The following is a 50,198-nucleotide window of genomic DNA, read 5'->3' as shown; positions in this document are numbered from 1 at the left end:
CCGCGCATCCGCGCATCCGCGCATCCGCGCATCCGCGCATCCGCGCATCCGCGCATCCGCGCATCCGCGCATCCGCGCATCCGCGCATCCGCGCATCCGCGCATCCATGTATCGCGGTTCCCGCACATCCGTGTATCCGACGATCGTACGAAGCCCCTGCGGATTCCGGCCATGGCTTCCCCGCGTAGACGGTGACGATCCGCTGTCCAACAGGTGTGTACTGCCGTTGCTGCAGCACCCGGCTTTCCCCGATTCCTACGAATGATGGAAGGAGGCTTGGCATGGCTCGGCACAGCACCACCCTCGCGCAGAAGATCAAAGACTCCCTGCGCGCCGCGACCGCCGTCGAGACCTCCGGTGTCGAACCGATACCGGAGGACGGGCGCAGCGGCGGACCGGGCTCCTCGTTCACACTCTGGTTCAGCTCCAACGTCCAGTTCTCCAGCCTCTCCAGCGGCATGCTCGCCACGGCCGCCTTCGGGCTCGGCTGGAGCCAGGCTCTGCTCGCCATCGTCTTGGGCAGCGCCGTCGGCGCCGCCGCCATCGGCGTCATGTCCACCTTCGGGCCGCGCGCCGGTGTCGGGCTGCTCGTGCAGTCCCGTCTCCCGCTCGGCCGCCACGGGGCGGCCGTCCCGGCCGTACTGGTCTTCTTCAAGGCCTGCGCCTGGTTCGCGGTCAACTCGGTCCTCGGTGCCTTCGCGGTGCAGACCCTGCTCGGTACCGGCTTCGCACCCGCGTTCGCGCTGGTCACCGTGGCCCAGGTCGCCATCGCGCTGGTCGGCTACGGCTTCATCCACCTCGTGCAGAAGACCATGGCCGTCGTCCTGCCCCTGCTGTTCATCGGCGTCTCCGTATACGGCTACACCGAGAGCGACCTGGGCTCCGCCTTCGACCCGGCCAAGGCGGGACCGCTCGGCTTCGCCGGAGCGTTCGCGCTGACCGTCGCCATCCAAGCGGCCCGCGCCCTGAGCTTCTCCTCGTACGCCGCCGACTACACCCGCTACATGCCCGCGGACACCCCGCCCGGGCGGCTGTTCGCCTTCGCCTTCACCGGAACCTGGCTCGGCTCGGTGTGGATCGCCAGTCTGGGCGCCGCCATCGGCACGATCGCCTTCATCGGCACCCCCACCGACCTCGTCGACCAGGTCCTGCCCGGCGCACTGGCCACCCTGACCATGCTCGCGCTCGGCCTGTCCACGATCACCTCCAGCTGTCTGGACTGCTATTCGGGAGCCCTGGCCTGGCTCATCGCCGGCGTACGGATGGCCCGCTGGCAGGCCGTCCTCGTCGTCGGGGTGATCGGCGGCGCCATCGGCTGGGCCGCCGGCCAGGGCGACTACTGGAAGTCCTTCGAGAACTTCCTCATCCTCCTCGGCAACTGGATCGCACCCTGGCTGGCGGTGATGCTCGTCCACCGCTTCCCCACCCGCCGGGACGACAACCCCACCGTTCCGCGCTTCGGCACCGGCTTCGCCTCCTGGCTCCTCGGACTGGCCGCGGCCGTCCCCTTCATGAGCCAGCCGGGCGTCTACGTCGGACCGGTCGCCGAGGACCACCCCGCCCTCGGCTCCTGCGCCGCCGCCGTCGCCTTCGCGACGGCCGGTCTCGCCCAGTACGTACTCACCCGCACCCGTCGCCCGGCGGCACCCGCCGCCGGCGACACCACGCACGGCACCCACACCACCAAGGAGATCCCGGTATGACCGCCAACCCCGCCCCCGCTTCCACCGCCACCCCCACCGTGACCGACGCCGACATCGAGCTGCTCCACACCGCGGTCGCCGTCGCCCGCCGCTCCCGCGAGGTCGGCAACCACCCCTTCGGCGCCCTGCTCGCCGGCCCCGACGGCGAGGTCCTGATCGAGGCCCAGAACACCGTCACCACCGACAGCGACGCCACCGGCCACGCCGAGACCAACCTCGTCCGCCTCGCCACCGCGAAGTACGACGCAGCGTTCCTGCGCTCCTGCACCCTCTACACCAGCACCGAGCCCTGCGCGATGTGCTCCGGGGCCATCTACTGGGGCAACATCGGCCGGGTCGTCTACGCCCTCGGAGAGGACGAACTCCTCGCCATGACCGGCGCCAACGACGAGAACCCCACCATGGCCCTGCCCTGCCGCGAGGTCTTCGCGGCCGGTCAGCGCCCCCTGTCGGTCCTCGGGCCCGTGGACGTCGCGGAAGCCCGAGAGGTCCACCACGGCTTCTGGAACTGACACCCCCGTCGTAGCCGCCGCCCCCATACGCCTGCCCGGGAGCGTCAGGGACTCCTGAGCAGGTTCCCCCGCCGGTCGGGCACGTTCACCGTGCCCGACCGGCTTTCGGCGCTTCTATCTCCAACCCGCGTTGTTCCTAGAATGGCCGGATGGAGGACATCGATGTGATCGCGGTGTTGCAGGATCCGGTGCGGCGCCGCCTGTACGAGTACGTGGCCGCGCAGGGGCGTGAGGTCGGCCGCAACGAGGCGGCCGAGGCCGCCGGGGTGGCGCGCACGCTCGCCGCGCACCATCTGGACAAGCTGACCGAGGTCGGCTTGCTGGAAAGCGGCAGCCGCCGCCTGACGGGCCGCTCGGGGCCGGGAGCGGGCCGTCCCGCCAAGGTGTACACGCGGGTGCGGACCGAGCGGTCGGTGTCGCTGCCCGCCCGCGACTACCGCACCGCCGCCGAGCTGCTCGCCGAGGCCGCCGAGCAGGCCGGGCTGGACGCCGGGCTCTGCACGGCCGCGCGCCGCCGGGGTGAGGCCCTGCGCGGCTCGGCGGAACCCTGCGCCGGGCTGGAAGAGGCCATGGAGGTACTGGCGGCGCGCGGCTACGAACCGTACCTGGAGGGCGCCGCGAGCCCGGAAGGCGCTCCCGGCGCCGAGGGGGCCGCCATGGCGGCCGAGCCCGCCATCCGGATGCGCAACTGCCCCTTCCACGCCGTCGCCGAACGCTTCCCGCCGCTCGTCTGCGGCATGAACCTCGCCCTGCTGGAGGGGCTGCTCGGCACCGACGGTCCCGTCCGTGCCCGTATGGACGCCCGGCCGGGGGAGTGCTGCGTGGTGGTGGAGGATTCTAAAAACAACGAACATTGACATAGAAATGGGGGGCGTGCTGGGATGGGGCCATGAGCCCCTCCGCGCATGCCGCCGCCCACCTCGCCCAGCTCAACGTCGCCGCTCTGCGCCACCCCCTCGACGACCCGCGCATCGCGCCGTTCGTCGAGATGCTCGACCCGGTCAACGCCGCCGCCGACGGCGCGCCCGGTTTCGTGTGGCGACTCGTGGGGGAGGGGGAGGCCGACGCCACCGGCCTGCGCCCGGCGGGGGACGACGTCGTCGTCAACCTGTCGGTGTGGGAGAGCCGGGAGGCCCTGTGGGACTTCGCCTACCGCAGCGGGCACCTGGAGGCGATGCGGCGACGCCGCGAATGGTTCGAACGGCACGTCGAGGCCCACCTGGTGCTCTGGTGGGTCCCCGCCGGCCACCTCCCGACGGTCGGCGAAGCCCTGGAGCGGCTGGCGGACCTGCGGGCGCACGGGCCGTCCCCGCGCGCGTTCACCTTCGCCTCCTCGTACGCGCCCGACGAGGCCGCCCCGCACCTTCGGCCGCTGCCGCCCGGGCCGGCGCGGGCCGCCCGGTCGGCGCCGGCCGAGACCTCGCCGACGGTCTGACCGCCGGATCTCGGGGCGATCGGGGCCCCGGCGGGGGCGCGCCCGTCGGACGGCGCATTGCCGGATGGCCGGAAATGCCCTGCCAGAGCGGCACTCTAGAGTCTTACTCTGGCGGCATGTTGGGGTCCGACACGTACGAGCGCATCATCGCCGCGGCCCTGGGCTGCTTCCTCGAGAACGGAGTGCAGAGCACGACGGTCGAGCAGGTCCGGAAGCGGGCCGAAGTCAGCAACGGAAGCTTCTTCCACCACTTCCGAACCAAGCAGGACCTGGCCGAAGCGGTCTACCTCCAAGGACTCGGCCGGCACCAGGCCGAACTGCTGGCCGTCCTGCTCCCAGAGGCGGGTCTGCGAGCCGGTGTCGAAGGCGTGGTGCGTCGTCACCTGACGTGGGTGGAGGAGAATCCGCAGCTCGCAGCGTTCCTGACGGCGCCGCCCGGCTGGCTCGCACCTCGGGACGCTCCCGGGATCACGGCCCGCAGCCGGGAGTTCTTCCACACGGTCGCCCAGTGGCTGCGGGACCGCGGTTGGGCCGGCGAACCCTCCCTGGGCGTGGTCATCGCCGTGTGGATGGGTCCCGCCCACGAGTACACGCGCAGATGGCTGCTCACCGGGACCGAACCGCCCGGCAGCGCGGCGACCGTACTGTCCCGGGCCGCTTGGAACGCCCTGCAACCCCTGTTGCCGACACACGCCTCGGAGGACACACGATGAACCAGACCGTGACCCGCTATCTGCGCGTGCTCACACACCTCGGCGACGTCGTCGATCGCATACCGGCAGTCCGCTGGAACAGCCCCTCCCCCTGCGAAGGTTGGACCTGTTTGCACGTCCTGGGGCACGTCATCGACGGCCAGCGGCAGATCGCATCCCTGCTTTCCGGACAGGGACCGCGCGAGCCGATGCGGGATCCGGCCGGGGCCGTCGCAGGAGAGCCGGCCCAGGCCTGGGCTGCCGAGTTCCGGTCGATGCGGGAGCGGTTGGCCACCACGGACCCGAGCCTCCGAGTCCCCTCGCCCCACGGTGAGGTGACGGCCGAGTGGGTGCTCGCCACCGCCGTCATCGAGCCGCTCGTCCACACCTGGGATCTCGCGCAGGCCGCGGGCATCGCAACGTCCCTCGATGCCGAGGCGGTCGGAGCGTGCCTGACGGCCGTGGCTCCCATGGCGGATCGGTTCGCGGCCACGGGCATGTACGCACCCGCCCTTGCCGCTTCCGCGGACGCGACCCCCGAGGAGCGACTGCTCGCCCTCCTGGGGCGCAAGGCGGGCTGAGGAGGAGGGGGCGAGCGGCAAGCCTCCCGGACCCCGACGACCGCGGCCCGCCGCCGGCGGGACGGCGGCCGCGCCGGAGGCAGTGGTGGAACACGCCGGGGCACCGCCCGCCGCCCCCTCGCCCCGCCGGGCCCCGCCGCGACAGAACGTCCGGTTTTCGATCCTCCTGATGGGAACGAAAGGCTTCTTCCCGCCAGTTCACCGAAAGGAATCGAGGCGCCCCCGGACGCCTCACGCTTGACCGGCAGACCTTTGGCAAGGAGAAACCGTGCGCATACTCTTCACCGGACCGGCCGCGGCCGGCCATCTCTTCCCGATGATCCCGACCGCACAGGCCCTGCGTGCCGCCGGGCACGAGGTGCTGTTCGCGAGCGCTCAGCCGCTGGACCGGCTCCGCGAGGCCGGTTTCCCGATCGTCGAGATAGGTGACGGCCGCACCATCCGGGAGGTGTTCGAGGAGTCCAGTGACGAGGGCGTGAGCTATGTGAACCCCGACCGGACCACGGACGAGATCCTCGACATGGCCGCCCGCGTCTTCGCCCGCGTCTCGCGCTCCACCGTCGACCACCTCCTGGATGTAGCCGGCGGCTGGGGCGCCGACCTGTTGGTCTACGACTCGTTCCAGGCGTCGGCTCCGCTGGTCGCGGCCAAGCTCAAGATCCCGTCGGTGCTCCAGAACTTCGGTGTCACCTCCGGCCTCGACATGGTCCGCCGGTTCGCCGCCAACTTCACCGAGGCGTACGAGACGTACGACGTGGCAGGCCCCGCCGAGCCCGTGCCGCTCAACATCGTGCCCGCCTCGCTCGGCGGCGACCCGAGCGGGCTGCGGATGCGCTACCTCCCCTACAACGGCGGCGGCACCATACCCGCCGAGCTGCTCCGGCCCGGCTCCCGCCCGCGCGTCGTCGTCACGCTGGGCACCGTGCTCACCGAGCTTGACGGCGTCCGGGCCATCGGCCGCCTGATCGAGGCCGCCGCCTCGGCGGACGCCGAGTTCCTGCTCGCCGTCGGCGACGCCGACCTCACCCCCCTCGGCACCCTCCCGGACAACGTCCGCCCGTTGCCCTGGGTCCCGCTCGCCGAGCTGCTGACCGTCTCCGACGCGCTGATCCACCACGGCGGCTCCGGCACCATGCTCACCGCCCTCCAGGCCGGCCTGCCCCAACTCCTGCTTCCCCAGGGCGCCGACCACTTCGCCAACGCCGACGCCCTCACCGCGACCGGCGCCGCCCTGCGCTCCGCATCCGATGACGTCGATTCCCCGCTCCTCACCCGCCTCGTCACCGACCCCGCGCTACGTGAGGCCGCGGCCCGCCTCCGTGCGGAGAACGAGGCCCTGCCCACCCCGGCCGAGACGGTCCCCGCCCTGGAGGCCCTGACCGCCTCCTAGTGCTGTGACCGTCCCTTCGGGAGCCAACCCGACCCGCGGCAGCCCGGCACGGCACCGGGCGGTGCACCGCGCGTCCTCGCGTCCCCACGTCAGCCGCCCGGTGGCGAGCACCCGGGCGGCTGCCTAGCGTGGTCGGCGGAGTGTGACACAGCCCTCCGCCCCCCACGCAGGAAGGCCCCGCATGGCCGACAAGCCCGCCATCGTCCTCGTCCACGGATTCTGGGGCGGCGCCGCCCACTGGTCCAAGGTCATCACCGAACTCCACCGACGCGGCTTCCATGACCTGCACGCCGTCGAGAATCCGCTGACCTCCCTCGCGGACGACGCCGAGCGCACCCGCAAGATGGTCCGCCAGATCGACGGCCCCGTCGTGCTCGTCGGGCACTCGTACGGCGGCGCGGTCATCACCGAGGCGGGGGACCTGCCGAACGTGGAGGCCCTGGTCTACATCGCGGCGTTCGCGCCCGACGCGGGCGAGAGCCCGGGAGGACTCAGCCAGGAGCTGCCTCCGCAGGCGTTCCCCAACATCGCACCCGACTCGGACGGCTACCTGTGGATCAAGCCGGACCTCTTCCGTGAGAGCTTCGCGCAGGACCTGACGCCCGACGAGGCCCTGGTCATGGCCGTGACGCAGAAGGCGCCGCTCGCCTCCACCTTCGGTGACACCGTCACCGCTCCGGCCTGGCGGAAGAAGCCCGCCTGGTACCAGGTGTCCACGGGGGACCGCATGATCCATCCGGACAACGAGCGCCGGATGGCCGAACGGATGAACCCCCGCAAGACGGTCGAACTGGACGCCTCGCACGCTTCTCTCGCCTCACAGCCGGGCCCCGTGGTCGACCTGATCGAAGCGGCCGCGAACGACGTGGCCGGCCGGTAGGACGACCGGGCGCGCCGGGCGACAGGCCCGCCGCGCCCCACCCGCCGACCGAGACGTCCCCGGTCGCCCTCCAGAGGGGCGGCCGGGGATTCGTCATGCCCGCGCCCGTCGCGCGGGCTCCATCGGGAATAGCTCGGGAGCACCTTCCGTTGCGAGGTATAGTTGAATCCTAAACAACCTCGGGAAGGGGAGCCATGCAGTTCGGGATCTTCACGGTCGGAGACGTCACGCCCGATCCGACGACCGGACGCGCGCCCGGCGAGCACGAGCGGATCAAGGCGATCCTCGCCATCGCGCAGAAGGCCGAGGAGGTCGGCCTCGACGTCTTCGCCACCGGCGAGCACCACAACCCGCCGTTCGTCCCCTCCTCGCCGACGACGATGCTCGGCTACATCGCGGCGCGCACCGAGAACCTGATCCTCTCCACGTCGACGACGCTGATCACCACGAACGACCCGGTGAAGATCGCCGAGGACTTCGCGATGCTCCAGCACGTCGCGGACGGCCGCGTCGACGTGATGATGGGCCGCGGCAACACCGGCCCGGTCTACCCCTGGTTCGGCAAGGACATCCGCGACGGCATAGACCTCGCCATCGAGAACTACGCCCTGCTGCGCCGCCTGTGGGACGAGGAAGTCGTCACCTGGAAGGGCAAGTTCCGCACCCCGCTCCAGTCCTTCACCTCGACCCCGCGGCCGCTGGACGGCGTCGCGCCCTTCGTCTGGCACGGCTCCATCCGCTCGCCGGAGATCGCCGAACAGGCCGCGTACTACGGCGACGGCTTCTTCCACAACAACATCTTCTGGCCCGCCTCCCACACCAGGCAGATGGTGAACCTGTATCGCGAGCGCTACGCCCACTACGGCCACGGCACGCCCGAGCAGGCCGTCGTCGGCCTCGGCGGCCAGGTGTTCATGCGGAGGAACTCCCAGGACGCCGTCCGCGAGTTCCGCCCGTACTTCGACAACGCGCCCGTGTACGGCCACGGCCCCTCCCTGGAGGAGTTCACCTCCCAGACCCCGCTGACCGTCGGCTCACCGCAGCAGGTGATCGAACGGACCCTGTCCTTCCGGGACTACGCCGGCGACTACCAGCGACAGCTGTTCCTCATGGACCACGCGGGCTTGCCCCTCAAGACCGTCCTGGAGCAGCTCGACCTGCTCGGCGAAGAGGTCGTACCGGTCCTCCGCAAGGAGTTCGCGAACCTGCGCCCGGCCGGCGTACCGGACGCTCCGACCCACACGGCCCGCGTGGCGCAGGCGGCGCAGTCGGCCGACGCCCAGGAGACCCCGAAGGAGGAGACCCGCGCATGAAGCTCCTCGTCGTATCGGCCGGACTGAGTTCGCCCTCCTCGACCCGTCTGCTCGCCGACCGCCTGGCGGCCGAGACGCTCCGCCACGCCGACGCCGACATCGAAGTGATCGAACTGCGGGACCTGGCCACGGAGATCGCCCAGCACTTCGTCACCGGTTTCCCGCCGGCCCGGTTGGCCGCCGCGCTCGACGCGGTGGCGGCCGCGGACGGCCTGATCGCCGTCACGCCGGTCTTCGCGGCCTCGTACAGCGGCCTGTTCAAGTCCTTCTTCGACCTCATCGACAAGGACGCCCTCACCGGCAAGCCGGTCCTCATCGGCGCGACCGGCGGAACCGCACGGCACTCACTGGTCACCGAACACGCTCTGCGACCGCTGTTCACCTACCTGCGCGCGCTCGTCCTGCCGACCGCCGTGTACGCGGCCTCGGAGGACTGGGGCGACGAAGGGTTGGCGCAGCGCATGGCCCGTGCGGGAGCGGAACTGGCGCGCTTCATGGCGCCGGCCGCGCACGGTACGGCGCCGGACGAGGCGCCCGACGTCGACACCGCCGCCGCCATCGCACCCCGCTCCCTGACGGGCGCGATCACGTCGGTGCATCCGGCGCACGGCTTCGAAGTGGTGCCGTTCGCACAGCGGCTCGCCGCGCTGGCAGCCGACTAGGGTCTGTCCGGCGGGTCATGGCCGGGGACGAGGGCCGCGCACGGGTGCCCCGAGCTCCCGTGCGTGGCCGCCGAGGCCCTCTGGTGGGTGTGCGGAGGGCTGGGGCACCATCTTCCTGCTCGACCCCTCACGGTCAGGTCACCAGCAGGAGGAAAACCCCCGATGAAGATCCGCACGGTCCTCAGCGCACTGGTCCTCTTAATGGGTGTGCTCTTCACCCCCGGCATCGGCATCCTCGGCGGGGCCACGGAAGCCCACGCCGCCACCAAGATCAGCCACTCGACCGCGACTTCGATGTTCCGCGGCTCCGGCATCACCTGGTCCTCGTCGGGTGGTTGTTCCGACCGCTACAACTCGACCTGTACCTCCTTCGAGCAGCTCAACCTCGCCACCGCGCAGGGCGCCCAGACGCTCAAGAGCGCCAGCGGCTGCGCGCTGAACATCACCGGGGGCACCGAGACCGGGCACGCGAGCGGCACGTACTCGCACTGGAACGGCTACAAGCTGGACTTCGCCAAGTACACCTGTCTCGGCACCTACATCAAGAACACCTTCGCCTACATCGGGCTGCGTGGCGACGGAGCTCCGCAGTGGAAGTCCGGCGCCGGCAACGTCTACGCCGACGAGGGCAGTCACTGGGACGTGACGTACTACAACTGCGGCGGCTGCTGACGGGGTCGCCAGCCGGGCCGGTCAGCCGGTCAGCCGGCCGCGCGGAGGCGGGTGGCGGCCGCCTCCGCCTCCCGTACGACACGGTCGGTGTCGACGTCGACCAGGCGGCCGCCGAGCTTCAGGGCACGCCCGTCGACGAACACGGCGTCGATGTTCTCGGGCCGCCCGTTGAAGACGATCTGGCCCACCCAGTCGAAGCGCGGTGCGAAGTTCAGGGCGGCCGGGTTGATGACCACGAGGTCGGCCCGTTTCCCGGGGGTCAGGGAGCCCACCCGGTCGGCGAGGCCGAGTACCTCGGCGCCGCCCAGCGTGGCCATCCGCAGGACGTCCTCGACCTGCGGGAAGACATCGGCCTCGGTCGCACGGGCGCGCTGCAGGCCGATCGCCGTCTTCATGAGGGCGTAGAAGTCGGAGCTGTCGTTCGTGCCGCCGTCGAGGCCGAGCCCGACCTTGACGCCCCGCCGCCCGAGCTCGCCCAGCCGCATGATCCCGGAGGCCAGCCGCATGTTGCTGAGCGGGCAGTGGGCCGCGCGTACGTCGTGCTCGGCGACGGCGGCGATCTCGGCGTCCGTCAGGTGGATCGCGTGGTTGATCATGAGGCGGGGCCCCAGCGCCCCGATGTCGGTCAGGACCCCGATGGGGTCGTCGGCGCGCTGCTCCGGGCGTTCCAGGACGTGGGAGTTGAGCATGACCCCGAGCTCCTGGGCGGCCTCCCAGTGGGCGCGGTTGTGGTCCTGCGCCGCCCGCGCCGCATGGGTCGCGACCTGGAAGGAAGCGAGCGGCACCGGATCCACGAGTTCCTTCTTCACCCTCCCGACCAGCACCCCGTCGGGCGCTGGCGGGTACATCGCGTACGTGAACCGCACCCCGGTGTCGGCCAGCGCCCGTACGTAGCTCTCGATGAGGTCGTACGAGAAGATGTCCACCCAGTCCACCAGCGTCGTCACACCCGACTGCACGGCGTCCAGGGCGGCGAGCCGTACGAAGCTGTGGAGGGCCGCGGGCGTCAGACGGCCGCGCTGCGGGTCGGTACATCGCTGGAACCAGCCGAAGAGGTCCCGGTCGGCGCATCCGCCCCGGATCACCGCCTGCCAGAGATGGTTGTGGGTGTCGACGAACCCCGGCATGACCAGCTTGCCCGAGGCGTCCAGCACCCAGGCGCCGGGCGGCGTGCCCAGTGCCCTGCCGACGGCGGCGATGGCGCCGTTCCGCATCAGGACGTCGGCGTTCTCGAGGGCGCCGAGGGGGCCGGCGCCGATGGTGGGGTCCATGGTGAGCACCAGGGAGGCCCCGCGGAGCAGGACCGTCCCGCCGCCCGGAGCGGGCCGCGGGGAAGGGCGGTCGCGCGGTGCGGCGCCCGGGGCGACGCCGAGGACGAGTGGGGCGGCGGCGGCCAGGCCGAGGCCGGCGAGGAGATCCCGGCGGCTGGGTGCCGACGGGGGAGTGGGGAGTTCGTGCATGGCGTGTTACCTCCCGAAGGCTGAGAACGGAAGGCCCGCCCGGGCGGAACGCTGAGACGGAGCGTCGAGCGGAGGCGGGAGATTACACGCAGCATGCCCAGCGAACGACCATTCGATAGATGTCAGCGGAAAACTCTTTCCATTCCCGTCGCGAACCGGCCATGGCACGGCCGGCCGGCCGTCACCCCCCTCGACCGATCGGCGGCGTCCTTCGACGCGGACGACCGGCCGGAGTGACGCGGCCCCGGCGGGACGGGCACGCGCGGGACCCTCGCCGGGATGGCAGTAGACTCGCTGGTCATGGCGGATACGCAGTATGAAGACCTGTTGAGAATGGTGCTCACCTCCGGGACGGCGAAGGCCGACCGAACCGGCACCGGCACCCGGAGCGTTTTCGGACACCAGCTTCGGTACGACCTGTCGCAGGGCTTCCCGCTGGTCACCACCAAGAAGGTGCACCTCAAGTCCGTCGTGTACGAGCTGCTGTGGTTCCTGCGCGGGGACTCCAACGTCGGCTGGCTCCAGGAGCACGGCGTCAGCATCTGGGACGAATGGGCGGACGCGAAGGGCGACCTCGGTCCGGTCTACGGCGTGCAGTGGCGTTCCTGGCCCGCGCCGGACGGCAGCCACATCGACCAGATCAGCCAGATCCTCGACACCCTGCGCCGCGACCCCGACTCCCGCCGGATGATCGTCTCCGCCTGGAACGTCGCCGAGCTGGACCGCATGGCCCTCGCACCCTGCCACGCGCTGTTCCAGTTCCACGTCGCCGACGGCAGGCTGTCCTGCCAGCTGTACCAGCGCAGCGCCGACCTGTTCCTCGGCGTCCCCTTCAACATCGCCAGCTACGCCCTGCTCACCCACATGGTGGCGCAGCAGGTGGGGCTCCAGCCGGGTGACTTCATCTGGACCGGCGGGGACTGCCACATCTACGACAACCACGTCTCGCAGGTGACGGAGCAGCTCTCGCGCGCACCGTTCTCGTTCCCCGAGCTGCGTCTGCGCAAGGCCGACTCGCTGTTCGAGTACGCCTACGACGACGTGGAGGTGCTGGACTACCGGCACCACCCCGCGATCAAGGCTCCGGTCGCCGTATGAACACCGGACTGATCTGGGCGCAGACCCTCGACGGCGTGATCGGCGCCGACAACACGATCCCGTGGCGGCTGCCCGAGGACATGGCGCATTTCAAGGCGACCACCTCGGGCCACCCCGTGATCATGGGGCGCAAGACCTGGGACTCGCTGCCCGCGCGGTTCCGTCCGCTGCCCGGCCGGCGCAACATCGTCGTGACCCGTGATCCGCGGTGGAAGGCCGAAGGCGCCGACCGTGCCGGCTCGATCGCCGAGGCACTCGAAGTCGCCTCCGCGTCACCGTCACCGACCGGCCCCGGGGCGGCCTGGGTGATCGGGGGCGGCGAGATCTACCGCGCCGCCCTGCCGTACGCCACGGTCCTCTCGGTGACCGACATCGACGCGCACATCGACGGCGACACCTACGCCCCGGCACTGGACGCGGACTGGAAGACCGTCGAAGACACGGGCTGGCAGTCCTCGACCGCCGGCCCGCGCTACCGCATCCGCCGCTACGCCCGCTCCTGACCGTTCCTTCCCCCGCTTCGCGGTGAGCCGGCCCCAAGAACCGGCCGGGCCTGGTCGCTCCGGGTGCCCGTTCCGTACCCTGGGCGGCATGCGCGTGCGTCCCACTCTGAGCTGGACCCCGCCCGAGGGCCTGCCGCCGGGCACCACGGACCTGGAGCCGGTGGTCGACGCCCTCGACGGCGGCGGTGTGCTGGTGCTCAGCGGGGCCGGTATTTCCACGGAGTCGGGCATCCCCGACTACCGGGGGGAGGGCGGGAGCCTGCGCCGGCACACCCCGATGACCTACCAGGACTTCACCGGCAGCGCCCGGGCCAGGCGTCGGTACTGGGCCCGCAGCCACCTCGGCTGGCGCACCTTCGGCCAAGCCCGGCCCAACGCGGGGCACCGGGCCGTGGCGGCGTTCGAACGCCACGGCCTGCTCGCGGGCGTGATCACCCAGAACGTCGACGGCCTGCACCAGGCCGCGGGCAGCGAGGGCGTCGTGGAACTCCACGGGGGCCTGGACCGCGTCGTCTGCCTTTCCTGCCGGGCCTCCAGCCCGCGCCGCGACCTCGCCCGGCGGCTGGAGGAGGTCAACGCGGGCTTCGAGCCGATGGCCGCGGGACTCAACCCGGACGGTGACGCCGACCTCACCGACGAACAGGTCGGGGACTTCCGCGTGGTGCCGTGCTCGCGGTGCGGCGGCATCCTCAAACCGGACGTGGTGTTCTTCGGGGAGAACGTCCCGCGGGCGAGGGTCGAGCACTGCCGCGAGCTGGTCGAAGCGGCGGCCTCGCTGCTGATCCTCGGCTCCTCGCTGACGGTGATGTCCGGGCTCAGGTTCGTCCGCCTGGCGGCGGAGTCCGGGAAACCGGTGCTGATCGTCAACCGCGACGCGACCCGGGGCGACCGGCACGCGCTCACCCGGGTGGAGCTCCCGCTGGGCAGCGCCCTCACCACGGTGGCCGACCGGCTGGGCATCCCCGTCGAGCGCTGAGCGGCAGCCTGACCGCACCACAGGGGCGCCTCCGCTCGGCACCGTACGGCGGGCGCGCCTCCGCTCCGCGACCCGCGACGGCAGCCCCGGCCGCCGCGAGAGGCGGGGCCGGTCGGCCGTCGGCGTGCGCCGCCGCGCCGCCCGGGCTCTTCTACGCCCGCGCCGGGCGGATCACCCGTCGTACGGACTCGACCACGGCCTCGCGGTGCCGGGCCAGCCGCTCCGCCGGCCAGGCTGCCTCCGGGACGCCGGCGGCCGGGCCGCCCACGGCTCCGGTCCACGCCTGGGCCAGGCCCATGACCAGCGTGAGGAGGTCCGCCGGATCGAGGGCCGGGTCGATCAGCCCCGCCCGCTGCGCCCGCTCCACCGCTGCGATCTTCGCCCGGTAGGACTCCGCCTCGGCGTCACCGCTGCCCGGCCGCTCCAGCTGCTTCCACTGCACCAGCCGCATCAGGTCGGGCCGCGCCACGAGGTGGTCGAAGACGGCGCCCACGTACCGGGGCAGGTCCTCCGCGTCGAAGGGCACCGACTCCGAGCCGGTCTCCAGGGCGCGCTGGAGCACGGCGTCGAACAGCTGCTCCTTGTTACCGTAATAGACGTAAATGAGCCGTTTGTTCGCCTGGGCGGCCACCGCGATGCGGTCGACGCGAGCCCCCGCGATGCCGTAGGCGGCGAATTCGGCGAACGCCGCGTCCAGCAGCCGTGCCTTCGTTGCGCTGGAATCCCGTGCCATGACCGGCAGCCTAGCAAGTAACTATCTGGTTATTGACATGACGGCACCAGGTGCGTCAGTCTCGAACTATCCAGTTAGTTACTTCAGCTTCCCCCGCTCCCCGAGGAGAACACCATGGAGATCCGCGCACTCGGAACACAGGGCCTGAACGTCGGCGCCGAAGGCCTCGGCCTGATGGGCATGAGCGCCTTCTACGGTGCCACCGACGAGACGGAGGCCCTCGCCACCATCGACCGCGCCCTCGAACTGGGCGTGACCCTGCTCGACACCGCCGAGGCCTACGGCCCCTTCATCAACGAACAGCTCCTCGGCAAGGCCCTCGCCGGCCGCCGCGACGCCGCGGTCGTCGCCACCAAGACCGGCGTCGAATTCACCGACGACGGCACCTTCCGGGGCCACAACGGCACCCCCGAGTACATCCGCCGGGCCGCGGACCGCTCCCTGCGCCACCTCGGCACCGATCGCATCGACCTGTACTACCTCCACCGGGTCGACCCGAACGTGCCGATCGAGGAGAGCGTCGGCGCCATGGCCGAACTGGTCGCCGCCGGGAAGGTCGGCCACATCGGCATCAGCGAGGCGTCCGCGGCCACGATCGCCCGCGCGCACGCCGTCCACCCGCTGACCGCCGTCCAGACCGAGTACAGCCTCTTCGAGCGCGGCATCGAGCACGACGGCGTCCTGGACGTGCTGCGCGAGCTCGGCATCGGCCTCGTGGCCTACTCGCCGCTCGGCCGCGGATTCCTCTCCGGCGCCGTGACCAGCCCGGACGACTTCGCCACCGACGACTTCCGGCGTACGGACCCGCGCTTCCAGGGCGAGAACTTCGACCGCAACCTGGCCGTCGTGGAACGCGTACGCCACCTGGCCGAGGAGAAGGGCGTCACCCCCTCCCAGCTCGCCCTGGCCTGGACCCTGCGCATGGGCGCCGTGCCCATCCCGGGGACCAAGCGCCGCCGCTACCTGGAGGAGAACGTCGCCGCGACCGCCGTCACCCTCACCGACGCCGACCTGGCCTCCATCGACGCCGTCGCCCCGTACGGCGTGGTCTCGGGGGACCGCTACGCCCCCGAGCTCATGAAGTCGCTGAACGGCTGACCGGCTGACCGGCTGACCGGGCTCTGATGGGGTCAGAGCGCTATGCCCCTTGTATGTCGATATTCTGTGAAGTGTGATCGAGTCTGGACGGCCGCGACTTCGTCGGCGCCCCGGCCCGGGAAGACTCGTGCGGCTGTCGCCGGTCATCCTGACCGTCATCATCGCCGGCCTGGCGTACAACACTCCGCCGGACATGGCCTTCAGCCGCCTCCTGCCCGCGGCGCCGGCCCTTGCCGCCGCCATGTGGCCGGTGCTCCCCACCGTCCTGCTCGGCACGGTCTGCCTCTTCCTGATGATCGGCCTCAGCCTCGTCTTCCCGGACCTGGGGACGTGGTGGACGGCCGCCGGGATCATCGCGGTCACCGTGGCCGCCGCCTACGGAAGCCACCTGCGGCTCCAGCGGGAGCGCACCCTCTTTCAGGTGAGGCTCGTCGCCGACGCCGCGCAGCAGGTGGTCCTGAGCCCCATGCCGCGCCGCTTCGGCGGCATCCAGATCGAGGCGCTGTACCTCGCGGCCGCGGCGGAGGCCCGGATCGGCGGGGACTTCTACGAGGTCGCCGACACCCCGTACGGGGTCAGGCTGCTCATCGGTGACGTGCGCGGCAAGGGCCTGCCCGCGGTGGGGGCGGCCGCGGCGATCGTCAACGCCTTCCGGGAGGCCGCCTACGACGAGAGGGACATGGTCGACATCGCCCGCCGGCTGGACGTCAGCAGCACCCGCTACAACGCCGCCTTTCCCCCCGAGGGGCCGACGGAGCGCTTCGCCACCGCCCTCCTCGTCGAGGTCCCGCACGAGGGCGGCCGGATCGGCATCCTGAATTGCGGACACCCTCCTCCACTGCTCCTGAACCACGGGGAACTGCGTGTCCTGGAGACCGACACCCCCTCGCCACTGCTCAGTCTCGCGGAGCTGATCGGCGACCACTACAGCGTCGACACCTTCGACTCCGCCCCGGGCGACCTGCTGCTCCTCTACACCGACGGGATCGCCGAGGCCCGCGCCCGCGACGGCGAGTTCTTCCCCCTGGAGGCCTGGATGGGCCGACAGCCGCCGACACCGCCCGGCGAGCTGCTCGCGACCCTCCACCGCGACCTCCTCCGCTACAGCAAGGGACGCCTGGACGACGACATCGCGGCCCTCGCCGTACGCCTGCACGAACCGGGGGACACGCAATCCCGGTGACCGCAGTCCGGCGGGGCGATGAGTTTCCGGCCTCCCGCGGGTCTATCCCTTGACGGAGACAACCGACTCATCGGGAGCAAGCCATGGGCCTCATCCACATCGAGATGTTCGCGACCCTCGACCTCGTCGGGCAGGCCCCCGGCGGCCCCGACGAGGACCCGGCGGGCTTCCCGTTCGGCGGCTGGCAGGCGCCCCTGATCGACGAGGTCGCCGGCGCACAGATCGGAGCCGCGTACGAGGGCACGGACGCCCTCCTGCTCGGCCGGCGCACCTACGACATCTTCGCCGCCTACTGGCCCCACCAGAAGGGCGGCGAGGACGGCGGGATCGCCACGCTCTTCAACAGCGTCCCGAAGTACGTGGCCTCCCGCGGCCGGCCCGACCTCTCCTGGGCCGGGTCCACGCAGCTCGGCCCGGACCTGGCCGGCGCGGTGCGCGAGATCCGGGACCGCCACGAGAACATCAAGGTCGTCGGGAGCCTGAACCTCGTGCAGAGCCTCCTTCGCGAGAAGCTCTTCGACCGACTCGACCTCTGGGTGCACCCGATCGTGCTCGGCGTCGGGAAGAAGGTGTTCGAAGAGGGTGCGGTGCCCAGCAACCTCACGCTCCTCGCACCCCCGGCAGCGAGCCCGAAGGGCACCGTCTACCTGCGCTACGGGCTCGCCGACGGCATCCCCGCCACCGGAGACATGAGCGCACCCGATCGCGGCGTCGGCGGCATCGACTGAAGCCGCCCCGCGCCCGGTGGTCCGGGGCACGGGACCGAGCCCGGCCCGGCCCGGCACGAGACGTGCCGTGCCGGGCCGGGCCGGTGTTCAGAAGTCCCAGCTCTGGCTCCGCGCGCCGTTGCAGCTCCAGCTCACCAGGAGCTGCCCGTTCTCGGGCCGTCCGGCCAGGATGTCCAGGCACTTCCCGTTGACCCGGTTGCGGATCTCGCCGCCGTTGCGGAACCACTTCTGGTGGGCGCCGCCGTTGCAGTCCCACATGGCCACCGAGCCCTGGTCGCCCAGATGGGGACCGTAGATCTCCAGGCACTTCCCGTTCATGCCGGAACGGATCTGCTCGCCGTCCCAGCGCCACTGCTGGTTGGTGTTGCCGGTGCAGTCCCACGTCACGGTGGACGCGCCGTTCTCCTGGTGGAACATGAAGATGTCGACGCACCTCCCGTTCAGGTTGGACTTCAGCAGCGGCGCGGCGGCGAACGCGGGCGCGCCCGTCAAGGTGGCGCCGGCCAGCAGCCCCGCGGTGGTCGCCGCCAGCAGCATCAGTCGTCGTACGGACCTCATGGGTTCTCCTTCGCATGACCCTTGCGCGGTTGCGCTGGTCCAGGTCTAGCCGCCGGTCGTTGTCCGGTGCCGGAACGAGGGTTCCGGACATCAAGAGCTGGACAATCACCTCCCATCACCTGCGGAAAGGCACGGAGAGGAAGGCAATGCCACGCCCCGAACGCCCGCTCGACACGGACGACGGCCCGCTGACGCGGTTCGCCGCCGACCTTCGGAAACTGCGCGAGGCGGCGGGACGGCCGCCCTATCGCGCACTGGCGAAACGGGCGCACTATGCGTCCACGACACTGTCGGACGCCGCGGGCGGGCACCGGTTCCCGAGCCTGGGCGTCACGCTGGCGTACGTCGAGGCGTGCCGGGGCGACCTCCGCGCATGGGAGGCCCGATGGCACGCGGTCGCCGCCGAGATCGCGGCGAGCGCACACGGCGACGAGCCCCGGGACACCGGCGGGCAGAGCACCCCGTACGCGGGGCTGTCGGCGTTCCAGCCGGAGGACGCCGACCGCTTCTTCGGGCGCGACCGGCTGACCGGCGAACTGCTCGCGAAGGTGCGTGACCACCGGTTCGTGGCGGCCTTCGGGCCGTCCGGAGCGGGGAAGTCCTCGTTGCTGCGGGCGGGGCTCGTCGCCCGCGGACGGGCATCGGACCGGCCGGTGATCCTGTTCACGCCGGGTCCGCATCCCGTGGAGGAGTGCGCGGTCCGGCTGGCCGCTGCGACGGGAGAGGCTCCCGGCGCGCTGGCCGCCGAGCTGCTCGACGATCCCGCCGCGCTGCACCTGAGGATCCGGCAGCTCCTGACCGACCGCGCGCCGGACGTCGACGCGCTGATCGTGGTCGACCAGTTCGAAGAGGTCTTCACCCTCTGCGGGGACCGCGACGAACGGGACGCGTTCATCGGCATGCTGGTCGCCGCCACCACGGCGGCGACCAGCCGCACCCGGGTGGTGCTCGGCGTCCGCGCCGATTTCTACGGCCACTGCGTCCAGGACCCCCGGCTGGTCGAGGCGATGCGCGACGCGCAGTTCGCCGTCGGTCCGATGAGCAGCCAGGAGCTGCGCGAGGCCATCACCCGCCCGGCAGCGCTCGCCGACTGCACGGTGACCGGCCCGCTCCTCGCGGCCGTGGTCGCGGACGCGACGGGTCAGCCCGGCGCGCTGCCGCTGGTCTCGCACGCGATGGCCGAGACCTGGCGGCGCCGCAGCGGCAACCGGCTGACCCTGGACGGCTATCTGGCGGTCGGCGGCATCCAGCACGCGCTCGCCCACACCGCCGAGGCCGCCTACCGGGAACTGTCGCCGGGCCGGCAGGACCTCGCGAGGTCGCTGTTCCTCCGGCTCACCGCGCTGGGCGACGGTACGGAGGACACCAAGCGCCGGATCACCAGGGACGAGCTGGACCCGAACCCCGACACCGCCTTCGTACTCGAATCCCTCGCCCGGCAGCGGCTGGTGACGCTGGACAGGGAGTGCGTCGAGATCACCCACGAGGCGATCATCCGGTGCTGGCCGAGACTGCGCGGCTGGCTGACCGAGGACCGGGACCGGCTGCACCTGCACCGGCAGCTCACCGACGCGACCGCCGCCTGGGAAGCGCAGGACCGCGACCCGCACGCCTTGTACCGGGGTGCCCGCCTGGCCGCGGCGCTGGACCTGGCCGCGGCGGACGGCAGCCGGCTGACCTCGAAGGAACAGCGCTTCCTCGACGAGAGCAGGGAGGCACAGGCGGACGAGACGGCGGCCGTCCGACGGCGGGCGGTGCGCCTGCGGCAGCTGGTCACCCTGCTGACCGTGCTGGTGGTCATCGCGGCGACGGCCGGCGGGCTCGCCGTCGACTCGCGCGACTCGGCCATCCGCCAGCGCAACGTGGCCATCGCGCGGAAGGCCTCCGCCGACGCGGCGGAGGTGCGGCAGCAGAACCCCTCGCTCGCCGCGCAGCTGAACCTGGCCGCGTATCGCCTCGCACGCACCGGCGACGTCCGCGACCAGCTCATGAGCGCGTTCGCGACCCCGTACACGAGCCGGCTCACCGGTCACACCTCGGACGTGGTCTCGATCTCCTTCGCCCCGCGGAGCACGGTCCTGGCCACCGCGAGCTGGGACCACACGGTCCGGCTGTGGGACACGGCGGACGCCCACCACCCGGTCCCGCTGGCCGTCCTGAACGACCCGGGGCGGATGCGGTCGGTGGCGTTCGACGAGGGCGGCCGTGTCCTGGCCACGGCGAGCGACCGATCGGTGCGGCTCTGGGACGTGGCGAACCGGCGTGCGCCCGTCGCACTGGGCGCCTTGCCCGACCAGTCGTCCGCCCCGACGTGGGTGGCGTACGGGCACGGCGGAACCATCGCCACCGGCCACACCGACGGCACGGCGCGGCTGTGGAACGCGCACGATCCCCGCCACCCCCGGCTGTTGGCCACCCTGCCGGGCCACACCGACGCGGTCACCTCGGTGACGTTCAGCCCGGACGGCCGCCGGCTCGCGACCACCGGCGACACCACCGCCAGGCTGTGGGACGTCGAAGACCTTGGGCATCCGCTCGTCCTCGACCTCCTGCGGGGCCACACCGACACGGTGACCTCGGCCGCGTTCAGCCCCGACGGCCGGACCGTGGCGACCGGGAGCTGGGACCACTCCGTACGGGTCTGGGACGTGGCCGGCAGCCCGCGTACACAGCCCCCGGCCGTCCTGCTCGGCCATCCGGCGATCGTCTGGTCGGTGGTGTTCAGCGCGGACGGCGGCACGCTCGTCTCGGTCGGCGGGTCCACCCTGTTCTGGGACGTCACCGTCCCGGCGAAGCCGAAGCGGACCAACACGGTTCAGGGCGGGGCCTACCAGGCCGCGTTCACCTCGGACGGCCGCGTGCTCGCCAACTCCGACCGGCTCCTGGACCTGCGGGACCTGTCGCTCGGGAACCACGACGACGTGGTCACCTCCGTGGCCTTCGGCCCGGGCGGACACCTGCTCGCCAGCGCCGGCTGGGACGGCACCGCACGGCTCTGGCAGGTCACCGGCGGCCGGGCCCTGTGGCCGCTGTCGGTCCTGCGCGGGCACACCAAGTTCGTCCGGTCGGTGGCGTTCGGCCCCGACGGGCGCACCCTCGTCACCGCCGGAGAGGACGCCACCGTCCGCATCTGGGACGTGACCGATCCACGCAATCCACGGCAGACATCGGTCCTCACCCCCGGAGGCGGCGAAGTCGGCGGGGCCGCCTTCGGCCCGGGCGGCCGCCTGCTGGCCGTCTGGGCCCAGCGCACCACCGGACTGTGGGACCTGACCGATCCCGCCGATCCCCGGCCGCTCGGCCGGATCGCCGAAGACGGCCCGGAGGTCACCTCGGCCTCGTTCCGGCCGGACGGCCGCACGCTGGTGACGAGCACCGGCGAGTCCGGTTCGCTGCGGTTCTGGAACATCGGCGACCCGCGCAGCCCCCGGGAACTGCCCTCCCCGTTCCGGTCCGACCCCCTGACCGGCGGAGTGTTCAGCCCCGACAACCGGAATCTGGCCGCCCTCCACCGGAAGGACCGGACGGTCTGGCTGATCGACATCAGCGACATCGGCCACCCGTCGAAGCCGAAACGGCTGTCGACGTCCGGCTCCTGGATCTACACGCTGACCTTCGACGCGGCCGGCCGCCGACTGGCAGCCGGCGCCGCGGACAGCAGGGCCCTGCTCTGGGACGTGGGCGGTGCGGCCACTCCCACAGTCCTCACCGGCCACGCGAACCCGGTACCGGCCGTGGCCTTCGGCCCGGACGGCGACACCCTGGCCACGGGCGGCAACGACTTCACGCTGCGGCTGTGGGACACCGGCCTGGACACGGTCACCGCACGCGTCTGCGCCGCCGCCTACCCCCGGATCACCCGAGCCCAATGGGAGGAACACTTCCCGACGATCGACTTCGACCCGCCCTGCCCCGCCGCGTGACGCCCGGGCCCGCGCCCGCGCCCACACGCCACTCCCCAAGGCCGTACGAGCCGTGGGGAGTGGACGGGCCGGTTCGCTCAGCCCCGGCGCGAAGGCTCCGCAAGGCGGACGGCGGCCACCGGGGCCGCCTTGCGCGCGTGCAGGACGCTCGCGCCCAGCGGCAGCGGTGAGTGGCCGACGAGCCTCAGACCCGCGTCGTCGAGCAGCGCCGCGTAGTGGTCGGCCCGGCGCTCGCGGCCACCGACGTTGCACATCATGTGGAGGTCCCAGGCCGTCGCCAGCGACGGCGAACCGTCAGCCGGCAGCAGCCGCTCCACGACGAGCAGGTCGGCGTGGGCCGGCATCGCCCGGGCGCAGTGGCGCAGGATCTCCCGGCAGCGGTCGTCGTCCCAGTCGTGCAGCACCCGGGACAGGACGTACACGTCCCCGCCCGCGGGCACGTCGGCGAAGTCGCCCACCCGGTAGGTGCAGCGGGCGCCGACGCCGGCCGCGTCGAGTTGCCGGCGGGCGGCCTCGACGACGTGCGCGCGTTCGAGCAGAACGCCGTGCAGGGCCGGGCGCGCCGTCAGGATGCGGCCGAGCAGCTCCCCGGTGCCTCCCGCGACGTCGACGACCGTCCGGCGGCCGGCCGCGGCGATGACCGGGTGCGTGGGGAGTGGATCGAACATCCGGGCGCTCGCGGCCATGGACTGGTCGAAGCGTTCGGCGAGGGCGGGCTGACGGGCGAAGTAGTCGAAGTGGTTCTCGCCGAAGAGCTGCTCGAAACCGGTCTGCCCGGTGCGCACGGCACTGGCGAGCAGCGCGAACGACTGGTAGAACGCACCGCCGTACATCAGCGCCAGCGACCGCATGGACCCGGCGGAGTCCGCACGCAGCAGCGCCCCGAGCGCGGTGAGGCGGAAGCCGTCCGGCTCCGCGACGACCACGCCCAGCATCGCGAGGTAGCGCAGCAGGGTGGCGAGGTTCTCCGGGTCGGCGTCGACGGCCCGGGCCAGAGCCTGCACGTCGATCGCGGTACGGGGACCGCCGTCGTTCCGGGCGTCCATCGCCTCGGGCAGCCGCAACTGCGCGCACGCCGCGAGCGCCTGTGTCGTCCACGCGCCCGTCATCAGCCGCAGGAGCGTTTCCGCCGGCCGGCGGGCCTGGTAGTCGGCGAGGTGGGGGGTGAGCACGCCGCGGTGGTCGCCGCTCGCGTAGAGCTCGACACGGCGGTATCCGGCCTTCGAGTCGGCGGGTGCGGTGAAGTAGAACACCGTGCCGTCCTCGTGCGGGTTGTAGCCGCCGCCGTCGGCGACCGCGCCGTGCTGCGCGAAGGTCTGGCACAGGCCGCGCAGCACCAGCGGGTCGGGCCGCTCGACCTCGAAGGCGATGTGCGCCTCGTGGTCCCGGGCGCGCTCGTGCGCGGCGACGTCCGCGAGCTCCGAGCCGGGCGGGAGGGCCAGCGCGAACACCTCGACCACCCGGCGCTCGCCGTCGGCGCAGTGCACCTCGGGCCGCAGAATCCTTACGTCCAGCACCGCGGCATCGCGCCGGTGCCGCAGGGCCAGCCGCTCCCGTACGACGACGCTCGGCTGCGCCACCGCGTCCGCGTCGAGTCCGCAGGCGGCGAACTGCCGCCGCAGGGACGGCCCGTCGGCGGGGAAGACGAGCAGAGCGGCGTGCGCGAAGCGGCAGCGGTCGGCCAGCGCCCGCAACTCCAGGCCGTCGAGCCCGGGCAGCAGGAGGCGGAGCAGGGTGGCGGTGTCCTGGCTCCGGACGAAGTCGACCGCGGCGCTCAGCCGGTCGGTGTCGTCGGGGACGGGCGGGGTGGTCGGGGTTCCCGAGGAAGCTCCTGCGGGAACTGCGGTCGGTGTCGTCATGGGGAGGACATCCTTGGTTCCGGTCCATTTCGGTACTCGGGGGTGGGGGAGGGGTGGGGAAGCGGAGGGAGAAGCGGAAGGGGAAGCGCACAGGACGGCTCGCGGGCGCGAGGAAGTCGATGTCCGGGCAGGGGAACGCGCCCGGGAAGCCGGGGAGGGATCGAGCGGCGCCTCAGAGGCCGACGTAGTTCTCGGCGAACCAGTCCTGCTGGGTACGTGAGGTGCGCAGCGTCTCGATACGGGAGTGACGCAGCCGGTCCTGGAACAGCGAGCCGCCGTCCACGCCCTCCGGGTCCGCGTGCAGCAGCCGGATCATCCACTGCGAGAACTCCTGCGCACGCCAGATGTACGCCAGACACCGCGCGGAGTAGCGGTCGAGCGGGGCGGGGTCCGAGTGCCGGAGGGCGGCGGTGAGGCCGAGGGCGAGGATCTCCGCCTCCACCACCGCGAGGTTCGCGCCCTTCGCGGCGGACGGGCTGATCAGGCCGGCGGCGTCTCCGACGAGGAACAGCGAGCCGTGCCGCAGCGGTTCCAGTACGTCGGACTCCAGGTCCACGACGGTGCGTTGGGAGATCGGGCCACACCTGAGCGGGCCGTGGTCGGCCGCCCGCAGGCGCAGCGCGAGCTCCTCCCAGATCCGGTCCTCGGACCAGACCTCGGCCGCACTCCCGCGCGCGACCTGGAGGTAGTAGCGCGTGACCTCGGGGGACCGGGCCATGTGCCCGGCGAAGCCGCGCGGGTGGATCGCGTAGCCCACGGCATCGAGGCTCGGCGGCGCCTCGGCGAGGAGCCCGAGCCAGGTCACCCCGTGGTCGCGCTGGTGACGGCGGACCGCCCCGGCCGGGAGCGAGCGCCGGGCGGCGCCGTGGCGCCCGTCGCACCCGGCGACGTACCGGGCCCGCCACCGGCCCGGGCGGCCGTCCGCGTCACGCACTTCGACCACGGGCCGGGTGCCGTCGGCGCCGCGCACCTCCACCGCCTCGGCCTCGAAGCGGATCCGGCCGCCGGCCGCCAGATAGTGCGCCAACAGGTCTGTGACCAGCTCGTGTTGTGGGTAGACGATGTGCTGCTCGCCCTTCCCGAGGAGCCCGTAGTCGAGTCGGAAGCGGTCGCCCTCCGTGCGGAACTCGCAGACACCGTGCCGCTGTCCGCGCCGCCGGACCCCCTCGGCCAGACCGTGCCGGTCCAGGACGCGCACGGTGTGCTCGGCGAGGTAACCGGCGCGCGCCCGGGCCTGCACGTGCTCGCGGGCGGAGCGTTCCAGGATCACGCAGTCGATGCCGGCCGCGAGTAAGAGGTTTCCGAGGACCAGCCCCGCGGGCCCGGCTCCGAGGATGACCACATCGGCCGAGTCCTGTGCCGTTCGGGCCTTCTGACTTTCTTTCACGAAGGTGGATCATAGGCACTGGAAATGTCGCGGATTGACGAGAATAACCCGAATGGCACAGTGACTGATGTGGTTACTGAGGTTTGAGGGACGGTCGGGACTTCAGGGGCTTACGAGGTTGACTGGGGTCATTCGCCCCTTCAGTCCTGTGGCGGCAGCGGTGGCGGTGCCTCGGCGTCGCCGAAGAAGTAGGCGTGGGCCCGCTGGAGGTAGGCGTACAACTCGTCCTCGCCGGGGAAGTCGATCACCCCCTCCGTGAGCTCCTCCCACTCGGCGAGTGACATCCCGCGGGTGCGGATCACCTCGGCGAGGCCGTCCCGCTGTAGCTCGTAACTCCGTGCGAACGGTCCCCGGAGCTCAAAGCTGTTGCGGATGCTGTCCTTGAGGACCTCCGGCTCGTTCAGGCAGTCGGGCCCGAAGGCGCGGCTGATGAAGATGCCCGTCAGTTCGTCCACGTCGTCTCCTAGGGGTGTCGTCCGGATCGTGGTGAAGGGTGCATGGTGACGAGCCAGATGGCGTCAGGGGTCTGTCTGTACCTCGCGATGATGTGGCCTCCGCGGAAGTCCGCGGGGAGCAGGTTCACCGAGCCGTCGTCGTTCTCCGGGTCGGCCGGGTCCACGTAGTACCCCTCGAACCTCGCCGTGTGGTCCCCGGGGCCGAAGACCTCCTCGATGGTCGCCCTGGCCGTGTCCCCACCGTCCCGCAGGGCCTTCTCGCGTAGATGGGCCTCGGCGCGCACGAAGTCCGCCGCGTGGCGGAACCTGGTCGCGTAGTCGCCGCAGAAGTGGTCCGACAGTGTCGACGCGTACGGTTTGACCTCCTTCGTGCAGATGCCCTTGTCGCACTCCGGGTCGACGTGGTCCTTCGTCTTGACGTGCCCGTTGAGCCGCAGGACCAGAGCGCCGTCCTTGTACTTCGGCCGGCCCTTGCGTGCTCGCAGGGCCCCGGCATCCGGGAACAGGTGGCGTTGCGGGGCGTGCCCCTGGAGCGCGAGGGCCCTGACCACGCGGTCGGTGTCGAGGCCTGACGTGCCGCCGGCGCCGTCGGGCGGGGCGCCGTTGCGGTAGAGCCTGATCCCGTGTGCCGTGGCGGCGATCAGCGCCGCCGAGACGGCGGCGACTGACCCGGCGTTCGGGAGCATGGACACGCAGCGGTGAGTGGGGAGTTCCGGAAGGCCCGGCGGTTTCGCCGGGGCGGGGTCGCCGCCGCCCTCGTACGTGATGGTGCCGCACGAGGCCGCGGCGGTCGGGGCGTGCAGCAGCCAGAACAGCACGGCGCCGACGAAGGCCACCAGCCATCGGGCGGCCGACCGGGCCGTTCGCCCGTTCATGGCGCGTCCTTTCCGCCCGCCGGGGCGGGCATGGGTACGGGGGACAGCGGAGCCCTTGGCGCGGGTGGTGAGGCGCAGACGTGACGGCCCTCCGGGGCGCCCTTCAACTCGAGGATCCGCTCGCACAGGGCGGCATCGTCGGGGGCGGCGGGGTCGGCCTCTCCGCGCAACCGGTGCCACCGCTCGGTCGCGAGGTCGAACTGGGCCGCGTGCAGCCTGGACAGCCGGCGGTACGCGGCGAGCCGCTCCCGGAGGCTGCCACGGGCCCGCAGGGCGTCCACCTTGAGCCGGAACCGACGCGCCGGTGACAGCAGCAGCGCGGCTTCGTCGGAGGTGATCGCCCGCCGGGCCTCCGGCGGCAGGCTGCCCAGCGCAGCCTCGAGCCCGCCCGCCTGGCTGCGCAGCCCCCGGCGCAGGAGCATGACGTAGAGCACGACGAGGGGGCCCTGGAGCAGGAGGATCTGCGCCGGGAGGACGATCAGGATGCCCGCCGCCTCGCCCGCAGGAATCAGGCGGAGCGGATGCCTGGCGACGTAGCCGATCACGCTGTCGTTGCAGAAGTGGGCGCCGGCCGCGGTGAGGAAGCCGACGCCGACGGCGGTCAGTCGCCGCGCTCGCCCGCTCACCTGGCGAGCGAGCCCGAAACCGGCCCCGATGACCGCGGTGAACGCGGTGTGGGCGGCCATCAGCCCGAGCGCCTGCCTGCCCCAATGGTGGAAGTTCGCCGAAGCACCGCCCCACTCGGACATGTACGCGAGGCTTTCCGTGAAGTTGAAGCCGATCCCGGTGGCCGCCCCGATGACGATGCCGGAGACCACGCCGTCGAAGTGGCGCCGGTGCAGCACGAAGAGGACCGCCACGCCCGCCGCCTTGCCGAACTCCTCGAAGAACCCCGCCACGATGGGTGCGCCGATTTCCCTCAGGTACGTCGCGTCCAACGGGTTCTCCGGGAGCGGGAAGTGCAGCGTCGCGAACCCGGACCACCAGTCGTTCATCGTCCCGCCGAAACCGGTGGCGATGACGGCGCCCCAGCCGAAGGCGGCCAGCGGCAGCCGGACCGGGATCCGCCGGAACCGCTGCGCGCAGTGCATCACCATCAGCGCGTACGCGGTCGTCGGCACGCACAGCAGGAACGTCGCCACCCACGCGCCCGGCCACGCGAGCAGGGGGACGAGGGGCAGGGACATCACGGCGAACGGCAGCAACAGCATGACGACGAGCGCCCCGCGGTAGCGTCGGGCCACCGCCCCCGGGAGTCCGGCCGGATCGCGCGCGGACCACCGGTGAAGCCCTGCGACGGCCGCCAGCACGGCCGTCAGGAGCCAGCACGACAGGTAGATCCAGTAGGGGAGGGACTCCACGGCGCCGACCAACTCGCCCAGCGCCGCCATCTCCGGGGGCACCTCGATCTGCCGGGGCCGTACGAGCTTGACGACCATGCCCAGCGCGACCACCGCGTGCAGGGACAGGACGACGAGGAGCGCCGCGCGCCACCGCCCGGGGCCGGGCCGGACACCGACGGGCTGTCCCTCGGTCATGTGGTCAGCCTCCCGACGGTCCGGGGAGACGGGGCAGTTCCGGCAGGCCCGGCAGCCGGGGCGGTGGCTGCGTGGGCCAGGCGGTGGGGAAGGGTAGTAGGGGCGGCTCGTCCCGCGGGCCGGCGGGCGGCGGCGGGGTTCCCGGTCCGGGGCGCTGCGGGGCCGGTGGAGGCGAGGGCATGCCCGGAAGGTCCCGGAAGTCCTCCAAGGTGGTGTGCCGGTCGACGCCGAAGCTCACGAACGCCCCGAGCGCCATCAGGAAGCCGCCCGCGACGAGGCCGAACGCACGGAAGAACCGCAGGTGCGGCTGCGACTCGAAGCCGGGCTGCTCGGGCCCGGCGAGGGGCGGGGAAGCATCGGCGGCGAGCGGCCCGACGGCCGCTGTGCGCTGCCCCTGCCCCTGCCCCTGCCCCTGTCCCTGGCCTTGCATCCGGGGCATCCGTGCCGCTCAGAGGGCGGGCACGTTGCGAAGGGCCTCCTGGGCCGCCCGGACACCCAGCGCACAGGCCCCTGTTCGGTTCCTCGACTGGACTTGCAGGACGAGGTAATGGGTATCGGACACGCCCACGGTGACGGTGCAGGTGGACGAGCCGATGGGCAGCATGCCCGCCGGATACCCCATGATCAGGTCGACGTGCTCTTCCATCAGGGCGAACCGGATGGCGCTGGCCTTGTCGTCCTTCGGCTTCCGGTGGACCTGTAGGTCCACCGCCTCGCTCACCCGGTTGTGCCAGAAACAACTGGTCGGAGTCTGGGCCGAGCCCCCGCGTGACGCCCAGGGCATCGAGGCGGGCGGTACCAGCCCGAGTTCCTCCTCGACCGGGGGCCGGATCAGGTCGCACGGCTTGGCCTTCTCCACCGGCAGCGGTGCGACGTCGAACTGCGCGATGGTGGTCCGCTCCTTCAGTGGAACGTTCCGGTCGGGCCCCGCGGCGCCGCTGCCCCCGCCGCTTCCGCAACCCGACAGGGCCACCACCACCGAGGCGATGGCGAGCCCGGCCGCCGACGACATCCGCATGTCCCACCACTCCCCGCCACGGCACCAGTGCAGGGGAAACTACCGAACGTGTTCGCCGGTGTGAGGGATCAGGACGATCTGCCACCCGCAAGGGTGAACAGGCTCAGGCCCGGCGCGCGACCGCCGCCGCCAGGGCTTCCCTGACGTCCCGCGCCACACGGGCCGCGTCCTCGGGGTTGTTCACCACATCCGTGTGGTTCATGTCGACGACGAAGACCTCACTGGCCGAGTAGTGCTTGTGCACCCAGTCGTCGTAGCCGGACCACAGGGTCCGGTAGTACTCGACGAGGCTCTCGTCCTGTTCGAAATCGCGCCCCCGCAGTCCGATGCGGTGCATCACCGTTTCGAAGTCCGCCTTGAGGTAGACCATGAGGTCGGGTGCCTTGCGGTAGGGCAGGCCGTCGATCTCGCGCATCATCTCGCCCAGCAGCCCCTCGTACACCTGCATCTCGAGGGAGCTGATCCGCCCCAGGTCGTGATTGACCTTGGCGAAGTACCAGTCCTCGTATATGGACCGGTCGAGGACGTTGTCACCCTGCTTGTACGCCTCCTTGATCGCGGCGAACCGCGTCTGGAGGAAGTAGAGCTGGAGCAGGAAGGGGTAGCGCCTCGCCTGGATCTCCTCGGGGCTCGAGGTGTAGAAGAGCGGAAGGATCGGATTGTCGTCGACGCTCTCGTAGAAGACGTCGCTGCCCAGTTCCTTGGCGAGCAGTTCGGCCACACTCGTCTTGCCGATGCCGATCATGCCTCCGACGCAGATCACTGGCATACCTCACTTCTCCCTGGGAGTCTTCTGTTCGTGGGCGGGTGTGCCCGGCGCCCCACACCCCTCGGACGCACGCCGGTGGTCACGTGACTCCCCGGATCCTCATGATCAGCGTGATGTGGTCCCCATCCGGACCGAGGGCCCGACCCAGGCCCTGGTCCCGGCCCACGCCCTGACCACGGCCCTGGCCGCTCACCCCGACCGGTCGGCGGCCAGACCGTTCCGCGGTCGCCGCGCAAGGCGACAATCCGCGGCCCCGAGGCCGCCCTGAATCTTAAATGACGATTCGCCTCGTACTCGCCTCGTACTCGCCTCGTACTCGCCTCGTACTCGCCTCGTGCCGCACAGGGCGCCGGCACCCGGATCACGGCCGCCACGGGGTGGCCGGGCCGCTGTCGTGAGTCCCGGGGCATCGGCTACGGTCCTTGGCTGTGAACCGTACCGAGCGTCTGTACGCCCTGGTGGAGGAGTTACGCGCGGTCTCGCCCCGGCCGCGCAGCGCCCGGTGGCTCGCCGAGCGCTTCGGCGTCAGCACCCGCACCATCGAACGGGACCTCGGCGCGCTGCAGCAGTCCGGTGTGCCGCTCTACGCCGAGCCCGGCCGCAGCGGCGGGTACGTCGTGGACAAGGACCACACCCTGCCGCCCCTGACGATCACCGCACCCGAGGCCGCCGCACTGGCCGTCGCCGTGCACCGGCTGTCCGGGTCGCCCTTCGCCGAGGACGCCCGCTCGGCACTCCACAAGGTGCTCGCCGTCATGCCGCAGCGGGACCGCCAGGCCGCCCGCGAGCTCGCCGGCCGGATACGGGTCCCCGTGGAGCCCGCCCCGCCGTCCGTGCTCCCGCACACCCTGCGCGAGGCGCTCTCGACGGGACGGCTGTTGCACCTGCACCACGCCGACGCGCAGGGCGAGGCACGCGACGGTCTCGTCGAACCCCTGGGCTTCCTCGGGGGCGAGCACTGGTACCTCATCGGCTGGTGCCGGTCGAGCTCCGCCGTGCGAGGCTTCCGCCTCGACCGCATCCGGGAGGCTCGGGCACTGGAGGAAACGGCGGAGCCGCGTCCGGTGGACCTTTCCGAACTGGACCTCCCCGGACGGGATTTCGTCGGACTCGACGAGCTCTGGGGTCTCGCTTGAGCCGCCGCCTGGCGGGCTAAACACCGACAGGGGGTTGTCGCTCACGGCCCAGAGGCTGGGTGACCAGGAACCGACCACGGAAGGCACCCATGTCTGTTACGACGACCCCCACCACCGACTCCGCTCAGCTGACCCGGGAGGCCGGCACCCGGCTGGTGGAGGGCTGGGCGGCGCTCTGGAACGGAGACGTCGCCCTCGCCGAGCAGATCCTCGCCCCCGGATTCCGGCTGTACTTCGCGGACGACTTCGGCGGCTCCGGCAACGCCGCCACCTTCGGCCAGGACGAACTGACGGCGTTCATCTCCGTCAACAGCCATGCCCTCACCGGCGTGACGTTCTCCGCCGACGCCCCGCCGCTGGTCGATTCCGAGCGCGGTGAGATCGCCTGCCGGTGGAGCGAGAGCAACGCCGACGACGGCGGTGACGTCGTCGTCAAGAGCGGCATCGACATGTTCGCGGTCACGGACGGGAAGATCTCCGCCGTGTGGTCGCTCACCGGCAACCGCCGCTTCGCCGGCTGACCGGCACGAACCGCGCGCACCTCCCGCGGCCCGCCACCGGCTGCGGGGCGGTGCGTGTTCTAGGGTCGGCGCCATGAGTACGCAGAACCCGCCCCTTGAGCCGCTCCTGTTGCAGATCGCCCGTCAAGAGGCTTTGTGGCAGGTCGAGAAGGACCTGAAGTCGCTCGGACCTGAAGGGGTCGCCCGCCTGCTGGAGATACGACGCGACGGGCCGGGCGTCCTGCGCCGGCACGCGCTGCACGCGCTGGCGATGATCGGTGCCGGGGACGAACTGGGCGACCGGGACCGGCGGGCGCTCGAGCGACTCGTACGGATCAAGCTGCCGGACGACCGGCCGCTGGACCACCACTGCCCGTTCATGTGGCTCGCGGTGCCGGCCGCCACGTACGAGGGCGTCTTCGAAGCCCTGGGGCTGTACGACCGCATCCCCGCGACGATGGCCATGGGCATGTCGGCCGTGCAGCACGACACGGCCGTGACGACCGGACCCCACGGGGAGGAGCTGACCGTCCACCGGGCCTTCGTCACGCCCGAGTTCGCCGGCTGGCGGATGGTGTTCGGCGGCATGGTGTTCAAGACCGCGGAGGAGACGGCGGCCCGGGTCAGCGCGTACTGCGGAGAGGCCCACTTCTACTTCCGCGACGCCTACGACGACGACCACAGCTGGGCGATCGCCGAGCAGGGCCGGGTGATCCGCTCGTACCAGACCTACCGCGAGCTGGCATGGACGGGCGAGCCGTTGCCCTGGGAGACCCCCCAGACGGAGGACGAGTACTGGGAACCCGGCCTGTACGAGCCCAACGCCTCGTGCGAGACGAGCGCCAACTGCGTGGCGGACAAGCTGAGCATCGATCCGGAGGAGATCGACGAGGACACGCCGATGAGCGGCCACGGCTGGCTGGCCGTCACCGCACCCGGAATCGGGCACGGACCGTTCCCCGGAGCCCTCGAGATCTGACACGCGCCGCCCGGTGCCGCCCCAGGGCGAGCCCGCCCGCAGCGGTGGCGCGCGCCGCCGCTTCGGGTCCGGCCGTCGGGACGCGAGCCCCCCCGGCGGTGGGTTCGGGGGGCCGAGCGAGGAGTTCCGGCGTCAGAACCCCCACGGGCTGAGTTCGACCACGGCCGCGAACAGGTGCCCCCACACGTCCCCCGCGGGCGAATCCTCGTCCACCGCGAGCGGTTCGAGTGCGGCCACCTCGCGCAGGAAGTCCCGCTTGCCGTTCTCGCCCGGGTACGAGTCCCAACAGGCGCTCATGAACCGGTACTCGGCCTCCAGCAGCCGTACGAAGGTCTCGGTGTCCCGGGCGAGGGGGAACGGCCCCTCGTCGTCTCGGACCATCGACACCGCGCCCGTCTCGGGGTGGACGAGCACCAGGCCGGTGTCGCCGTACGCCAGGTCCATGGTGCCGAAGTGCAGCAGGCCGTGCTCGTCGGGCTCCACAGCGTGCCCCTTCCCGCCGGACCAGGCCAGGGTGAAGGTGGCCACCCCGGCGGCGAACCAGGTCGGCAGCCCCGCCGTCACGGCCAGCTCCCGAGTGGGTCCGTGGCTCAGCGCGGCGGGCAGCTCCTCCTGCGTCAGCAGCACCATCCCGTCGGCGTCGAACGCCTCCTCCATGCGGGCCGCGTCCAGGGGCGCCTCGGCGGCCGTCGGCCCCGCGAACCACGGCCCGTACGTGCCCCAGGAGACGGCCTCGGAGTCCGTCGTCCCGTCGGCCGCCGCAGCGTTCCGCTCCAGGACCACGATGCCGCGCGGCTCTTGGAACAGGACGCGGCCACCGTCGAGGGGGGTGGGCTCCTCCCAAGTGCCGGGCACTTGGAGGCCGCTGTCGTCGTCCGGGTCGAACAGGACGGGCCCCTCGACGGGGGCGTCGTACGGCCGCTCGGAGAATTCGCCGTCGGCGGGCGCGGGGACCCGCTCACCGGTGGCCGGGTCGAGCCACCGCTCCCGCGTCCACATCGACCACAGCTTGAGCAGGAGACGGCCGTCGGGCGCCTCGTGGACCTCGACGTTGGCGTCCCCGCTCAGGTTCGGCTTGGCCCGGTAGGCCCCGACCGGCCGCCACCAGGCCCAGACGGTCCGCCACGGCATGCCCGGCTCGGCTTCGGCCACGAGCTCGGCGTAGGCGTCGTGCCCGAGCACCTTCGCGCCGAAATGCAGCCACGAGGCGAACTCCGCCCGCGGCACCTCGTCCCCGTCGAGTATCGCGACGGCCTGAGCCCAGGCCTCGCGCCCCACACCACCGCCCGTGGGCGGCAGTTCCCCGAGACCCCCCGGGCCGGCGGCGAGCAGGGCGGAAGGGGAGGCGAACATCATGTCAAGATCGTCGCGAGTCATGGGGACATGCTGCCGGCCGCCGCCGACAGCCGCTTCACGTGGTCGCGTGCGGCCCCGCGCGAGGATCGGGCGGCGGCGAGCTCCTCGCGAGCCGCCTGCTCCGCGAGGTCCGGAAAGGGCCACCCCTCCTGATGGGGCGCGCCGGCGCACGCGTCGGCGCACGACGCGGGGCGGCGCGGGCGGGGGGGCGACGTGTGTCCCGTGCTACAGCTCGGTGTCGGCATCGACGGATCCCGCGCCCAGCCGAGTCGCCGTACTGCATCCTGGGCCTGAGCCGGATCGAGGGGGCGATCACGGCGGGGCTGACCGAGCCTCCGCAGCGGCGCCCCGCGGTCCGCGACGACCTTACGTCTCAGGAGGAGCCAGGTGGGTTTGAGTGGGCTGCGCGCGGGGGATCCGGCGCGGATCGGCGAGTTGACGCTCGTCGGTCGGCTGGGGGCCGGCGGCATGGGCGTCGTCTACCTCGCCCAGGGTTCCGACGGCCGGCTCGTCGCCCTCAAACGGCTGCGCGAAGAACTCGCTTCGGACGCCGAGTTCCGGGCACGGTTCCGGCGCGAGGCCGCGGCGCTGACGCGCGTTCAAGGCACGTGTACGGCACGGGTGCTGAGGGTCGAGGTCGAGGCGAGCAGTCCGTACGTCGTCATGGAGTACGTACCAGGCCCGACGCTGGCGGAGCACGTCGCGGAGCACGGGCCGCTGCGCGGGGAGATGGCGCACGGCTTCGCCGTCGGGCTCGCCGAGGCGCTCGTGGCGATCCACCGGGCAGGCCTGGTGCACCGCGATCTCAAGCCCGGCAACGTACTGCTGTCGGACGAGGGCCCGAAGGTCATCGATTTCGGCATCGCGCAGGCCGCCGACGCGACCGCCGTGACCCGCACCGGTGTCGCGGTCGGAACCGTGGGCTACATGGCACCGGAACAACTGCGCGGACAGGCCGGCCCTCCGGCCGACGTGTTCGCGTGGGCGCTGACCGTCGCCTACGCGACCACCGGCCGGCCGCCCTTCGGCACCGGACAGTTCGAGACGGTGCTCTACCGGGTCCTACACGAGGAACCGGATCTCGACGGCGTTCCCGCCGGTCTCAGGACACTGCTGGCCTCGGCCCTGAACCGATCACCCGATCAACGCCCCACCCCGAGTCGCATCCTCGGCGAACTGACCGGTGCCCACGCCCCCACGACCGTCGTCGACGCCGACGCCGTCACCACGATGCTCGCCCGGGCGTGGCAGATGCCCGAGCCCCCCGCGCCGCCGGTTTCCACGCCGAAGCGCCGCACCGCGCGGGCGGCCGCGGCGGCGGCGGTGGTGCTCCTGCTCTCGGCGGCAGGCATCCTCTGGACGGTGCTGCCGGGCCGGGGATACTCGACGGAGTCCGGTGGGAACACGCCCGTGAGCCGCCCGGCGAGCACGGCACCATCGTCGTCTCCGACGCCCTCGACCCGGCCCGCCACCCCCCAATCGACACCCCGGTCGCCCACCCGCGAGTCGACGGCGCCGTCCACCCCGGCAGTCGCCCAGGAGACTCCACCGCCGACGGCGCCTTCCGCGTCCACGGGCGCGCTCACCAACACCCACAGCGGCCTGTGCATCGACACCAACGGCCCACAGCGCCCCGGACTCGAGCTGGTGCTCCGCGCGTGCGGGAACTGGAGCGGTCAGATCTGGCGCCACGACCAGACGGGCCTGCACCTCACGAACACCCCCAGCAACCTGTGTCTCGACACGGGCGGGAGCCCCGCCATCGGAGTCACCGTCGTACTCAACACCTGCGGCGACTACAGCGGCCAGCAATGGACGTACGACGCAGGCAGCAGCCGGTTCACCAACCCGACGAGCGGCCTGTGCCTGGACACGAACGGACCCCCGGCCGTCAACCTCGGTCTGACGCTCAACCCCTGCGGAAACTACACCGGCCAGCACTGGCGGATGTGAAGGGCCGGACCGCCCGGCCGGTCAACGCAGGGCGGCGGCCACGAGGCCCTCAAGGGCCTCGCGCGGCACTTCGCCCCCGGACACCAGGCGGTCGAAGACCAGCCCGTCCACGCAGGTCAACAGCGTGTGTGTGCGGCTCTCGACGTCCGTCACGTGGTGCGCGGAGAGGAACGACCGCACGGCTTCGCGGCCGGCGTTCTCGCGGGGTACGAGGATCTCCCGCAGTTCCGGGTCGCGGACGCTCTCGACGGCGCAGGCGTGGCGGGCCAGCGAACGGCGGCGGCCCTCGCCCGTGAGTCGCTGCCGGATGAGCGACGTGATGCCGTCCACCAGATCCTCCGCGGTGCGCAGGGGCGGCAGCCGCTCGGCGGCCGTGTGCAGTTCGGCCTGGTCGAGTTGGACGAGACGTGTGACCAGCGCCGTGAGCAGTGCGGCCCGGGTGCGGAAGTACGCCGACGTGGTACCCGGAGGCATGCCCGCCTGCCGGTCCACCGCGCGGTGCGTCAGGCCGCGGATCCCTTCGTCGGCGAGTACGCCGAGAGCCGCGTCCGCGAGCAGGGTGCGCCGATCCGTAGCCATGGTTCCTTTCTACACCTGTAGAAGTCCGGGTAGGGTCGTCCTTCTACACCTGTAGAAGAAGTGGGGGCTTCGCCATGGGCGGCACAGCGGTGATCGTCGGAGGGGGAATCGGCGGACTGGCCGCCGCGATCGGTCTGCGCCGCATCGGCTGGGAGGTCACGGTCGTCGAACGCGCGCCGGTGCTCGACGACGCGGGAGCGGGCATCTCGCTGGCGGCCAACGGCCTCCGGGCCCTGGACGAACTCGGCGTGGGCAAGGCGGTACGGGAAGCATCGCGAGGCCAGTACAGCGGCGGCACCCGCACACCGGCGGGCGGCCGGCTGGCCCGGATGGACGGCGCGGCCCTGGAGAAGGCCGTCGGCACACCCATCATGGGCATACCGCGCGCCACCTTGCACCGGCTGCTTCGCGAGTCCCTGCCCGCCGGGACGCTGCTGATCGGCGCGGAGGCCGGCCCGGTCGAACAGGCCGGGCCCGGCACGGTTCGAGTCGCCTGCGGCGCCACCGCCTTGGAGGCCGACCTGGTGGTGGCGGCCGACGGCATCGGCAGCAAGGTGCGCGGCCGTCTGTTTCCGTCCCACCCCGGACCGGTCTACAGCGGCTCGACCGTACTGCGCGCCATCACCGAGGAGCCGGTCGACCTGCGCACCGACTTCGAGCTGACGTGGGGTCACGGGGCCGAGTTCGGGCACATCGCCTTCCCCGACGGGCGCGCCGAATGGCACGCGGTCCTCGGCCTTCCCGCGGGAACCCGGTTCGCCGACCCGTCGGCCGAACTCCGCCGGCGCTTCCATACGTGGCACGACCCGATCCCCGCCCTGCTCGACGCGACCCGGCCCGACGCCGTCCTGCACCACGACGTGAACGAACTGCGCACACCGCTGCCCTCGTACACGGCCGGGCGCATCGCGTTGCTCGGTGACGCGGCGCACGCGATGACCCCGAACCTGGGGCAGGGCGCCTGTCAGGCACTGGAGGACGCGGTCACGCTGGCCGCCGCGCTCGCCGCCGAGCCGACCGTGGAAGCCGCGCTCGCCCGGTACGACGCCGAGCGCCGGCCACGCAGCCAAGCCGTCGCACGCGCTGCCCGGCGGGCCGGGCGGATGGGCCATCAACTCGCCCACCCTCTGCCCGTGGCCCTGCGCAACACGGCGATGCGCCTGACGCCCTCGCGCGCCGCCGTACGCATGATCCTCCGGCACCACGACTGGTCCCCGCCATCCCTGAGCGACGCGGAAGGGCCCCCGGCCGCAGGGCGGGGGCCCTCGTCACGCGCGGATCGTCAGGGGTGAACCGCGTGAACCGCGTGAACGGTCCGCGGTCCCTCTAGCGGTATTCGCAGAGGTAGGCGGTCTCGACCGCGACCTTGAGCTGGAACTTGCTGTTGCCCGGGACGTTGAAACGGGTGCCGGCGGAGAAGGTCTCCCAATCGGCCGCCTCGGGGAGCTTGACGGTCAGACCGCCGCTGACCACGTGCATGATCTCCGGGGCGTCCGTGCCGAATTCGTACTCACCGGGAGCCATGACACCGATGGTCGCCGGGCCCTGCTCCTGGGTGAAGGCGATCGACTTGACCGTGCCGTCGAAGTATTCGTTGACCTTGAACATGTGCGTTGGTCCTCTGGGGGGAACGAGCGGAAATGGCTGGCCGGCTCGTCGCGCCCCGGTACCGGCGAGGGGAAGGTTACAGGTAGCGACCATCCCCTCGCACTCTCCCGACCCCGGGCCGCGGAGGCCGGCGCGCCTCCCGTACCCGCTCGCTGATCGGCTGTTCAAGGGCCAGGTAGCCGGGTGACGGGTGAACCAGCTCGGGGTGCTCCGTCACGTACCGATCGCCGTGAATCGCGGGCATCGCCCAGTGCCACGCCTCGTCGTGGAACACCAGGCCTCGGTACGGCGTGTCAGCCGGTTCGTACGGATAGCAGTCCAGGGCGGCTTCCATGGCCTCCGTGGCGGGCAGCCCGCCGTGATGCTCCATGACCCATGCGTAGGCGCGCCGTTCGGCGTGCAGGTTGTCGAGGTACCTCGCTTCGCTCCATGTCACGGCGCAACGGTAGAACAGCCCCGCCGAACGGTGATCCTTCCTGCACCGCCTACCCGCCCCCCGGGCCGGAGATCAGGCGGACCTGCGGCGCAGGGCCATGCGGATCCCGTACAGGACCACGAGCAGCACGACGACGACGATCAAGATGATCACGAGCTTCCCGAAGAACCCGCTCTTCTTCTTGCTCTTCTTGCCCTTCTTCGTGCCGGTGGTGGCCCGTTCCTGGGACGACATCGGCGCGCGCAGGCCGGTCGCGGCGTCGGCGCCGACCGCGAGGGCGTTGTGCGGGAGCGCCGCCGCCGCGGGAGCCTGCCGTACGGCCGGTGCTGCCGCCGCGCCGGTGGCGGCCGGGCCCAGCAGGAGGCCTGCGAGCACGAGGAGCGGTATGAGTGCCGCCGCCGCGGGGCGCCTTCTCGGGCTGTTGTTCTTCGTCACTGTCTCTCCTGTTCTCCAATGCCCCGGTCCGGCAGATGGGATGCCGACGGCCGGGGTCGTGGAGCATCGTCGACGAGTTCCACTGCCCCGGCAAGAGCATGGGCCGAGCTCTGCTCGCGGCAGGAGGGGGAGACGTGCCCGAAAGGCCGGAACCCGCACGAACATCAGGGGTGGAAACGGACGTTTCACTCTTCATCGGGCACGGTGCGCGCGGCTAGGCTCGGCCCGTGGGACAGCCTGAGCAGCGCGCCGAAGGCGCAGGACCGTTCACCACCCGGCTGACGTGGCAGCGCCCCGAAGGGGAAACGGTGGTGTGGGAGTCACGGCTCGCGCGCAGGCGTGGGGCGCTGGCCGTCCGCGGTCCGGGAGGCACCGCCGGTACGCGTTCCTCCACGGCCGACGCCGAGGCCCTCGGTCGCCTGCGGAGGCTCAACGCCATCGCCTCGGGGGCGTTCGTCATCGGCGGAGCACTCTTCACGCTCGGTGCCGCCATCGCCCAGTTCGGCTCGGGCGACGCGCTCGTGAGCGCCTCCGTCTACTTCGCGGGGGGTCTGTTCTTCAACATCGGTGGCTACACCTCGCTCTTGCAAGTGCTGAACGCGCCCCGCCACTCCGAGGGGGGCGGTCCGCTGGTCACGCCGGGCTGGCGGTGGTGGGGATACGAGCCGATGCGCTTGGACTGGCTGAGCACGTTCGTACTGTTCGTCGGGACGCTCGTGTTCGGCGTCAACCTGCTGGACTCCTTCCGGCAAGGCCTCAGTGCCCAGGAAACCAACCGGCTGATCTGGACTCCCGATGTGGTCGGATGCGTCCTGTTCCTGATCTCGGGGCATCTCGCGTTCGCCGAGATCTGCCACCGGGCCCGGCCCTGCTTCCGATCGCGCAGCCTCGGCTGGTGGGTCGTCGCCGTGAACCAGTTCGGCTCGGTGCTCTTCATGGTCTCGGCGCTGGCCGCGTTCACCCGGCCGGCCACCGGCAGCCTCGTCAACGCCGACATCGCCAACTGGGGGACGATGGCCGGCGCGTTGTGCTTCTCGGTCGGCGGCGTGCTCCAGGCCTTCGAACGGCCGTAGGGCACGGGGAGGACCCCACGTGCGGGCCCGCCCCCCGCGCGGGCCCGCACGCCCTCGCCGGCCCGGGGCCGGTGTGCCCCCGGGCCGACAGGATGGGAGGGGAGGAAGGTCAGTCGACCACGACGGTGTTCTGGGCGGCGCCGACGCGCCAGGCGCCGTCCTCCTTGACCAGGATGTAGAAGGGGCGGCCCTCGTGCTGTCCCGCGATCCGGGTGCCGTCATGGCGGACCGGCTGCTGGCGGACGTTCACCGCGGCGACATCGGGCCGCAGGAACAGCACGCGCTCGACGTCGTAGACGGCGGTGGACTCGGCCGTCGCACCGGGCAGCACCTTCTGGGTGAAGGTCTCGATCTCCTCGAAGCCCGACAGCCGCTTGCCGTGGCCGGTGGTCCACACCGGGTCCTCGCGGCGGAAGACGCCCAGGAACCGGTCGACCAGCTCGTTCTGCTGCGCGTACTCGACCTCGGCGACCAGGCGCCGGATCGCGGCCACCTCGGCGTCGGTCTCCGGGCCGTCGGGGGCGCCGAACACCTCGACCGGCCGGTACGAGCCCGAGACGAGCTCGGCCACCGCGTCCGGCCGGCCCGGCCGCCACCCGAGGACGGTACGGGCCGCGGCGCCGCTGACGCTCTGGTCGAGGGCGAGCGCGTCCGCGAAGAGCGGGCCGAAGACCTCGGCGGCGGTCTCGACCGCCACCACGCGCGGGGCGGCGAGCACCCCGGCCGCGCGGCCGGCGGCCCGGGCGAGGTCACGGACCGGGACGGCCGACTCGCCGACGCCGTGCCAGACGGTACCGGCCTCCGCCCGCTCGGCGGCGGCCACGAACAGCTCGGCCAGGTCGTCCACGTGGACGGTCGGCCACCGCACGCCCTCCTCGCCGTAGTACTCGGGCACCCCCTGCCGGCGGGCCCGGTCGACCAGGATGGCGGGGATGCCGCCACCGCGGCCGTACACGATGCCGGGACGGACGACGACGGCACGCACGCCCTCGGCGGCCTCCGCCAGCACCTGCCGCTCGATCCGCGGGCGGTAGCCGACGATGCCGATCGGGTTGGTCGGGGTCTCCTCGCCCACCTCCTGGGCCTCACCGGTGGCGCCGAGCACCCAGACGCCGCTGGTGTAGACGAAGGGGCGGCCGGTGCCGCGCAGGGGAGTGGCGAGCGCCTCGATCGCGGCGGTGTCGGTGTCGGCGTCGCCGCTCGGGGGAGCGAGGTGGATCACGGCCTCGATGTCCGGGGTCACCGCGCCGGCCAGCGAGGAGGGGTCGGCCGTGTCGCCGACCAGCTGGGCGTGCCAGCCGCGGTTGGGCTGCGGCTCGGCGCCGCGGGTGAGGGCGACGACCTGGTGCCCGGCGGCGTTGAGGTGGTCGGTGACGGCGGAGCCGATGTAGCCGGTGGCGCCGGTGAGCAGAACCTTCATGACATTCCCCCTACGACGAAAATTTCGATGTCGAAACTATAGGCAGTCATGATCGGCGATGTCAAACATTTCCATGTCGAGATGTTAGGCTCGGCACATGACGGAACAGCAGCCGCAGCACGACGGCGTCGATCTCATCACCGCCCAGTGGCGCGCGGTCCGCCCCGACCTGGACACCTCCCCGATGGCGCTCATCGGCCGCCTCTCCCGCGCTTCGCGCCTGCTGGAGCGCGGGATCAAGGAGAACCTGGCCGTCCATGGCGTCGAACCCTGGGAGTTCGACGTCCTGGCCACCCTGCTGCGCTCCGGCACGCCCCACGTCCTCAGCGCCGGCGAGCTCAGCTCGGCCGCGATGGTCAGCTCCGCGGCGCTCACCAACCGCATCGACCACCTCGTGGAGAAGGGCCTGGTCGAACGGGCCGTGGACCCCGCCCACCGCCGCCGGGTGCTGATCTCCCTCACCGACACCGGCCGGGAACTGACCAACCGCCTCGCCGAGCACCACCTCATCGGTGAGGAACGCCAGCTCGCCGGGCTCACCACCGCCGAACGCGACCAGCTCACCGTCCTGCTGCGCCGCGTCCTGCTCACCCTCGGGGACCACGTGGAGGACCCGGCCCAGACGTGACCGTCCGGATGCACCCGGTGAGATTCGGGGCCTTCGGCGGTGAGGCGCCCCACAGGACCCACGTCACATACGAACGGCGCTAGTAGCTCTCGGACGCCCCGTGTCGGCTTCCGGGAGGGGGGTCGTCCGGCCCGTTCTGCGATGCCGTCTAGTAAGGGGGGTCGTTGCCAGGGGGTGGGGGCGTCGGTAGAACTGGATGAGTCGCCGGGCGGCACGGGTGCTTCACCCGCCGCCCACGAACCCCTCTCCTCCGCGTGAGTGGCTCACGCATGCCTCTGGTGTGCCCGCGACTGCCCTTGTTCCCGTCGGAAGGTTCCGTCCGTGTCCAACGCCGTCATCCGCCGCATCGCCGCTTCGAAGAAGACCCTCGCGGGTACCGTCCTCGCCCTGGGTGTCGCCGGCTCCATGCTGGCCACGGTCCCGGCGCAGGCCGCCCCGATGAGCGCGAAGGCGATCGCGCGGCAGATGATCAAGGACCCGGCGCAGTTCGCGGCCTTCGACAAGATCATCTCGCACGAGAGCGGCTGGGACTACACGGCCACCAACGCCTCCTCGGGTGCCTACGGTCTGGCCCAGGCCCTGCCGGCGTCGAAGATGGCTTCGGCGGGTGCGGACTGGAAGACCAACCCGGCCACCCAGATCAAGTGGGGCCTGGACTACATGAACTCCCGCTACGGCAGCCCGGTCGAGGCCTGGAACTTCTGGTCCGCCAACCACTGGTACTAAGCCGACAGGCGCAGCAGCAGACGCACGAAAGACGCTCGGCAGGGACTCCCCGCCGAGCGTCTTTTCGTGCGTCACGCGGTCGCCGCCGCCGCGGCGAGCCGGGTCACTTGGACTGTGTGGAGAGGCTCACGCCACTGAAGTCCTGCGCGGCGGCGAGGCTGAAGTAGACCCAGCCGGACGGCGGGTTGTCGATCGTCAGGGTCTCGCCGTTGCCGGCGTTGGTGGACTTCGCCTGGTGGCTGCCCGTGGTGGCCCAGCCGCTGCCGCCGTAGTACAGGTCGGCGTTGCCGGTGCCGCCGCTGCTGGTGATGGTCAGCTGCTTGACGCCGGCCGGCAGGTAGACGAAGTGGTAGCTGTAGTTGCCGGCGGAGGCCGCGAGGTCGTCCCGGCGGCAGTTCTGGTCGAACTGGCGCGGGTCGGCCAGGGTGCACCGCGGGGTGGACGGGGCCTCCGGGAGCGGGCCGCAGTCGTTCGTCGCGCAGGCGGTCGACAGCCAGGTGGCGAAGCCGGCGTCGTAGCCCGTGCCGATGGTCTGCTTCAGGAAGGTCCGGGCACCGTTCCAGTCACCGGCGCGGTACTTGCCGAGCACGGTCTGAACATCGGCGGGGTGCGCCTGGAGCATGTAGCGGACCGCGAGCCAGCCCCAGCGGTAGACACGGTTCGAGTTGACCTCGGGATCCCCGTCCTGGTCGTACACGGTGTCGAACAGGTCGCTCAGCTTGTACGTGTTCTTGCGGGCCTCGGCGATCGCGTCCGCGTTGCGCTCGCCCCGGTATCCGTACGAGATGTTCTCGGCTATGCCCTCGACCCACCAGATGGTCGGTGTGGTGATGCCCGCCTCGAAGTCGCCGGCCATGTTGTAACGGCCGTCGAGGTAGTGGGTGTACTCGTGGTTGAGGTTCCAGATCTGGAAGTCCGGGCGCAGCCAGTGGGCCTCGTGGGCGATGAAGCGGGCCTGGTTGCCGGGGACGGCCGGGTTGCCCTCCTCGTACATGCCGCCGTTGTCGACGTCGATGTCGTAGATGGCCCAGGCGTACAGGGAGTACTGGGTGTAGTCGTCGAAGACGACGACCTCGAGGTCGGTGTTCACGTCACCGGGGATCGGGCCCTTGTCGCCGATGATCCGGTGGAAGTACGCGTCCTGGTTGACCAGGCTCGTACAGGTGCTGTCGAGCTGGCCGGGGGACATGTCCTGGGCGCGGATCTTCAGGCCCGGGGTGCAGGTGCGCTGGATCGGGAGGACCGTCGGGAGCACGCGCTCGCCCAGGTCGCAGATGGCGTAGGCCGCGCAGTTGCCCCGGTCGTACTGGCGCGTGTACCAGCCGAGGTTCATGGTGATCGGGGCGGTGGGGCCGACGTTCGGGTAGCGGTTGACGAGGTCCTTCAGCAGCGGCCGGAGCCGGTCCTTGAGCTCGGGGACGTCGAGGGCGTAGCCGAGGTAGCGGCCGACGTTGCTGACGACGTCCAGGCGGTTCAGCTGCGCGCCGTTGCGCGTGATGAAGCCGGCCCAGGTGTCGAGGATCGAGGGGTCGGCCTTGAGGGCGGCCCGCCAACCGCGGGCGTCGTTCTTGGCCTTGAAGCCGTTCTCGACGACCCACTCGACGTGCTGCATGGCGAGGTTCATCTGCCCGGGCCATGTGGCGTCGTAGCCGCCGAGCATCCACTTGACCACGCCGGCGTACCGGCCGGCCGTGTGGGTGCTGTCGATCAGCGTGACGACCTCGTTGAAGATCTCGCCGTTGGCGTCGGTGACGTCCTTGCTGCGCGGTGAGGCGAAGAAGGCGTCCAGCGCGCCGCGCGCCGCGCCGTCGAGCGCCGTGCCGTAGTCGCCGACGACGTCCGCGTGGTTGTCCTGCACGTAGTAGCCGGCGCGCAGGAACAGCACCAACTGGCCGACGGAGGCGCTGTTGTTGCCCGAGTAGGTGGCGGAGGCATCGCGCAGGGCGTTGGCGACGGTCACCATCTGGGCTTCACGGAAGGCCTTGCGGGCGTTGTCCCCGGTGAGGCCGAACAGCGGGTAGGTGCAGTCGATGCGGGGGAGGGCCTTGAGCTGCTGGACCAGCGCGCCGCCCGTCGCGTTGATCACTCCGGAGAGGTCACCGCACTCGTCCCCGGCGGCGGCCGAAGACTGCTTCCCGGCCTTGACGGTGGGCGTGGGCGTGGGGACGGGCGCCGGGGCGGACTCCCGGGCGCTGTCCTGAGAGGAGATCCGGAAGCGCGAACCGTTGTTCATCGCGTCGGGCGACCGGGGGACCGGGATCGACCGCGGGGCTGGGGCCGCGGTTCCGCTCGCGCGGGCCGGTGCCAGGGCCCGGGCCGGGGCCGGGGCCGTGGCACCGACGGAGGCGGCCTGGCTCTGCGGAGTGAACAGGCCGAGCGCGATGAAGACGGCTGCGCCGAGCGCGGGAAGTCTGCGCGCGCCCGCCTTCGGTATGCGGAAGGGAAGCATCTGTGGGGGCCTCCGGGGCCGTTGTGGCCGCGTGCTGGGGACACGGGCCGTTGATGTGTGACATGTAAAATTTCACATGTCGCATCGCGCCGGAAGTCTTCTGGCCGGATTGCTCGGCCACCGCAACGGAAACGTTGTCGAGTGCCGGCCCTGAAACCCCGTCAAGTGCCCTCGCAAGCCCCCGAACCCGGCGTGTCATGGGGCAGGATGGCCCGGTGAGCATCCACGTCCACGCCAACTGGGCCGGCTTCCCGGACTCCGTGCCCGATGCGGACGGCGCGGCGCCGCGACGGGCCCTGCCCGCAACGGCCGTCAGGGACGCCGACCCGGCCGCGAGCCCGCCCGAGCTGCGCATCGTTTCGGGCGACACGGTCTTCGTGTCTTCCCGGGACGCCGCCGCACTCGAGCGGTTCTGCGCCGAGAACGGGATACCGGTACGCCACCGCCCCGACATCTGGGGTGACCTGCTCGAGCCCTTCCTCGACACCTGGTTCGACGCCCGGCACCAGGCGGAGACCCTGGACCGACTGGCGCGCAACGGGGTCGGGCCTGCCGAAACGGTCCGGATCCGCGAGCGGGTCGGCCCCCTCATGGCCGCCTACAACGGTGTGCACTGGGACTGGTGCCACCTCGGCCTCGCAGACCTCCTCGACGCTGCCGCCTCCGAACTGGTACCCGCCGAACTGCGCATCCGGCCGCAGGACCGAGCGGCCTTCCACGCCTGGGCCATGGAGATCGCCGACCGGCCCCACCCGAAGGACGCGGCCTAGTCCGGATCTTCCGGACGCCGGGCGGCCGGTCGGGTCACCGGAGTGGCGGCGCGAGCAGGCCCCCGCTGTCGTGGCGGTGCTGAAGCGCCCGGAGCCGGGCCAGGTTGCCGCCGTAGGCCGACCTCGTCTCGCTCCCGCTTTCGGGGAGGTCCGGGCGCAGTTCCACGTTGTAGGTCCCGATGGTGTGCGAGGCCAGGGCCCGCAGCGTGTCGCGGGCCCATGTCCTGCAGGCCTCGGTGTCGGCGTCGTCGTCCCAGATCGCGTTGAGCGGGACGCTCCATTCGGCGTTCCGGCCCCAGAACGCGGTGGCGGTGTCGTCGATGTCGGCCAGTGCCCCGCCGGTGTGCTGGAAGTCGATGCGGCACGCCCGCGTGGGTGCGGCGCGGATCCGGTCCGCGAGGGCGTCGGTGACGGCGGCGTCGAGAGTGGGACCGGTGAAGGCCGCCTTGCCGAAGAACGAACCGCGCGGACCGTCACCTGGCTCGGGCAGCCTCACCGGTTCCGGCTCGCCGCCGTCGGCACCCGGGATCGCGAACTCGGGCAGCCCGACCGGATAGCGGCCGGTGGTCTGCGAGCGGAGGAGCGGCACCGAGCCCGCGCCGGCGACGACGGCGGAGGTCGCGGCCCTGGCCCGCGCGAAGGCGCTGTCCCGCCGGCTCGCGCAAGCGGTGTAGAGGAACACGACCGGCTCGTCCGGCGAGAGGGTGGTGTAGCCGAGGACCGCGCTCATGCCGGTGTCGCGCGGAAGTTCGGGAGCGACCCGGAAATAGGCCGCGAGCGCATCCAGGCCCACCACTGCCCGGTCGACCCGGACCGGGGCGATCTCGTGGGTCCGCAAGACGGCGGAGGTGACCACTCCGACGTACGGCGCGCCGCCCCGGACCGCCCACCACAGATCGGCTTCCTCGCCCGAGCTCCGTTCCGAGAGGTGGACGATGTCACCGGACGGGAGGACCAGTTCGACCCCCACGAGATGATCGACGGTGAGGCCCAGGGACCTCGTCAGATGGCCGATGCCCCCTCGGGTGGCCATCCCCAGGCCGGTGTGGCCGACGACGCCGACCGGCACCGCCCGACCCGCCGGGGCGAGGACTGCGTGCATCGTGGCCATGGTCGCCCCACCGCCGACGACGACTCGGTCCCCGTCCGGACGGGCGGCGTTCAGGTGCTCCGAGAGATCCAGCACGACGGCTCCGTCGGCGACGCAGTTCGAACTCAGGCCGCCGCCGCGCACCGTCACTCGCACTCCGGCCTCGGCCGCGACCTTCATGACGGTCGCGACGTCTTCGGCCGTACGGGGCGCCACGACGCATGCGGGTCGCCGCCGGGCGGCCTCGGGGAAGAAGACGCGTGCCAGGGCGTTCCCGTACCCCGCGGATCCGGGCGCGCGCACGCCCGATCCGAGCGCAGCTCGCAACGGCCCGACGACGTCGCCCGAAGGGCGGACCGGCCCGCTCACCGCAGCCGCCGGAGCGGGAGATCGGCCGGTGTGCGAGCCGGGAGTGCGGGGGTGTCGCTACTGGGCACGGTGGCTCCGATTCCCGGTATCGGGTTTCGGGCGGAGGCCGCCTTCGGTTGTCCCGGATGACAGAACGGCAATCCCAGGAGCGTAGATGGTCGGAAACCGTGCACCAGGGCGCCTGGCCGGGACTGGCCGGAAGTTGACGGGATCCCTGCGGCACGGGGCGTCTCGGCGGAGTGCCGGTCGCCCATGCGGGCAGGGCGGCCGGGGCCTGGGCGCTCCGCCGCATTGGCCTAGACCTATTGTGCGGCTGTGTCCGTGACGGTACGTTCGTGCCCGGCTGCGCAGCCGGCACGTACCGCACCACATCGCATCGTCGGGCACTTTGCCGGGGCATCCCGGCATTTCAGGAGGACATGCCATGTACCGTCGCGCAGCAGCCGCTCTGGCCACCGTCGCCACCGCCGGAGCCCTCGCGCTCGGCATCGCCGGCACGGCCGAGGCCACCCCCGGCCCCGGCTTCTACGCACGCAGCCACCACACCTCGTACGCCGACTGCCAGGCCACCGGACAGGCGGGGTACCGGATCTGGGGCCCGATCTACTTCTGCGAGCCCCTCAGCTCCACCCGCCAGGACGTCATCGTCCTCTGGGTCCGCTACTGACGGAAACGGCTGGCCCCGGGAGAACGTCCCGGGGCCGGCCGTTGCCGGGCGTGGCCGGGCGGAAGTCGGCGCACGGAGAACGTCGTGCGGAGAACGTCGTGCGGATCACGCCGTGTCCCTGACAATTTCCGGGGCGGTGGACGCAACCTGCGACTCCGTTCGTCCGTCCTGCCCACCGGGCGGGTCCGACGGGCCGGCTCCGGCCGTACCGCGCACGTCGAGAGGTCTCCCCCCCCATGCCCTTGGCCGGTCCCGATGTCAGCGTCCTGTCGGAGGACTTCGCCGCCGACCCCTCCCGCTGGTTCACCTGGCTCAGGGAGCGGGCTCCTGTGCACTACGAGCCGGGCATCGACAGCTACTTCCTCTCCCGTCACGAGGACGTGAGGCGGGTGCTCACCGACCACGAGGCGTTCACGACCGAGACGCTCCAGGTGCGCGCCGAACCGGTGATGCGGGGGCGGGTCCTCGCGCAGCTTCGACATCCACCGCCCGGACCTGGGCACCGCCCGCTCCTTCACCGCGGCCGCCCAGCACCTGGCCTTCGGGGCCGGACTGCACCAGTGCGTCGGCGCGGCCTTCGCACGCGCCGAGATCGAGACCGTCGCCGGGATGCTCCTGCCCCTGCTCGACCGGCTCCGCCACCGCCCCGGCTCCCGCTACCGGGGGAGCGGGCTGTACACCCGGGGCCCCGTGGCCCTGCCGCTGGACTTCACGCCCCTCCGCGGCTGACGCCCGCATTCCGTATTCCTTCCCTGCTCCTTCCTCGTGTTCCGACTGCCCCCCACCCCCCTGCGAAGGCTTCCATGACCCCGACCGACATCACCCGTGCCATCAACGACCTGCTCTTCACCCCGGGCCTCGACCTCGAAGAGGCCGTCGAACGGCACTTCACCCCCGACTACCGCCAGCGCACCAACGGCGTGTGGAGCGATCGGGCCGGCTTCGTAGCGCACATGACGCGCCTGCGCTCCCTGGTCCGCAGCGGACACATCGAGGTCCACGAGGAACTCCGCGACGGACCGCGCTACGCCGACCGGCACACCGTCACCGTCGAGCGGGACAACGGGAGGATCTCCCGCACGGAGGTCTACCTCTTCGCCCTGATGGCCCCCGACGGCCGGTTCCGGCGCGTCGAGGAGACCACCATGCTGGTCGACGGCCACCCCGACGACGGCAACCTCGGCTCCGTCAAATGAGATCCGCGGATCCGGGCCATCGGGAACGAGAGGTGGGGAGCGGCAGTGGCATCCGTCGGTGACAGGCTGAGCAGGGCGCGCGTACGGGCCTTCGTCGGCCGGGAGGAGCAACTCGGGCGCTTCGAAGCGGCGTTGACCGGCGACCGGCAGGCGCCGTTCGCGTTCTACGTGTACGGGCCGGGCGGCATCGGGAAGTCGACGCTGCTGCGGCGCATGGCGGACCACGCCCGAGCCGCCGGCCGGCTGCTCGTCGAACTCGACGGCCGGTTCGTCAGCAGGGACCCCGCCGATTTCGAGCGTGCCGCCGGCCCCTTCCTGGACGTTCCGGGCGCGGTCCTGTTCGTGGACTCCTTCGAGCACTGCCAGTGGCTGGAGGACTGGCTGTGGCAGCACTTCCTGCCGCGAGCCGCCGACGACACCCTGGTCGTCCTGGGCGGGCGGCGCGCGCCACGGCCGCAGTGGGCCGCCGACCCCGCCTGGTCCGGGCTGCTGCACGTGACCGAGCTGGAACCGTTCTCGGAGGAGCAGGCGCGGCGCCTGCTGATCGCGGCGGAGATCCGGCCCGAGCTGCGCGACCGCGTGCTCCGCTTCGCCGGGGGCAACCCGCTGGCCCTGTCCCTCGCGGCCGCGGCGGGATCGGAGGGCTGCGGCAGCGAGGGGATCTGGGCCCCCTCGGCGGGGGTGCTGCGCACCCTGCTGGCGGGGCTGATCGGCGAGGTGCCCACGGCGGCCCACCGCCGCGCCCTGGAGGTGGCGGCGCAGGCGCACTCCACGTCCGAGGAACTGCTCGCCGCGGTGCTGCCCGAGGAAGACGCCCATCCGCTCTT

50 protein-coding genes and 1 pseudogene (1 of these 51 cut by a window edge) are annotated in these 50,198 nt (G+C 71.9%); 32 read left to right on the top strand and 19 right to left on the bottom strand.

Features of this window, described 5'->3' with window-relative positions; genetic code table 11:
* The 12 genes from ACIQ5Y_RS02390 to ACIQ5Y_RS02335 form a co-directional block, all read left to right on the top strand.
* The coding region (locus tag ACIQ5Y_RS02390) for a hypothetical protein (RefSeq protein ID WP_403874118.1) at positions 1-265 on the top strand (265 nt) is incomplete at its 5' end.
* 16 nt (positions 266-281) lie between these two features.
* Positions 282-1,703 carry a purine-cytosine permease family protein gene (locus ACIQ5Y_RS02385; RefSeq protein WP_403874117.1) on the top strand — a complete coding sequence of 474 codons (1,422 nt, stop codon included), beginning with the start codon at positions 282-284 and terminating at the stop codon, positions 1,701-1,703.
* Complete coding sequence (locus ACIQ5Y_RS02380; protein WP_403874115.1) at positions 1,700-2,215, top strand: nucleoside deaminase; 516 nt, start codon at positions 1,700-1,702, stop codon at positions 2,213-2,215. Before ACIQ5Y_RS02385 ends, ACIQ5Y_RS02380 begins: the two co-directional genes overlap by 4 nt.
* Positions 2,216-2,364: 149 nt before the next feature.
* Positions 2,365-3,072: a helix-turn-helix transcriptional regulator gene (locus ACIQ5Y_RS02375; RefSeq protein WP_403874113.1), complete on the top strand. Its 708-nt coding sequence runs from the start codon at positions 2,365-2,367 to the stop codon at positions 3,070-3,072.
* A gap of 32 nt (positions 3,073-3,104) precedes the next feature.
* A complete protein-coding gene (locus ACIQ5Y_RS02370) occupies positions 3,105-3,650 on the top strand; it encodes a DUF3291 domain-containing protein (RefSeq protein WP_403874111.1) in 546 nt (181 codons plus the stop codon).
* Between the two features lie 116 nt (positions 3,651-3,766).
* Positions 3,767-4,363, top strand: a complete 597-nt coding sequence (locus tag ACIQ5Y_RS02365; RefSeq protein ID WP_403874109.1) for a TetR/AcrR family transcriptional regulator — start codon at positions 3,767-3,769, stop codon at positions 4,361-4,363.
* Entirely contained in the window at positions 4,360-4,923 is a 564-nt protein-coding gene (locus tag ACIQ5Y_RS02360; RefSeq protein ID WP_403874107.1) for a TIGR03086 family metal-binding protein, read from the top strand. The genes ACIQ5Y_RS02365 and ACIQ5Y_RS02360 overlap by 4 nt, the downstream gene beginning before the upstream one ends.
* A gap of 268 nt (positions 4,924-5,191) precedes the next feature.
* Positions 5,192-6,313 carry a nucleotide disphospho-sugar-binding domain-containing protein gene (locus ACIQ5Y_RS02355; protein ID WP_403874105.1) on the top strand — a complete coding sequence of 374 codons (1,122 nt, stop codon included), beginning with the start codon at positions 5,192-5,194 and terminating at the stop codon, positions 6,311-6,313.
* Between the two features lie 181 nt (positions 6,314-6,494).
* On the top strand, positions 6,495-7,193 hold the full coding sequence (locus ACIQ5Y_RS02350) for an alpha/beta hydrolase (RefSeq protein WP_403874103.1): 699 nt from the start codon (positions 6,495-6,497) through the stop codon (positions 7,191-7,193).
* 194 nt (positions 7,194-7,387) lie between these two features.
* Positions 7,388-8,506: an LLM class flavin-dependent oxidoreductase gene (locus ACIQ5Y_RS02345; protein WP_403874101.1), complete on the top strand. Its 1,119-nt coding sequence runs from the start codon at positions 7,388-7,390 to the stop codon at positions 8,504-8,506.
* Positions 8,503-9,168, top strand: coding sequence for a CE1759 family FMN reductase (locus ACIQ5Y_RS02340; protein WP_403874099.1), 666 nt, complete (start codon positions 8,503-8,505; stop codon positions 9,166-9,168). Before ACIQ5Y_RS02345 ends, ACIQ5Y_RS02340 begins: the two co-directional genes overlap by 4 nt.
* Positions 9,169-9,330: 162 nt before the next feature.
* A complete protein-coding gene (locus tag ACIQ5Y_RS02335) occupies positions 9,331-9,840 on the top strand; it encodes a hypothetical protein (protein WP_403874097.1) in 510 nt (169 codons plus the stop codon).
* Positions 9,841-9,869: 29 nt separating this feature from the next.
* On the opposite strand, the gene ACIQ5Y_RS02330 is transcribed toward ACIQ5Y_RS02335, so the two are convergent.
* Positions 9,870-11,300 carry an amidohydrolase family protein gene (locus ACIQ5Y_RS02330; RefSeq protein ID WP_403874095.1) on the bottom strand — a complete coding sequence of 477 codons (1,431 nt, stop codon included), beginning with the start codon at positions 11,298-11,300 and terminating at the stop codon, positions 9,870-9,872.
* Between the two features lie 300 nt (positions 11,301-11,600).
* On the opposite strand from ACIQ5Y_RS02330, the gene ACIQ5Y_RS02325 reads away from it, so the two are divergent.
* From ACIQ5Y_RS02325 to ACIQ5Y_RS02315, 3 genes are all read left to right on the top strand, one after another.
* Positions 11,601-12,398: a thymidylate synthase gene (locus ACIQ5Y_RS02325; RefSeq protein WP_403874093.1), complete on the top strand. Its 798-nt coding sequence runs from the start codon at positions 11,601-11,603 to the stop codon at positions 12,396-12,398.
* On the top strand, positions 12,395-12,901 hold the full coding sequence (locus ACIQ5Y_RS02320; protein WP_403874091.1) for a dihydrofolate reductase: 507 nt from the start codon (positions 12,395-12,397) through the stop codon (positions 12,899-12,901). Before ACIQ5Y_RS02325 ends, ACIQ5Y_RS02320 begins: the two co-directional genes overlap by 4 nt.
* An 88-nt stretch (positions 12,902-12,989) precedes the next feature.
* Positions 12,990-13,877 carry an NAD-dependent protein deacetylase gene (locus tag ACIQ5Y_RS02315; protein ID WP_403874089.1) on the top strand — a complete coding sequence of 296 codons (888 nt, stop codon included), beginning with the start codon at positions 12,990-12,992 and terminating at the stop codon, positions 13,875-13,877.
* A gap of 151 nt (positions 13,878-14,028) precedes the next feature.
* Here the strand turns inward: ACIQ5Y_RS02315 and ACIQ5Y_RS02310 are convergent, their stop codons facing one another.
* Positions 14,029-14,610, bottom strand: a complete 582-nt coding sequence (locus ACIQ5Y_RS02310; RefSeq protein ID WP_403874087.1) for a TetR family transcriptional regulator — start codon at positions 14,608-14,610, stop codon at positions 14,029-14,031.
* Positions 14,611-14,724: 114 nt separating this feature from the next.
* Here ACIQ5Y_RS02310 and ACIQ5Y_RS02305 point away from each other — a divergent pair, with 114 nt between their 5' ends.
* From ACIQ5Y_RS02305 to ACIQ5Y_RS02295, 3 genes are all read left to right on the top strand, one after another.
* Positions 14,725-15,708 (top strand): aldo/keto reductase, encoded by a 984-nt coding sequence (locus ACIQ5Y_RS02305; protein ID WP_403874085.1) that lies wholly within the window; start codon positions 14,725-14,727, stop codon positions 15,706-15,708.
* Positions 15,709-15,835: 127 nt separating this feature from the next.
* Positions 15,836-16,891 (top strand): PP2C family protein-serine/threonine phosphatase, encoded by a 1,056-nt coding sequence (locus tag ACIQ5Y_RS02300; protein ID WP_403874083.1) that lies wholly within the window; start codon positions 15,836-15,838, stop codon positions 16,889-16,891.
* An 83-nt stretch (positions 16,892-16,974) separates the two neighbouring features.
* Positions 16,975-17,619, top strand: a complete 645-nt coding sequence (locus tag ACIQ5Y_RS02295) for a dihydrofolate reductase family protein (protein ID WP_403874081.1) — start codon at positions 16,975-16,977, stop codon at positions 17,617-17,619.
* Between the two features lie 87 nt (positions 17,620-17,706).
* Here the strand turns inward: ACIQ5Y_RS02295 and ACIQ5Y_RS02290 are convergent, their stop codons facing one another.
* Positions 17,707-18,177 carry an RICIN domain-containing protein gene (locus tag ACIQ5Y_RS02290; RefSeq protein WP_403874079.1) on the bottom strand — a complete coding sequence of 157 codons (471 nt, stop codon included), beginning with the start codon at positions 18,175-18,177 and terminating at the stop codon, positions 17,707-17,709.
* 146 nt (positions 18,178-18,323) lie between these two features.
* Between ACIQ5Y_RS02290 and ACIQ5Y_RS02285 the strand changes: the two genes are divergently transcribed.
* Positions 18,324-22,100 carry a hypothetical protein gene (locus ACIQ5Y_RS02285; protein ID WP_403874077.1) on the top strand — a complete coding sequence of 1,259 codons (3,777 nt, stop codon included), beginning with the start codon at positions 18,324-18,326 and terminating at the stop codon, positions 22,098-22,100.
* A 77-nt stretch (positions 22,101-22,177) separates the two neighbouring features.
* On the opposite strand, the gene ACIQ5Y_RS02280 is transcribed toward ACIQ5Y_RS02285, so the two are convergent.
* The 8 genes from ACIQ5Y_RS02280 to ACIQ5Y_RS02245 all read right to left on the bottom strand — a co-directional run bounded on the left by ACIQ5Y_RS02280 (position 22,178) and on the right by ACIQ5Y_RS02245 (position 30,001).
* A complete protein-coding gene (locus ACIQ5Y_RS02280) occupies positions 22,178-23,959 on the bottom strand; it encodes a methyltransferase (protein ID WP_403874075.1) in 1,782 nt (593 codons plus the stop codon).
* Between the two features lie 172 nt (positions 23,960-24,131).
* Complete coding sequence (locus tag ACIQ5Y_RS02275) at positions 24,132-25,301, bottom strand: 4-hydroxybenzoate 3-monooxygenase (RefSeq protein WP_403874482.1); 1,170 nt, start codon at positions 25,299-25,301, stop codon at positions 24,132-24,134.
* 185 nt (positions 25,302-25,486) lie between these two features.
* Positions 25,487-25,801 carry a hypothetical protein gene (locus ACIQ5Y_RS02270; protein ID WP_403874073.1) on the bottom strand — a complete coding sequence of 105 codons (315 nt, stop codon included), beginning with the start codon at positions 25,799-25,801 and terminating at the stop codon, positions 25,487-25,489.
* A gap of 8 nt (positions 25,802-25,809) precedes the next feature.
* Complete coding sequence (locus ACIQ5Y_RS02265) at positions 25,810-26,676, bottom strand: hypothetical protein (RefSeq protein WP_403874071.1); 867 nt, start codon at positions 26,674-26,676, stop codon at positions 25,810-25,812.
* Positions 26,673-28,214: a PrsW family glutamic-type intramembrane protease gene (locus tag ACIQ5Y_RS02260; RefSeq protein ID WP_403874069.1), complete on the bottom strand. Its 1,542-nt coding sequence runs from the start codon at positions 28,212-28,214 to the stop codon at positions 26,673-26,675. The genes ACIQ5Y_RS02265 and ACIQ5Y_RS02260 overlap by 4 nt, the downstream gene beginning before the upstream one ends.
* A 4-nt stretch (positions 28,215-28,218) precedes the next feature.
* Positions 28,219-28,644 (bottom strand): hypothetical protein, encoded by a 426-nt coding sequence (locus tag ACIQ5Y_RS02255; protein WP_403874067.1) that lies wholly within the window; start codon positions 28,642-28,644, stop codon positions 28,219-28,221.
* A gap of 18 nt (positions 28,645-28,662) precedes the next feature.
* A complete protein-coding gene (locus tag ACIQ5Y_RS02250) occupies positions 28,663-29,232 on the bottom strand; it encodes a DUF3558 family protein (RefSeq protein ID WP_403874065.1) in 570 nt (189 codons plus the stop codon).
* A gap of 103 nt (positions 29,233-29,335) precedes the next feature.
* A complete protein-coding gene (locus tag ACIQ5Y_RS02245; RefSeq protein ID WP_403874063.1) occupies positions 29,336-30,001 on the bottom strand; it encodes a deoxynucleoside kinase in 666 nt (221 codons plus the stop codon).
* A gap of 428 nt (positions 30,002-30,429) precedes the next feature.
* On the opposite strand from ACIQ5Y_RS02245, the gene ACIQ5Y_RS02240 reads away from it, so the two are divergent.
* From ACIQ5Y_RS02240 to ACIQ5Y_RS02230, 3 genes are all read left to right on the top strand, one after another.
* A complete protein-coding gene (locus tag ACIQ5Y_RS02240; RefSeq protein WP_403874061.1) occupies positions 30,430-31,137 on the top strand; it encodes a helix-turn-helix transcriptional regulator in 708 nt (235 codons plus the stop codon).
* Between the two features lie 89 nt (positions 31,138-31,226).
* Positions 31,227-31,658 (top strand): hypothetical protein, encoded by a 432-nt coding sequence (locus tag ACIQ5Y_RS02235; RefSeq protein WP_403874060.1) that lies wholly within the window; start codon positions 31,227-31,229, stop codon positions 31,656-31,658.
* Positions 31,659-31,731: 73 nt separating this feature from the next.
* Entirely contained in the window at positions 31,732-32,616 is an 885-nt protein-coding gene (locus ACIQ5Y_RS02230) for a hypothetical protein (protein WP_403874058.1), read from the top strand.
* Positions 32,617-32,748: 132 nt separating this feature from the next.
* Here the strand turns inward: ACIQ5Y_RS02230 and ACIQ5Y_RS02225 are convergent, their stop codons facing one another.
* Positions 32,749-33,993 (bottom strand): SUKH-4 family immunity protein, encoded by a 1,245-nt coding sequence (locus tag ACIQ5Y_RS02225; protein ID WP_403874056.1) that lies wholly within the window; start codon positions 33,991-33,993, stop codon positions 32,749-32,751.
* A gap of 366 nt (positions 33,994-34,359) precedes the next feature.
* On the opposite strand from ACIQ5Y_RS02225, the gene ACIQ5Y_RS02220 reads away from it, so the two are divergent.
* Positions 34,360-35,925 carry a protein kinase gene (locus tag ACIQ5Y_RS02220; protein WP_403874054.1) on the top strand — a complete coding sequence of 522 codons (1,566 nt, stop codon included), beginning with the start codon at positions 34,360-34,362 and terminating at the stop codon, positions 35,923-35,925.
* A gap of 21 nt (positions 35,926-35,946) precedes the next feature.
* On the opposite strand, the gene ACIQ5Y_RS02215 is transcribed toward ACIQ5Y_RS02220, so the two are convergent.
* Positions 35,947-36,504, bottom strand: coding sequence for a TetR/AcrR family transcriptional regulator (locus tag ACIQ5Y_RS02215; protein ID WP_403874052.1), 558 nt, complete (start codon positions 36,502-36,504; stop codon positions 35,947-35,949).
* A 74-nt stretch (positions 36,505-36,578) separates the two neighbouring features.
* Between ACIQ5Y_RS02215 and ACIQ5Y_RS02210 the strand changes: the two genes are divergently transcribed.
* Positions 36,579-37,796 (top strand): FAD-dependent monooxygenase, encoded by a 1,218-nt coding sequence (locus ACIQ5Y_RS02210; protein ID WP_403874050.1) that lies wholly within the window; start codon positions 36,579-36,581, stop codon positions 37,794-37,796.
* Positions 37,797-37,830: 34 nt separating this feature from the next.
* On the opposite strand, the gene ACIQ5Y_RS02205 is transcribed toward ACIQ5Y_RS02210, so the two are convergent.
* The 3 genes from ACIQ5Y_RS02205 to ACIQ5Y_RS02195 form a co-directional block, all read right to left on the bottom strand.
* Positions 37,831-38,112, bottom strand: coding sequence for a pyrimidine/purine nucleoside phosphorylase (locus ACIQ5Y_RS02205; RefSeq protein WP_403874048.1), 282 nt, complete (start codon positions 38,110-38,112; stop codon positions 37,831-37,833).
* A gap of 76 nt (positions 38,113-38,188) precedes the next feature.
* Positions 38,189-38,548 carry a hypothetical protein gene (locus ACIQ5Y_RS02200; protein WP_403874047.1) on the bottom strand — a complete coding sequence of 120 codons (360 nt, stop codon included), beginning with the start codon at positions 38,546-38,548 and terminating at the stop codon, positions 38,189-38,191.
* Positions 38,549-38,620: 72 nt separating this feature from the next.
* On the bottom strand, positions 38,621-38,983 hold the full coding sequence (locus ACIQ5Y_RS02195) for a hypothetical protein (protein ID WP_403874045.1): 363 nt from the start codon (positions 38,981-38,983) through the stop codon (positions 38,621-38,623).
* A 227-nt stretch (positions 38,984-39,210) separates the two neighbouring features.
* On the opposite strand from ACIQ5Y_RS02195, the gene ACIQ5Y_RS02190 reads away from it, so the two are divergent.
* On the top strand, positions 39,211-40,056 hold the full coding sequence (locus ACIQ5Y_RS02190) for a hypothetical protein (protein ID WP_403874043.1): 846 nt from the start codon (positions 39,211-39,213) through the stop codon (positions 40,054-40,056).
* Positions 40,057-40,165: 109 nt separating this feature from the next.
* Here ACIQ5Y_RS02190 and ACIQ5Y_RS02185 read toward each other — a convergent pair whose 3' ends face one another.
* The gene (locus ACIQ5Y_RS02185; protein ID WP_403874042.1) at positions 40,166-41,476 is read right to left on the bottom strand and encodes an SgcJ/EcaC family oxidoreductase; all 1,311 of its coding nucleotides are present in this window, start codon (positions 41,474-41,476) and stop codon (positions 40,166-40,168) included.
* Positions 41,477-41,573: 97 nt separating this feature from the next.
* On the opposite strand from ACIQ5Y_RS02185, the gene ACIQ5Y_RS02180 reads away from it, so the two are divergent.
* Both ACIQ5Y_RS02180 and ACIQ5Y_RS02175 read left to right on the top strand, forming a co-directional pair.
* Entirely contained in the window at positions 41,574-42,104 is a 531-nt protein-coding gene (locus ACIQ5Y_RS02180) for a MarR family winged helix-turn-helix transcriptional regulator (RefSeq protein WP_403874040.1), read from the top strand.
* 321 nt (positions 42,105-42,425) lie between these two features.
* Positions 42,426-42,830, top strand: a complete 405-nt coding sequence (locus ACIQ5Y_RS02175) for a transglycosylase SLT domain-containing protein (RefSeq protein ID WP_403874038.1) — start codon at positions 42,426-42,428, stop codon at positions 42,828-42,830.
* A gap of 103 nt (positions 42,831-42,933) precedes the next feature.
* On the opposite strand, the gene ACIQ5Y_RS02170 is transcribed toward ACIQ5Y_RS02175, so the two are convergent.
* On the bottom strand, positions 42,934-45,279 hold the full coding sequence (locus ACIQ5Y_RS02170; RefSeq protein ID WP_403874036.1) for a collagenase: 2,346 nt from the start codon (positions 45,277-45,279) through the stop codon (positions 42,934-42,936).
* A gap of 215 nt (positions 45,280-45,494) precedes the next feature.
* Here ACIQ5Y_RS02170 and ACIQ5Y_RS02165 point away from each other — a divergent pair, with 215 nt between their 5' ends.
* Positions 45,495-46,049, top strand: coding sequence for a hypothetical protein (locus ACIQ5Y_RS02165; protein ID WP_403874034.1), 555 nt, complete (start codon positions 45,495-45,497; stop codon positions 46,047-46,049).
* Between the two features lie 34 nt (positions 46,050-46,083).
* Here ACIQ5Y_RS02165 and ACIQ5Y_RS02160 read toward each other — a convergent pair whose 3' ends face one another.
* Positions 46,084-47,442, bottom strand: coding sequence for an FAD-binding oxidoreductase (locus ACIQ5Y_RS02160; RefSeq protein ID WP_403874032.1), 1,359 nt, complete (start codon positions 47,440-47,442; stop codon positions 46,084-46,086).
* A gap of 490 nt (positions 47,443-47,932) precedes the next feature.
* Between ACIQ5Y_RS02160 and ACIQ5Y_RS02155 the strand changes: the two genes are divergently transcribed.
* From ACIQ5Y_RS02155 to ACIQ5Y_RS02140, 4 genes and pseudogenes are all read left to right on the top strand, one after another.
* Positions 47,933-48,175, top strand: coding sequence for a hypothetical protein (locus tag ACIQ5Y_RS02155; protein WP_403874030.1), 243 nt, complete (start codon positions 47,933-47,935; stop codon positions 48,173-48,175).
* A 480-nt stretch (positions 48,176-48,655) separates the two neighbouring features.
* Positions 48,656-48,733: pseudogene (locus ACIQ5Y_RS02150) on the top strand (hypothetical protein); the annotation flags it as partial.
* A gap of 245 nt (positions 48,734-48,978) precedes the next feature.
* On the top strand, positions 48,979-49,371 hold the full coding sequence (locus tag ACIQ5Y_RS02145) for a nuclear transport factor 2 family protein (RefSeq protein WP_403874028.1): 393 nt from the start codon (positions 48,979-48,981) through the stop codon (positions 49,369-49,371).
* Between the two features lie 45 nt (positions 49,372-49,416).
* Positions 49,417-50,198, top strand: partial view of an AAA family ATPase gene (locus ACIQ5Y_RS02140; RefSeq protein ID WP_403874026.1) — the start only. The gene runs 1,228 nt beyond the window's last position; 782 of the gene's 2,010 nt are visible here — the first part of the coding sequence; the start codon lies at positions 49,417-49,419; the stop codon falls past the right edge of the window.

This window comes from Streptomyces sp. NPDC096339, from assembly GCF_044762985.1.
GTDB lineage: Bacteria > Actinomycetota > Actinomycetes > Streptomycetales > Streptomycetaceae > Streptomyces.
The sequence above is the reverse complement of the archived record's forward strand: the minus strand, read 5'-3'. Positions and strand labels throughout refer to the sequence as shown.

Bases quoted from the DNA above. Each gene is read 5' to 3' on its own strand.
- ACIQ5Y_RS02385 (WP_403874117.1), top strand. From the start codon at position 282: ATGGCTCGGCACAGCACCACCCTCGCGCAGAAGATCAAAGACTCCCTG.
- ACIQ5Y_RS02380 (WP_403874115.1), top strand. From the start codon at position 1,700: ATGACCGCCAACCCCGCCCCCGCTTCCACCGCCACCCCCACCGTGACC.
- ACIQ5Y_RS02375 (WP_403874113.1), top strand. From the start codon at position 2,365: ATGGAGGACATCGATGTGATCGCGGTGTTGCAGGATCCGGTGCGGCGC.
- ACIQ5Y_RS02370 (WP_403874111.1), top strand. From the start codon at position 3,105: ATGAGCCCCTCCGCGCATGCCGCCGCCCACCTCGCCCAGCTCAACGTC.
- ACIQ5Y_RS02365 (WP_403874109.1), top strand. From the start codon at position 3,767: ATGTTGGGGTCCGACACGTACGAGCGCATCATCGCCGCGGCCCTGGGC.
- ACIQ5Y_RS02360 (WP_403874107.1), top strand. From the start codon at position 4,360: ATGAACCAGACCGTGACCCGCTATCTGCGCGTGCTCACACACCTCGGC.
- ACIQ5Y_RS02350 (WP_403874103.1), top strand. From the start codon at position 6,495: ATGGCCGACAAGCCCGCCATCGTCCTCGTCCACGGATTCTGGGGCGGC.
- ACIQ5Y_RS02345 (WP_403874101.1), top strand. From the start codon at position 7,388: ATGCAGTTCGGGATCTTCACGGTCGGAGACGTCACGCCCGATCCGACG.
- ACIQ5Y_RS02340 (WP_403874099.1), top strand. From the start codon at position 8,503: ATGAAGCTCCTCGTCGTATCGGCCGGACTGAGTTCGCCCTCCTCGACC.
- ACIQ5Y_RS02335 (WP_403874097.1), top strand. From the start codon at position 9,331: ATGAAGATCCGCACGGTCCTCAGCGCACTGGTCCTCTTAATGGGTGTG.
- ACIQ5Y_RS02330 (WP_403874095.1), bottom strand. From the start codon at position 11,300: ATGCACGAACTCCCCACTCCCCCGTCGGCACCCAGCCGCCGGGATCTC.
- ACIQ5Y_RS02325 (WP_403874093.1), top strand. From the start codon at position 11,601: ATGGCGGATACGCAGTATGAAGACCTGTTGAGAATGGTGCTCACCTCC.
- ACIQ5Y_RS02320 (WP_403874091.1), top strand. From the start codon at position 12,395: ATGAACACCGGACTGATCTGGGCGCAGACCCTCGACGGCGTGATCGGC.
- ACIQ5Y_RS02315 (WP_403874089.1), top strand. From the start codon at position 12,990: ATGCGCGTGCGTCCCACTCTGAGCTGGACCCCGCCCGAGGGCCTGCCG.
- ACIQ5Y_RS02310 (WP_403874087.1), bottom strand. From the start codon at position 14,610: ATGGCACGGGATTCCAGCGCAACGAAGGCACGGCTGCTGGACGCGGCG.
- ACIQ5Y_RS02305 (WP_403874085.1), top strand. From the start codon at position 14,725: ATGGAGATCCGCGCACTCGGAACACAGGGCCTGAACGTCGGCGCCGAA.
- ACIQ5Y_RS02295 (WP_403874081.1), top strand. From the start codon at position 16,975: ATGGGCCTCATCCACATCGAGATGTTCGCGACCCTCGACCTCGTCGGG.
- ACIQ5Y_RS02290 (WP_403874079.1), bottom strand. From the start codon at position 18,177: ATGAGGTCCGTACGACGACTGATGCTGCTGGCGGCGACCACCGCGGGG.
- ACIQ5Y_RS02285 (WP_403874077.1), top strand. From the start codon at position 18,324: ATGCCACGCCCCGAACGCCCGCTCGACACGGACGACGGCCCGCTGACG.
- ACIQ5Y_RS02280 (WP_403874075.1), bottom strand. From the start codon at position 23,959: ATGACGACACCGACCGCAGTTCCCGCAGGAGCTTCCTCGGGAACCCCG.
- ACIQ5Y_RS02265 (WP_403874071.1), bottom strand. From the start codon at position 26,676: ATGAACGGGCGAACGGCCCGGTCGGCCGCCCGATGGCTGGTGGCCTTC.
- ACIQ5Y_RS02260 (WP_403874069.1), bottom strand. From the start codon at position 28,214: ATGACCGAGGGACAGCCCGTCGGTGTCCGGCCCGGCCCCGGGCGGTGG.
- ACIQ5Y_RS02255 (WP_403874067.1), bottom strand. From the start codon at position 28,644: ATGCAAGGCCAGGGACAGGGGCAGGGGCAGGGGCAGGGGCAGCGCACA.
- ACIQ5Y_RS02250 (WP_403874065.1), bottom strand. From the start codon at position 29,232: ATGCGGATGTCGTCGGCGGCCGGGCTCGCCATCGCCTCGGTGGTGGTG.
- ACIQ5Y_RS02245 (WP_403874063.1), bottom strand. From the start codon at position 30,001: ATGCCAGTGATCTGCGTCGGAGGCATGATCGGCATCGGCAAGACGAGT.
- ACIQ5Y_RS02235 (WP_403874060.1), top strand. From the start codon at position 31,227: ATGTCTGTTACGACGACCCCCACCACCGACTCCGCTCAGCTGACCCGG.
- ACIQ5Y_RS02230 (WP_403874058.1), top strand. From the start codon at position 31,732: ATGAGTACGCAGAACCCGCCCCTTGAGCCGCTCCTGTTGCAGATCGCC.
- ACIQ5Y_RS02225 (WP_403874056.1), bottom strand. From the start codon at position 33,993: ATGACTCGCGACGATCTTGACATGATGTTCGCCTCCCCTTCCGCCCTG.
- ACIQ5Y_RS02215 (WP_403874052.1), bottom strand. From the start codon at position 36,504: ATGGCTACGGATCGGCGCACCCTGCTCGCGGACGCGGCTCTCGGCGTA.
- ACIQ5Y_RS02210 (WP_403874050.1), top strand. From the start codon at position 36,579: ATGGGCGGCACAGCGGTGATCGTCGGAGGGGGAATCGGCGGACTGGCC.
- ACIQ5Y_RS02205 (WP_403874048.1), bottom strand. From the start codon at position 38,112: ATGTTCAAGGTCAACGAATACTTCGACGGCACGGTCAAGTCGATCGCC.
- ACIQ5Y_RS02185 (WP_403874042.1), bottom strand. From the start codon at position 41,476: ATGAAGGTTCTGCTCACCGGCGCCACCGGCTACATCGGCTCCGCCGTC.
- ACIQ5Y_RS02180 (WP_403874040.1), top strand. From the start codon at position 41,574: ATGACGGAACAGCAGCCGCAGCACGACGGCGTCGATCTCATCACCGCC.
- ACIQ5Y_RS02170 (WP_403874036.1), bottom strand. From the start codon at position 45,279: ATGCTTCCCTTCCGCATACCGAAGGCGGGCGCGCGCAGACTTCCCGCG.
- ACIQ5Y_RS02155 (WP_403874030.1), top strand. From the start codon at position 47,933: ATGTACCGTCGCGCAGCAGCCGCTCTGGCCACCGTCGCCACCGCCGGA.
- ACIQ5Y_RS02145 (WP_403874028.1), top strand. From the start codon at position 48,979: ATGACCCCGACCGACATCACCCGTGCCATCAACGACCTGCTCTTCACC.